Annotated in this window: 53 protein-coding genes and 1 pseudogene (2 of these 54 cut by a window edge); 32 read left to right on the top strand and 22 right to left on the bottom strand. The window is 67.2% G+C overall.

Going from position 1 to position 56,729, the window contains the following annotated elements; translation table 11 throughout:
• The 8 genes from MF607_RS16575 to MF607_RS16610 all read left to right on the top strand — a co-directional run.
• Positions 1-1,629 carry the 3' portion of a TonB-dependent receptor gene (locus MF607_RS16575; protein ID WP_242120839.1) on the top strand. The gene continues 1,578 nt to the left of window position 1, outside the view, so 1,629 of the gene's 3,207 nt are visible here — the last part of the coding sequence; its start codon lies off the left edge, out of view; its stop codon occupies positions 1,627-1,629.
• Positions 1,630-1,757: 128 nt separating this feature from the next.
• Complete coding sequence (locus tag MF607_RS16580; RefSeq protein ID WP_242120841.1) at positions 1,758-2,117, top strand: hypothetical protein; 360 nt, start codon at positions 1,758-1,760, stop codon at positions 2,115-2,117.
• An 84-nt stretch (positions 2,118-2,201) separates the two neighbouring features.
• Entirely contained in the window at positions 2,202-2,615 is a 414-nt protein-coding gene (locus MF607_RS16585; RefSeq protein ID WP_242120843.1) for a DUF2147 domain-containing protein, read from the top strand.
• Entirely contained in the window at positions 2,608-5,229 is a 2,622-nt protein-coding gene (gene mprF, locus MF607_RS16590; protein ID WP_242120845.1) for a bifunctional lysylphosphatidylglycerol flippase/synthetase MprF, read from the top strand. Before MF607_RS16585 ends, mprF begins: the two co-directional genes overlap by 8 nt.
• Positions 5,226-5,978, top strand: a complete 753-nt coding sequence (locus MF607_RS16595; protein ID WP_242120847.1) for a virulence factor — start codon at positions 5,226-5,228, stop codon at positions 5,976-5,978. Before mprF ends, MF607_RS16595 begins: the two co-directional genes overlap by 4 nt.
• 98 nt (positions 5,979-6,076) lie before the next feature.
• Entirely contained in the window at positions 6,077-7,213 is a 1,137-nt protein-coding gene (locus MF607_RS16600; protein ID WP_242120849.1) for an HlyD family secretion protein, read from the top strand.
• A gap of 1 nt (position 7,214) precedes the next feature.
• Positions 7,215-8,771 carry an MDR family MFS transporter gene (locus MF607_RS16605; protein ID WP_242120850.1) on the top strand — a complete coding sequence of 519 codons (1,557 nt, stop codon included), beginning with the start codon at positions 7,215-7,217 and terminating at the stop codon, positions 8,769-8,771.
• Positions 8,771-10,186, top strand: coding sequence for an efflux transporter outer membrane subunit (locus MF607_RS16610; RefSeq protein WP_242120852.1), 1,416 nt, complete (start codon positions 8,771-8,773; stop codon positions 10,184-10,186). Before MF607_RS16605 ends, MF607_RS16610 begins: the two co-directional genes overlap by 1 nt.
• On the opposite strand, the gene MF607_RS16615 is transcribed toward MF607_RS16610, so the two are convergent.
• Positions 10,164-10,742, bottom strand: a complete 579-nt coding sequence (locus MF607_RS16615; protein ID WP_242120854.1) for a TetR/AcrR family transcriptional regulator — start codon at positions 10,740-10,742, stop codon at positions 10,164-10,166. The genes MF607_RS16610 and MF607_RS16615 overlap by 23 nt on opposite strands.
• Positions 10,743-11,398: 656 nt before the next feature.
• Here MF607_RS16615 and MF607_RS16620 point away from each other — a divergent pair.
• From MF607_RS16620 to MF607_RS16635, 4 genes are all read left to right on the top strand, one after another.
• Positions 11,399-12,790, top strand: a complete 1,392-nt coding sequence (locus tag MF607_RS16620) for an MATE family efflux transporter (protein ID WP_242120855.1) — start codon at positions 11,399-11,401, stop codon at positions 12,788-12,790.
• A gap of 139 nt (positions 12,791-12,929) precedes the next feature.
• Positions 12,930-13,217, top strand: a complete 288-nt coding sequence (gene groES, locus MF607_RS16625) for a co-chaperone GroES (RefSeq protein ID WP_066692772.1) — start codon at positions 12,930-12,932, stop codon at positions 13,215-13,217.
• A 98-nt stretch (positions 13,218-13,315) separates the two neighbouring features.
• Positions 13,316-14,959 carry a chaperonin GroEL gene (gene groL, locus MF607_RS16630; protein ID WP_242120857.1) on the top strand — a complete coding sequence of 548 codons (1,644 nt, stop codon included), beginning with the start codon at positions 13,316-13,318 and terminating at the stop codon, positions 14,957-14,959.
• Between the two features lie 241 nt (positions 14,960-15,200).
• Complete coding sequence (locus MF607_RS16635; protein WP_242120859.1) at positions 15,201-15,962, top strand: EAL domain-containing protein; 762 nt, start codon at positions 15,201-15,203, stop codon at positions 15,960-15,962.
• A gap of 3 nt (positions 15,963-15,965) precedes the next feature.
• Here the strand turns inward: MF607_RS16635 and MF607_RS16640 are convergent, their stop codons facing one another.
• Both MF607_RS16640 and MF607_RS16645 read right to left on the bottom strand, forming a co-directional pair.
• Positions 15,966-16,376: a DUF2147 domain-containing protein gene (locus MF607_RS16640; RefSeq protein ID WP_242120861.1), complete on the bottom strand. Its 411-nt coding sequence runs from the start codon at positions 16,374-16,376 to the stop codon at positions 15,966-15,968.
• Positions 16,373-16,654: an ETC complex I subunit gene (locus tag MF607_RS16645; RefSeq protein WP_056001213.1), complete on the bottom strand. Its 282-nt coding sequence runs from the start codon at positions 16,652-16,654 to the stop codon at positions 16,373-16,375. Before MF607_RS16645 ends, MF607_RS16640 begins: the two co-directional genes overlap by 4 nt.
• 302 nt (positions 16,655-16,956) lie before the next feature.
• Here MF607_RS16645 and mdh point away from each other — a divergent pair, with 302 nt between their 5' ends.
• The 9 genes from mdh (at position 16,957) to MF607_RS16690 (ending at position 28,463) form a co-directional block, all read left to right on the top strand.
• Positions 16,957-17,919, top strand: a complete 963-nt coding sequence (gene mdh / locus MF607_RS16650; protein ID WP_242120863.1) for a malate dehydrogenase — start codon at positions 16,957-16,959, stop codon at positions 17,917-17,919.
• A 65-nt stretch (positions 17,920-17,984) separates the two neighbouring features.
• Complete coding sequence (locus MF607_RS16655; RefSeq protein ID WP_242120865.1) at positions 17,985-18,419, top strand: hypothetical protein; 435 nt, start codon at positions 17,985-17,987, stop codon at positions 18,417-18,419.
• A complete protein-coding gene (sucD, locus tag MF607_RS16660; protein WP_055757657.1) occupies positions 18,416-19,300 on the top strand; it encodes a succinate--CoA ligase subunit alpha in 885 nt (294 codons plus the stop codon). Before MF607_RS16655 ends, sucD begins: the two co-directional genes overlap by 4 nt.
• 76 nt (positions 19,301-19,376) lie before the next feature.
• A complete protein-coding gene (locus tag MF607_RS16665; RefSeq protein WP_242120867.1) occupies positions 19,377-22,340 on the top strand; it encodes a 2-oxoglutarate dehydrogenase E1 component in 2,964 nt (987 codons plus the stop codon).
• 42 nt (positions 22,341-22,382) lie between these two features.
• Complete coding sequence (gene odhB, locus MF607_RS16670; protein ID WP_242120869.1) at positions 22,383-23,639, top strand: 2-oxoglutarate dehydrogenase complex dihydrolipoyllysine-residue succinyltransferase; 1,257 nt, start codon at positions 22,383-22,385, stop codon at positions 23,637-23,639.
• 23 nt (positions 23,640-23,662) lie between these two features.
• Positions 23,663-24,154 (top strand): DUF1877 family protein, encoded by a 492-nt coding sequence (locus MF607_RS16675; RefSeq protein WP_242120872.1) that lies wholly within the window; start codon positions 23,663-23,665, stop codon positions 24,152-24,154.
• Positions 24,155-24,170: 16 nt separating this feature from the next.
• Positions 24,171-25,571 (top strand): dihydrolipoyl dehydrogenase, encoded by a 1,401-nt coding sequence (gene lpdA, locus MF607_RS16680; RefSeq protein ID WP_242120875.1) that lies wholly within the window; start codon positions 24,171-24,173, stop codon positions 25,569-25,571.
• A 142-nt stretch (positions 25,572-25,713) separates the two neighbouring features.
• Complete coding sequence (locus MF607_RS16685) at positions 25,714-27,261, top strand: TadA family conjugal transfer-associated ATPase (RefSeq protein WP_242120878.1); 1,548 nt, start codon at positions 25,714-25,716, stop codon at positions 27,259-27,261.
• On the top strand, positions 27,252-28,463 hold the full coding sequence (locus MF607_RS16690; protein ID WP_242120880.1) for an aspartyl protease family protein: 1,212 nt from the start codon (positions 27,252-27,254) through the stop codon (positions 28,461-28,463). The genes MF607_RS16685 and MF607_RS16690 overlap by 10 nt, the downstream gene beginning before the upstream one ends.
• Here the strand turns inward: MF607_RS16690 and MF607_RS16695 are convergent.
• A complete protein-coding gene (locus MF607_RS16695; RefSeq protein WP_242120882.1) occupies positions 28,457-29,251 on the bottom strand; it encodes a c-type cytochrome in 795 nt (264 codons plus the stop codon). The two genes, MF607_RS16690 and MF607_RS16695, sit on opposite strands and share 7 nt — an antisense overlap.
• A 68-nt stretch (positions 29,252-29,319) precedes the next feature.
• Positions 29,320-29,517, bottom strand: a complete 198-nt coding sequence (locus tag MF607_RS16700) for a hypothetical protein (RefSeq protein WP_242120884.1) — start codon at positions 29,515-29,517, stop codon at positions 29,320-29,322.
• A 25-nt stretch (positions 29,518-29,542) separates the two neighbouring features.
• Here MF607_RS16700 and MF607_RS16705 point away from each other — a divergent pair, with 25 nt between their 5' ends.
• Entirely contained in the window at positions 29,543-30,343 is an 801-nt protein-coding gene (locus MF607_RS16705) for a class I SAM-dependent methyltransferase (RefSeq protein WP_242120886.1), read from the top strand.
• Between the two features lie 139 nt (positions 30,344-30,482).
• Here MF607_RS16705 and MF607_RS16710 read toward each other — a convergent pair whose 3' ends face one another.
• From MF607_RS16710 to MF607_RS16725, 4 genes are all read right to left on the bottom strand, one after another.
• Entirely contained in the window at positions 30,483-31,046 is a 564-nt protein-coding gene (locus MF607_RS16710; RefSeq protein WP_242120888.1) for a GNAT family N-acetyltransferase, read from the bottom strand.
• The gene (gene sppA / locus MF607_RS16715; RefSeq protein WP_242120890.1) at positions 31,043-32,926 is read right to left on the bottom strand and encodes a signal peptide peptidase SppA; all 1,884 of its coding nucleotides are present in this window, start codon (positions 32,924-32,926) and stop codon (positions 31,043-31,045) included. Before sppA ends, MF607_RS16710 begins: the two co-directional genes overlap by 4 nt.
• Positions 32,927-33,130: 204 nt before the next feature.
• Positions 33,131-34,243, bottom strand: a complete 1,113-nt coding sequence (dnaN, locus tag MF607_RS16720; protein WP_242120892.1) for a DNA polymerase III subunit beta — start codon at positions 34,241-34,243, stop codon at positions 33,131-33,133.
• A 298-nt stretch (positions 34,244-34,541) separates the two neighbouring features.
• Positions 34,542-35,201, bottom strand: coding sequence for an outer membrane protein (locus tag MF607_RS16725; protein WP_242120894.1), 660 nt, complete (start codon positions 35,199-35,201; stop codon positions 34,542-34,544).
• 131 nt (positions 35,202-35,332) lie between these two features.
• Between MF607_RS16725 and MF607_RS16730 the strand changes: the two genes are divergently transcribed.
• The 3 genes from MF607_RS16730 to rlmN all read left to right on the top strand — a co-directional run bounded on the left by MF607_RS16730 (position 35,333) and on the right by rlmN (position 37,830).
• The gene (locus MF607_RS16730) at positions 35,333-35,998 is read left to right on the top strand and encodes a histidine phosphatase family protein (RefSeq protein WP_242120896.1); all 666 of its coding nucleotides are present in this window, start codon (positions 35,333-35,335) and stop codon (positions 35,996-35,998) included.
• Positions 35,995-36,438: a hypothetical protein gene (locus tag MF607_RS16735; protein ID WP_242120898.1), complete on the top strand. Its 444-nt coding sequence runs from the start codon at positions 35,995-35,997 to the stop codon at positions 36,436-36,438. The genes MF607_RS16730 and MF607_RS16735 overlap by 4 nt, the downstream gene beginning before the upstream one ends.
• Positions 36,439-36,651: 213 nt before the next feature.
• Positions 36,652-37,830 carry a dual-specificity RNA methyltransferase RlmN gene (gene rlmN, locus MF607_RS16740; protein WP_488803479.1) on the top strand — a complete coding sequence of 393 codons (1,179 nt, stop codon included), beginning with the start codon at positions 36,652-36,654 and terminating at the stop codon, positions 37,828-37,830.
• A 43-nt stretch (positions 37,831-37,873) separates the two neighbouring features.
• On the opposite strand, the gene MF607_RS16745 is transcribed toward rlmN, so the two are convergent.
• Entirely contained in the window at positions 37,874-38,260 is a 387-nt protein-coding gene (locus MF607_RS16745) for an HdeA/HdeB family chaperone (RefSeq protein ID WP_242120902.1), read from the bottom strand.
• A 190-nt stretch (positions 38,261-38,450) separates the two neighbouring features.
• On the opposite strand from MF607_RS16745, the gene MF607_RS16750 reads away from it, so the two are divergent.
• Complete coding sequence (locus tag MF607_RS16750) at positions 38,451-39,209, top strand: sulfite exporter TauE/SafE family protein (RefSeq protein WP_242120904.1); 759 nt, start codon at positions 38,451-38,453, stop codon at positions 39,207-39,209.
• A 65-nt stretch (positions 39,210-39,274) separates the two neighbouring features.
• Here the strand turns inward: MF607_RS16750 and MF607_RS16755 are convergent, their stop codons facing one another.
• Positions 39,275-39,880, bottom strand: a complete 606-nt coding sequence (locus tag MF607_RS16755; protein WP_242120906.1) for a flavin reductase family protein — start codon at positions 39,878-39,880, stop codon at positions 39,275-39,277.
• 78 nt (positions 39,881-39,958) lie between these two features.
• On the opposite strand from MF607_RS16755, the gene MF607_RS16760 reads away from it, so the two are divergent.
• Together MF607_RS16760 and MF607_RS16765 are read left to right on the top strand one after the other, a co-directional pair.
• Complete coding sequence (locus tag MF607_RS16760; protein ID WP_242120908.1) at positions 39,959-40,648, top strand: cytochrome b/b6 domain-containing protein; 690 nt, start codon at positions 39,959-39,961, stop codon at positions 40,646-40,648.
• On the top strand, positions 40,645-41,397 hold the full coding sequence (locus tag MF607_RS16765) for a molybdopterin-dependent oxidoreductase (protein WP_242120910.1): 753 nt from the start codon (positions 40,645-40,647) through the stop codon (positions 41,395-41,397). The genes MF607_RS16760 and MF607_RS16765 overlap by 4 nt, the downstream gene beginning before the upstream one ends.
• Here the strand turns inward: MF607_RS16765 and MF607_RS16770 are convergent.
• The 5 genes from MF607_RS16770 to MF607_RS16790 form a co-directional block, all read right to left on the bottom strand.
• Entirely contained in the window at positions 41,373-42,470 is a 1,098-nt protein-coding gene (locus tag MF607_RS16770) for an FAD-dependent monooxygenase (RefSeq protein WP_242120912.1), read from the bottom strand. The two genes, MF607_RS16765 and MF607_RS16770, sit on opposite strands and share 25 nt — an antisense overlap.
• Positions 42,449-43,135: a methyltransferase domain-containing protein gene (locus MF607_RS16775; RefSeq protein ID WP_242120913.1), complete on the bottom strand. Its 687-nt coding sequence runs from the start codon at positions 43,133-43,135 to the stop codon at positions 42,449-42,451. Before MF607_RS16775 ends, MF607_RS16770 begins: the two co-directional genes overlap by 22 nt.
• Positions 43,132-44,211 (bottom strand): type III polyketide synthase, encoded by a 1,080-nt coding sequence (locus MF607_RS16780; RefSeq protein ID WP_242120914.1) that lies wholly within the window; start codon positions 44,209-44,211, stop codon positions 43,132-43,134. Before MF607_RS16780 ends, MF607_RS16775 begins: the two co-directional genes overlap by 4 nt.
• A 39-nt stretch (positions 44,212-44,250) precedes the next feature.
• Entirely contained in the window at positions 44,251-44,859 is a 609-nt protein-coding gene (locus MF607_RS16785) for a class I SAM-dependent methyltransferase (protein ID WP_242120916.1), read from the bottom strand.
• Between the two features lie 161 nt (positions 44,860-45,020).
• A complete protein-coding gene (locus tag MF607_RS16790) occupies positions 45,021-47,309 on the bottom strand; it encodes a CDC48 family AAA ATPase (RefSeq protein ID WP_242120918.1) in 2,289 nt (762 codons plus the stop codon).
• A gap of 279 nt (positions 47,310-47,588) precedes the next feature.
• On the opposite strand from MF607_RS16790, the gene MF607_RS16795 reads away from it, so the two are divergent.
• Positions 47,589-48,476: a LysR substrate-binding domain-containing protein gene (locus tag MF607_RS16795; protein ID WP_242121003.1), complete on the top strand. Its 888-nt coding sequence runs from the start codon at positions 47,589-47,591 to the stop codon at positions 48,474-48,476.
• A gap of 64 nt (positions 48,477-48,540) precedes the next feature.
• Here MF607_RS16795 and MF607_RS16800 read toward each other — a convergent pair whose 3' ends face one another.
• A complete protein-coding gene (locus MF607_RS16800; RefSeq protein WP_242120920.1) occupies positions 48,541-49,002 on the bottom strand; it encodes a peptidylprolyl isomerase in 462 nt (153 codons plus the stop codon).
• A gap of 125 nt (positions 49,003-49,127) precedes the next feature.
• Here MF607_RS16800 and mgtE point away from each other — a divergent pair, with 125 nt between their 5' ends.
• Complete coding sequence (gene mgtE / locus MF607_RS16805; RefSeq protein ID WP_242120922.1) at positions 49,128-50,519, top strand: magnesium transporter; 1,392 nt, start codon at positions 49,128-49,130, stop codon at positions 50,517-50,519.
• 31 nt (positions 50,520-50,550) lie between these two features.
• Entirely contained in the window at positions 50,551-50,949 is a 399-nt protein-coding gene (locus MF607_RS16810; protein WP_242120924.1) for a DUF1489 family protein, read from the top strand.
• A gap of 166 nt (positions 50,950-51,115) precedes the next feature.
• Here the strand turns inward: MF607_RS16810 and msrA are convergent.
• The 5 genes and pseudogenes from msrA to pabB all read right to left on the bottom strand — a co-directional run bounded on the left by msrA (position 51,116) and on the right by pabB (position 56,380).
• Positions 51,116-51,771 (bottom strand): annotated as a pseudogene (gene msrA, locus MF607_RS16815) (peptide-methionine (S)-S-oxide reductase MsrA).
• Positions 51,772-51,831: 60 nt separating this feature from the next.
• Positions 51,832-51,978, bottom strand: a complete 147-nt coding sequence (locus MF607_RS16820) for a hypothetical protein (protein WP_242120926.1) — start codon at positions 51,976-51,978, stop codon at positions 51,832-51,834.
• Positions 51,979-52,128: 150 nt separating this feature from the next.
• Complete coding sequence (locus MF607_RS16825; protein WP_242120928.1) at positions 52,129-53,310, bottom strand: GGDEF domain-containing protein; 1,182 nt, start codon at positions 53,308-53,310, stop codon at positions 52,129-52,131.
• Positions 53,311-53,381: 71 nt separating this feature from the next.
• Positions 53,382-54,581, bottom strand: coding sequence for a pyridoxal phosphate-dependent aminotransferase (locus MF607_RS16830; protein WP_242120930.1), 1,200 nt, complete (start codon positions 54,579-54,581; stop codon positions 53,382-53,384).
• Positions 54,582-54,619: 38 nt separating this feature from the next.
• Positions 54,620-56,380, bottom strand: coding sequence for an aminodeoxychorismate synthase component I (pabB, locus tag MF607_RS16835; protein ID WP_242120932.1), 1,761 nt, complete (start codon positions 56,378-56,380; stop codon positions 54,620-54,622).
• An 85-nt stretch (positions 56,381-56,465) separates the two neighbouring features.
• On the opposite strand from pabB, the gene MF607_RS16840 reads away from it, so the two are divergent.
• On the top strand, positions 56,466-56,729 hold the 5' end (the start) of the coding sequence (locus MF607_RS16840) for an MBL fold metallo-hydrolase (protein ID WP_242120934.1). The gene runs 396 nt beyond the window's last position; the window shows 264 of its 660 coding nt (coding positions 1-264); it begins with the start codon at positions 56,466-56,468; the stop codon falls past the right edge of the window.

A 56,729-nucleotide genomic window follows, 5' to 3' on the forward strand; every position in this document is an offset into this window, starting at 1 on the left:
CGCGGCAGCCTGTTGTTCGGCGACGATCAGCGCTTCAGTGTGCGGGTCGGCGGCGCGTATGACGATACGCAACGTCGCATCACCCCGTTCGACAACACCAATCCGTGGCAGGCCGCGATCTGCGGCAACAATCCGAACGTCATCCTGCCGGGTCCGAACCGCCAGCCGCTGTGCGACGGCGCCAACCAGCCAGGAACGGTCGCGCCCAGCGGCTATCCCACCTATCCGGCCTATGGCACCGGCTTCACGGCGGGCGGCCAGCCGCTGGTCTATGGCGGGTCGCTGATCCCGACCGCCGCCGTTCCCTCGTTCCTGCTGCCCGGCGACAACGGCTTCATCACCGTCGACTGGGCCAAGGTGAAGGCCGCGACCGGCTATGACCAGCTGCTCGCCGGCGCGACCGAAATCGGGTCGGGCAGCAGCGGCGCGAATGGCGGCCTCATCCGCGAAAAGGTCACCGGCACCTTTGTCGAGATGAACGACGTCATCGACATCGGCGACAACGACACGCTGCGGCTGAACGGCGGCCTGCGCTATGTCCGCACCGAACAGATTGTCGGCGGGCGCACCACCATTCCGAACCCGCTCAACACGCGGGGCGGCGTGACCTGCCCGGGCAGCAGCGCCAACAACTTCGCGCTCGACGGGTCGTGCTACCCCGCGATCATCAACTTCACCGAGACGAACCGCCTCTATTCGAACTTCCTGCCCTCGGCGAGCGTCGCCTACAGCTTCGGGCGCAAGGCGGTGGCGCGCGGCTCGATCTCGCGGACGATGACCCGGCCCGATCCGAACCAGCTGCTGCCGGGCGCCTCGTTCACCTCGCCCTCGGCCGATGTCGGCACGCTCGGCAACAATGCGCTCAGCCCGTACATCTCGGACAATATCGATCTCGGCTTCGAATATTATACCGGCGGCGAAGGCGTCATCGCGTTCGCGGCGTTCCGCAAGTCGATCACGGGCTTCACCGTCAACGGCATCACCACCGTGCCCTTCTCGACGCTGGAACCGTTCGGCATCACCTTCGCCTCGCTGACCCAGGCGCAGCAACAGGCGCTGCTCGACCGGGCGCGCCCGGCGGGGATCGCTCCCGAAGCGGTACCGGTGCAGATCCAGCAACAGGTCAACGCCGACGGCAAGCTGAAGGTCAACGGTCTGGAATTCCAGATCACCCAGCCGCTCGACTTCCTGACCCGCTATATCGGCGTCGAGGGTTTCGGCGTGCAGGGCAATCTGACGCTGATCGACCAGCGCGGCGAGGGTCAGGGCGCGCCGGCGATCGCGCTGGGCGTCGCGCCGACCACCTATACGCTGACCGGCTATTATGAAGGCAACGGCCTGTCGGCCCGCCTGACCTATACCTATAACGAAGGGTCGCAGGGGTCGGGGCTGAACCAGAACGGCCTGCCCGCCGCCGCGATCTTCGGGCGCAGCTATGGCCAGCTCGACTTTTCGGGCAATCTCGACCTCGGGAAGATCCTCGGCAACGACTATCTGCCGACCGTCGTCGTCAACGTCATCAACATCACCAAGGAAGCGCAGTCGAGCTACTTCCAGTTCCCCAACGCGACCTTCAACGAATATAATCCCGGCCGCACCTTGCTGGTCGGCGTGCGCGGGCGCTTCTGATCCACTTGCGTGGAACCGGCACCGGCCCGCTCGAACCCTCCCCCAACTGACGGGCGTGGCCGATCCCTCGGCCATGCCCGTTTCTTTGCTTGACGTCGCCGCCCGGTTCGCCGCACCGCAGCACCGTCATGACCAACCGCATCGATCCGCCGCGCGCCGGACGGCGCAACCGTCGCGACACGCTCGACGAGCGAACCTGCCAGATGATCTGTCCGATCGCCGCGGCGATGGTCGGCGTCTGCCTGACCGGCATCGGCCTGCTGCATGTCACCATCACCTTCCGCGCGCGCCAGACCATCGCCGACGACCTGTTGTCGATCGACGCGCTGATCTTCCTGATCGCGACGCTCAGTTCCTATTTCGCGTTGCGCGTCCAGGGCGTGCGCCGGCTCCACTGGCTGGAGCGGATCGCCGATGCGACCTTCATCAGTGCGATGCTGCTGCTGACCGCGGCCTGCTTCCTCATCACCTACTCGCTCAATCGATAGAAGATTACCGATTGTTCAGCGCGCGCTGAACGCCCGGCAAGAATGCGGCGGCTACATCCCCCGATCATGAAGGGGATGCGGGCGATGCGCACATGGTTGGCGATACTGGCGGCGACACTCGCCGTGCCGGCAGCGGCGGCGGAGGCGACCGCCCCGGCCGGGCTGTGGATCAGCCCGCACCATGACGTGGCGGTGCGCACCGCCGCCTGTGGCAGCCGGCTGTGCGGCTGGGTCGTCTGGGCCAGTCCCACCGCCCAGGCCGATGCCCGCGCCGGCGGTACCGACCGGCTGATCGGCACCGAACTGCTCGAAGATTATGCCGCCACCGGCAACGGCGCATGGGCGGGCACGGTGTTCGTCCCCGATATGAGCCGGCGCTTTTCGTCGCGGATCGAACTTCCCTCCGCCGACAGCCTGCAGATCCGCGGCTGCCTGATCGGCGACATGCTGTGCCGGACCCAGCGCTGGACCCGCATCGCCCAGGTGCCGCATGGCTGAGCTGCGCCGCTGGATCGAACGCTATCGCACCCCCCTCGGCGTCCTGATCGTCCTCGCGCTGATCGGGCTCGGTTTCGCCGCGCTCGAACATCTGACGCAGGAGGTGCGCTTCGCCGATGTCCGCGCGGCGATGCACGCGCTGTCGCCGCACCGGATCGTGCTGGCGTTGCTGGCGACGGCGGGCAGCTATCTGGCGCTGACCTTTTACGACCTGCTCGCCCTGCGCGTCATCGGCCGCCCGCTGCCATGGCGCACCGCCGCGCTCGCCTCCTTCACCAGCTATACGCTCAGCCACAATCTCGGCCTCGCGCTGCTGACCGGCGGGTCGGCGCGCTACCGCATCTATACCGCCGCCGGGCTCGACGGCCCCGATGTCGCGCGCGTCGTCGCGATCGCCAGCGGCACCTTCTGGGCCGGGGTCGTCAGCGTCACCGGCGCGGCGCTGCTGCTCCACCACGGCCCGCTCGATCTGGTCGGACTGAAGCTGAGCGCCATGCAGGTCGCGCTCGCCGGCTGGACGATCGCCATCCTCGCCATCGCCTCGCTCGCCGCCTGCGCACTGGTCCGCAGCCCGATCCGCCTGTTCGGCTTCACCCTCCCCCTGCCGACGCCGACGCAACTGTTTTTACAGATCGCCATTGCGCTGATCGACATCAGCTTCGCCAGCGCCGCGCTGTTCGTGCTGATCCCCGGCGCGACCCCGGCGCTGCTCCCCGCCTTCATCCTCGCCTATGCGCTCGGCATCGTCGCGGCGGTTGTCACCCATGTCCCGGGCGGCATCGGCGTGTTCGAGGCGGTGGTGCTGGCGGTCGTCCCCGCCGGTCGCGCGACGCTGTTCGCGGCGCTGATCGCCTATCGCGTGCTCTATTACCTGTTGCCGCTCGCGCTCGGCATCCTCGTGCTGGCATGGCATGAGGGCGCACGGCAGCGGCGGCGCTCGGTCCGTTTCCTGTCGGGCGTGCGCGCGGTCGCCACCGGCGTCGCCCCGCTCGCCTTGAGCGCCGCGACCTTCACCACCGGCGCGATGCTGCTGCTGTCGGGATCGCTCCCCTCGGTCCGTGCGCGCATGGGCGACCTCGCCGCGATCCTGCCGCTGCCGATGATCGAGGCGAGCAGCATCGCCGCCAGCCTGACCGGCACCGGCCTGTTGCTGCTGGCCCCGGCCCTGTATCGCCGGCTCGACGGGGCGTTCGTCGCCGCCCGTGGATTGCTGATCGTCGGTGCGTTCTTCTCGATCGGCAAGGGGCTGGATTATGAGGAAGCGACGATCTGCCTGACCGTCGCCGCGTTGTTGCAATGGACGCGCAGCGCCTTCTACCGCCGCACGACGCTGACCAGCCAGCCGATCGGCCCCGGCTGGATCGCGTCGGTCGCGGCGGTCATCGCGCTGACCATCTGGGCGGGCTTCTTCGCCTATCGCCACGTGCCCTATTCCAAAAATCTGTGGTGGAAATTCGCGCTGCACAGCGATGCGCCCCGCTTCCTGCGTGCGTCGCTGGGGGTGATCGTCATGCTGGGCGGGGCCTGTATCTGGCGGCTGATGGCACCGACCGCCGCCCCGCTGCGTGCCGCGCCCTCCGCCATCGACGCCGCCAGCGTCCGCCGCATCCTGAACGCCGCCAACCGCACCGATGCGATGCTCGCGCTGACCGGCGACAAACGCTTCCTGCTGTCGCAGGCGGGCGACGCCTTCGTCATGTATCAGCTGTACGGCGCCAGCTGGATCGTGATGGGCGATCCGGTCGGCCCGCGTGAGGCATGGGGCGAATTGCTGTGGAACCTGCGCGATCTCGCCGACCGCGAACAGGGGCGGCTGCTGCTCTACGAAGTCTCTTCCCCCGTCCTCGACATCGCGATCGGCATGGGGCTGAACATCGTCAAATATGGCGAGGATGCGGTGGTCGACCTGACCCGCTTCACCCTCGACACGCCCCGGCTGCGCGCGCTGCGCAAGTCCGAACGCGCCGTCGCACGCAAGGGCGCGACGCTGCACATCGTCGCCGCCACCGAACTCGGCACCATCATCGACGAGCTCGAAAGCGTGTCCGACGAATGGTTGATGGCCAAGGCGCAGCGCGAAAAGGGCTTCAGCCTCGGCCATTTCGATCGCGCCTATCTCAGCCATTTCGACGTGGCGGTGGTGACGATCGACGACCGCATCGTCGCCTTCGCTAATCTGTGGCTGACCGCGTCGAAGAACGAAGCCTCGGTCGACCTGATGCGCCATCGCAGCGACGCCCCGCCGGGAACGATGGATTTCCTGCTCGTCAACCTGATGCTGTGGGCGCAGGCACAGGACTATGCCCGCTTCTCGCTCGGCATGGCGCCGCTGTCGGGGATCGAGGATCGCCGCCTCGCCCCCGCCTGGGCCAAGGCGGCGGCATTCATCTTCCGCCATGGCGAGCGTTTCTACGGCTTCCGGGGTCTGCGGACCTACAAGGAGAAGTTCGCCCCCGGCTGGGAGCCGCGCTACATCGCCGGCCCCGGCGGCATCGGCCTGTTGCAGGGGTTGCGCGACCTGTCCCGCCTGATCGGCCGGCCGCAGCCCGCCCAATATCTGCCCCCCGCCCCCGCGTCCGCCGCCCCCACGGACGAAGCGAAAGTCCATCCATGACCCTGTCGCCCCGCGCCCGCCGCCGCCACCGCCTGCGCCGCCGGATCGGCATCGGCGCGCTGCTTGCCGGGCTGCTGATGCTGCTCGCCCTCGCCGCGCCCGCCCTTCACCTGATCGATACCCAGTCGATCCGCTTCTTTCAGGGGCGCAAGCATCCAGACGTCGTCGCGGTCTATTTCTCGGGCGACATGGGGCTGCGCTTCGGCATGGGCAGCAAGGTCGTTCCCGCGCTCGCCGCGCACGGCATTCCGGTGATCGGGGTCAGCTCGCCGGTCAATTTCGGCACGACGCGCAGCCGGGCACAGGCCGATGCGATCGTGACCGGCGCGATCCGTACCGCGCTGGCGCAGACCGGCGCGCGCCGGGTGATCCTGATGGGCCAGTCGTTCGGCGCCGATATCGTCTCGGCGATCGCCCCCGACCTGCCCGTCGACCTGCGGGCGAAGGTCGCGGCGATCAACGTCGTCGTGCCGGCGCAGACGGTGTTCTTCCGCTCCGACCCGACCGGCATCCTCTATCACGGCACCCCCGACGCCCGTCCCGAAGCAGGGATGCGCGCGCTGCATTGGGCGCCGGTCATCTGCATCTATGGCCGGCAGGAAACCGAAAGCCTGTGCCCGACCCTACGTGGCAGCGGCGCGCAGGTTGTCGGCCTGCCCGGCGGCCATTTTCTGCGCAACGACGACCAGCTGCTGATCGCGACCATCCTCGCCACGCTGCGCACCGCCGATCCATCGATCCTGACGTGAAGAATTTGCCGCGCCACCCTTGAACCGGACACTTTGTCCGCTTATTGTGCACCGCAGCGGGCCAAGCGGCGTTCCGCGACTCTTCGGAACGACGACGCATGACCGACCAGCAGCCCAGTGAAGCGCCTGCCCTTGTGCAGGACGAACCCGCCCCGACCCGCAAGAACGGCCGGGCGAAGCTCATCCTGCTCCTCCTGCTCGTCGTCACATTGGTCGGCGGCATCTGGTGGTACGTAGATTACCAGAACCACGGCAAATTTCTGGAGGAGACCAACGACGCGACCGTGCAGGCCGATATGGTCACGATCGCGCCGCGCGTGTCGGGCTATGTCGCAGAGGTGCTGGTCGCCGAAAATCAGGATGTCCGTCCGGGCCAGCCGTTGGTCCGCATCGACCCGCGCGACGCCCGGGCGCAGGCGGCACAGGCCGAGGCGCAGATCGCCGTCGCCGGCGCACAGGCCGATACTGCCCGCGCCCAGATCGCCGAACAATATGCCGCGATCGAACAGGCACAGGCGCAACTCGCCGCCGCGCGCAGCAAGGCCGCCTATGACGCCGCCGAGGTCGCGCGCTATCGTCCGCTCGCCGCGTCGGGCGCCGAAACCCGCCAGACCCTCGCGCAACTCGAAGTCACTGCGCGCCAGTCGGCCGACAATGTCCGCGCGGCGCAAGCCGCCGTCGCCGCGCAACAGCGCCGCGTCGGCTCGCTCGACGCCCAGGTCGCACAGGGTCGTGCACAGGGGCAGGCCGCGCGCGCCCAGCTCGCCGCCGCCAGCGTCGATGTCGGCGCGACGCAGCTGACCGCGCCGATCGGCGGGCGGGTCGGCGACAAGACGGTGACGATCGGCCAATATGTCCAGGCCGGCACCCGCCTGATGTCGATCGTGCCACTCGACCGCCTCTACATCACCGCCAATTTCAAGGAAACGCAGCTCGCGCTGATGCGGCCGGGCCAGCCGGTCGAGATCCATGTCGATGCGCTCGACGATGTGGCCGTGAAGGGCCGTGTCGAAAGCATTGCGCCGGGCACCGGTGCGCAATTCTCGCTGCTGCCGCCGCAGAACGCGACCGGCAACTTCACCAAGATCACGCAGCGCGTGCCGGTCCGCATCTCGATCGAGGCGACGCCCGCCGCCCGCCGCCTGCTGGTGCCCGGCCTGTCGGTAACCGTCACCGTCGACACCAAATCGGCCAGGCAAGAGATCGAGCAACTCCGCGAGCAGGCGGGCCGCTGACATGGCCAGCGCGGCGATGACCGCCGCCGCCCCGCCGCAGCGCGCCGACCTGAGCGCGTGGCTGGCGGTGATCGCGGGCAATCTCGGCGCGCTGATGGCGACGCTCGATATCTCGATCGTCAATTCGGCGCTGCCGACCATTCAGGGCGAAATCGGCGCCAGCGGGACCGAGGGGACGTGGATCGCCACCGCCTATCTGGTCGCCGAAATCGTCATCATCCCCATGGCCGGCTGGTTGCAGCGGATGCTGGGGCTGCGCACCTTCCTGCTGATCGCCGCCGGGCTGTTCACGATCTTCTCGGTCGTCTGCGGCATCGCCGCTACCCTGCCGATGATGATCATCGGTCGCGTGGGACAGGGGTTCACCGGCGGCGCGATGATTCCGACTGCGCAGACGATCATCGCCCAGCGCCTGCCGCGATCGCAGCAGCCGATCGGCATCGCCGTGTTCGGCGTGACCGCGATCCTCGGACCGGTGCTCGGGCCGCTCGTCGGCGGCTGGCTGACCGAGAATATCAGCTGGCACTATGCCTTCTTCCTCAACGTGCCGATCTGCGCGATCCTCGTCACGCTGCTCCTCGTCGGCCTCCGCCACGAAAAGGCGAAGCTGGAACTGTTCCGCGAGGCCGACTGGTTCGGCATTGCCGGTCTGGCGCTGGGTCTGGGCGGCCTGACCGTATTGCTGGAGGACGGGCAGCGCGAACAATGGTTCGATTCCGACCTGATCCGCTGGATGGCGTTCGTCAGCGCGACCGGCTTCGGCTTGCTCTTCTATGGGCAGGCGACGGCGCAGCGCCCGATCATCAAGCTGAAACTGCTGCTCGACCGGCAATTCGGTTCGGTCGCGCTGATGGGGGTGGTGCTCGGCATCGTCCTCTACGGCACCAGCTACGCCATCCCGCAATTCCTCGCCGCGCTCGCCGATTACAACGCGTTGCAGGCGGGCAAGGTCGTGCTGCTGTCGGGCATCCCCAGCCTGATCCTGATGACGATGGTCCCGATCCTGCTCAAACGGATCGATATCCGCATCGCGGTGTCGGCCGGGCTGCTCATCATGGGCAGCGCCGCGCTGCTCGACGCGAACCTGACCGCGCAATCCTCCGGCCCCGACTTCACCGTGTCGCAATTGCTGCGCGGCGTCGGGCAGATACTGGCGATGCTGTTCCTCAGCCAGGCCTGCGTCCGCTCGGTCCCGCCCGAGGAGGCCGGCGATGCGTCGGGCCTGTTCAACGCGATGCGCAATTTGGGCGGCAGCTTCGCGCTCGCCGGCATCTCGATCCTGCAGGACCAGCGCATGTATTTCCACTCGCGCCGGATCGAGGAAAGCCTGAACGCCAACAGCCCGTCGGTGCAGGCTTATGTGCAAGGCCTCGGCCAGTCGGTCGGCGATCCGGGCGCGGGCCTGCGCCTCCTGTCGCAACAGATCGCGCAGCAGGCGCTGACCATGACCTACAACGACATCTTCTGGATCATGGGCGTAGGCGCCTTCGCCGTGCTGCCGCTGGTCCTGTTCCTCCGACCGCTGCCTACGGGCGCCGAACCGGCAATGGTGCACTAATGCGATCTTTCCCCCTGCTCGCCCTGTTGCTGCTCGGTGCCTGCACCGTCGGCCCGGACTATGCCGGCCCGCCCGCGACCGCGTCGGACGCGACCCGCTTCGTCCGCGCGACCGATGCGGCACTCACCCCCACGCCCGGCCTCGCCCGCTGGTGGGACGGGCTGAACGACCCGCTGCTCACCCGCCTTGTGGATGACGCGCTGACCCATAGCCCGAGCATCGACCTCGCCACCGCCCGCCTGCGCGAGGCCGAAGCGCGCCTCGGGCAACAGCGCGCCGGCCAGCTTCCCAGCGCCAGCGCCAACGGCACCGCGATCTTCGCCGAACTCCCCCCGATCGAACCGGGGGCGGGCGGCACCAGCGCCAGCTTCTACAATCTCGGCCTCAACGCATCGTGGGAGGCCGACCTGTTTGGCGGCGGCCGCCGGACGGTCGAACAGGCGCAGGCGACCGCCGGCGCGCGGCAGGCGGACCTTGCCGACGCACAGGTATCGCTGTCGGCCGCCGTCGCGCAGGCCTATGTCGCGCTCCGCGACGTACAGGCCCGCATCGCGCTCAGCGACACCAACACCCGCCTGCAACAGCGCCAGCTCGACTTGACCCGCCAGCGTTTCGCCGCCGGCACCGCCTCGAAACTCGCCATCGAACGGCTCCAGACCCAGCTTGAGAATACCCAGGCGGAGGCGATCCCGCTCGCCGCACAGCGCGACGAATATCTCAACCAGCTGGCGGTGCTCACCGGCCGCACCCCCGGCACGCTCGACGCGACGCTCGCCCCGCCCGCCCCGGTGCCGCTCCCCCCGCAAAGCGTGGCGGTCGGCGATCCCGCATCGCTGATCGCCCGCCGCCCCGACATCCGCGCCGCCGAGCGTCAGCTTGCCGCCGGTACCGCCGCGATCGGGGTCAGCAAGGCGCGCGAACTGCCCGGCATCCGTTTCCTCGGGTTGTTGGGGCTGGGCGGCACCTCGCCCGAAAAGATCTTCGACCTCGGCAATCTCGCCGCGCTCGCCGTGCCCTCGCTCAACTGGTCGTTCCTCGACTTCGGCCGCGCAAAGGCCGCGACGCGCGTGTCGGAGGCGCAGCGCGATCAGGCCGACGCAACCTATCGCCGCACCGTGCTCGACGCGTTGCAGGATGCAGAAACCGCCCTGTCGCGCTTCGGCAACCGCCGCCGGCAACTGGGGCAGCTGGTACAGGTCGAGGCGACCGCCGCCCGCGCCGCCGCGCTCAACCGCCAGCGCGTCGCCGCCGGCACCGCGACATTGATCGACCAGCTCGACGTCGAACGCCAGCAGGTCGCGGCCGCCAGCGCCGTCGCGCAGGCGCGCGCCGGGCTGACGCAAAGCTATATCGCGGTGAACAAGGCGCTGGGCCTGGGCTGGACCGATCCGGTCAGCGCGGCCGCAACCCGGTAAACAGCAGCCGCAGCCCCGTCTCGATCTGCACGCCGACCTCTTCGTCGCACATCACCGGCAGCACCAGACTGCCGGCCATGCGCAGCGCCAGTACCAGATCGCGCGGGGTGACGTCGTCCCGCACCTCGCCACGCCGCTGCGCCGCGTCGAGCGCGGGCGCAAGGATCGCCTCCATCCGCACCCCCAGCGCCTGAAACGCCGCGCGATTGGCATCGTCGAGATGCAGTTCGGCCGAAATCCGCGCGAACAGCGAAAACGCCCCCCTTCCCGCGCGCACCATCGTCGCCACGGTCTGCGTGATCGGCGCTTCGGGGTCGAGCATCGCCGCCAGCCGGTCGACCTCGCGCGAGAAGATCGCCAGCGCCAGCGCCTCGCGATCGTCGAAATTGCGGTACAACGTCGCCCGCCCCACCCCGGCGGCGGCAGCGATCGTTTCCAGCGGCACGCCATAGCCCTGTTCGGCGAAACACGCCGCCGCCGCATCGATCAGCGCGTCGCGCCGCAACTGCGCATCGCGGCGCGGCGCGCGGCCGGTCGGTGGGAGGGGATCGGTCATGACGAAAGCCCTACCGGCATTCGCGTGCGGCGTCATCGGGGATGGCGCGACAGCGCTTGCTCCCTTCTCCGACAAGGGAAGGGCCGGGGCTAGGCCCGCGATGGTAAGGTCGCGCTCGTCCCGAAACCGTGACCCCAAGGTCAGAACCCAGGCTCGCGCGAAAGTCGCAGGATCGTCCCCCGGCGGAGGCCGGGACCTAGGCCGGATCGACATTCAGATAAGCCCTTCCTCCCCTCGCCCCTCGTAGAGGGGAGAGGGTTGCGCAGACTTGGCCTTTGCGTAGCAAAGGCTTAGTCGGAGCTGGGTGAGGGGTGAAGCGCTCGCACAAGCGAGCGCGCGAGCCTTCGGCTCGCTCGCCCCCTCTCCCAAGCTGCGCTAGCCAGCACGCTGGCAAGCTCCGCTAACCCTCTCCCCTGCCCAGGGGAGAGGGAAGGGTGGCGACCCTTGAATGTCGATCCGCCCTAGTTGGGGGACGTCAGTAACTCATGGAAAAGCCTTCCCAACTGGACCCCGGCCTCCGCCGGGGGACCATTTGGGTTCGGCTATGGTTGTGACTATCGCAGAGGCCGCGATCGAATTCGAGCGGACGAGGAGGACCGCCCGCCTACTTCACGAACGGTTCCCTAAACCCCCATCCCGCCCTAAACCCCGCCCCCATGACCAACGCCGCCGCCCCCGCCGCCCCTGCCAGCGCCCGCGCCGAACTGGCCGCGACGCTGCGGCTGGCGGCACCGCTGGTCGGTGCGAACCTGTTGCAGATGGCGGTCTATGCCGTCGACGTGGTGTTCGTCGCCCGACTGGGCGCGGTCGAACTCGCCGCTGCCACGCTCGGTGTCTATATCTACAGCGTCATCCTGTTCGCCATGTCGGGGCTGGTCGGTGCCGCCGCGCCGATCATCGCCGCCGAACTCGGCCGCCGCCGCCATGCCGTGCGCGAGGTGCGGCGATCGTTCCGCATGGGCGCATGGATCGCGGTGCTGGGTAGCGTGCCGTTCATGGCGCTGATGGCGCATGGCGAGAGCCTGTTGCTGCTTGCCGGACAGGATCCGCGCGTCGCGGTGCGCACCGACGCGTTTCTCGACATCCTGCTCTGGGCGATGATCCCGGCGCTGGCCGGCACGGTGATGCGGATCACCGCCTCGGCACTTGGGCGCGCCGGCTGGGCGATGGCGATCACCGCGCTCGGCCTTGTCGTCTCGATCCTCGCCAACTGGTTGCTGGTGTTCGGCAATCTCGGCTTCCCACCGCTGGGGCTGGAGGGGTCGGCGATCGCCAGCCTCTCGACCGCGACCGCCATGATGCTCGCCTATGCCGTCGTCCTGCTGGCCGACCGCCGGCTGCGGCGCTTCCGCCTGTTCGGCAATTGGTGGCGCGGCGAATGGGCACGCCTGCGCCAGATCGTCGTGCTCGGCGTGCCGATCGCGGCGACGATGACCTTCGAAGGGGCGCTGTTCGCCGCCGCCGGCTTCCTGATGGGCCGGATCGGCGTGACCGAGGTCGCGGCGCACGCCATCGCGCTGCAGATCGCCGCCTTCCTGTTCCAGGTGCCGTTCGGCATCGCCCAGGCGGCGACGATCCGGGTCGGCCTTGCCTATGGTGCGGGCGACCGTATCTGGATCGGGCGCGCCGGCTGGTCGGCGCTGGCGGTCGGCACCGGCTTCATGGGGTTCACCGCGCTCCTGCTGTGGATCGCGCCGCGCGCCTTCCTGTCGATCTATATCGACCCGCAAGCCCCCGCCAACGCCGCGATGGTTGCGCTGGCACTGCAATATCTCGCCATCGCCGCCATCTTCCAGCTTGCCGACGGGGCACAGGCGGTGGCGGCGGGCGTGCTGCGCGGGGTACAGGATACGCGGGTGCCGATGGTGATCGCGTTGATCGGCTATTGGGGGATCGGCTTCACCGCCTCGGTCGTGCTCGGCTTCTGGACCGGGCTTGCCGGCGTCGGCGTGTGGATCGGACTGGCGCTCGGGCTGCTCGCCGTTGCGCTGCTGCTGGTCGATCGCTGGCGGCGGCGCGATCGGCTCCGGCTGGTTCGGCCCGTCTGACGGGCGCCACGTACCAGCATCAAAATTGTTCCCGCTGTGCTTGACGGTCGATGAACGGCTGCACATATCCCGGCTGCTGGCACTCCCGAACGGTGAGTGCCAAGACATGTTTCGGACTACCAATTAAAGGGAATCGCGCATGAACTTCCGTCCGCTGCACGACCGCGTGCTCGTCCGCCGCGTCGAAGCCGAGGAAAAGACGCTCGGCGGGATCATCATCCCCGACACCGCCAAGGAAAAGCCGCAGGAAGGCGAAGTCGTCGCCGCCGGCGCCGGTGCCAAGAACGACAAGGGCGAGGTTGCTCCGCTCGACGTCAAGGCCGGCGACCGCATCCTGTTCGGCAAGTGGTCGGGCACCGAGGTCAAGGTCAACGGCGAAGACCTGCTCATCATGAAGGAAAGCGACATCCTGGGGATCGTCGGCTGACCTAATTTTTCGTCACCCCGGCGAAGGCCGGGGTCTCCCTGTAACTGCAAGACTCCAGCCTTCGCTGGAGTGACGAACTCCAAGAAAGGGTAGCCACCATGGCAGCCAAGGACGTAAAATTCGGTCGTGACGCCCGCGAACGCATCCTGCGCGGCGTCGACATCCTCGCCGACGCGGTGAAGGTCACGCTGGGGCCGAAGGGCCGCAACGTCGTCATCGACAAGTCGTTCGGCGCGCCCCGCATCACCAAGGACGGTGTGTCGGTCGCCAAGGAAATCGAACTGAAGGACAAGTTCGAGAACATGGGCGCGCAGATGGTGCGCGAAGTGGCCTCGAAGACCAACGACATCGCGGGCGACGGCACCACCACCGCCACCGTGCTGGCACAGGCGATCGTGCGCGAAGGCATGAAGTCGGTTGCCGCCGGCATGAACCCGATGGACCTGAAGCGCGGCATCGACATCGCCGTGACCAAGGTGGTCGAGGACGTGAAGAGCCGTTCGAAGCCCGTCTCGGGTTCGTCGGAAGTCGCGCAGGTCGGCATCATCTCGGCGAACGGCGACCGTGAAGTCGGCGAAAAGATCGCCGAAGCCATGGAAAAGGTCGGCAAGGAAGGCGTCATCACCGTCGAGGAGGCCAAGGGTCTCGAATTCGAACTCGACGTCGTCGAAGGCATGCAGTTCGACCGCGGCTATCTGTCGCCCTACTTCATCACCAACCCGGAAAAGATGCAGGTCGAACTCAACGACCCGTACATCCTGATCCACGAGAAGAAGCTGTCGTCGCTGCAGGCGATGCTGCCGATCCTCGAAGCGGTGGTGCAGTCGGGTCGTCCGCTGCTGATCATCGCCGAGGACATCGAAGGCGAAGCGCTGGCGACCCTCGTCGTCAACAAGCTGCGCGGCGGCCTGAAGGTCGCAGCGGTCAAGGCACCGGGCTTCGGCGATCGTCGCAAGGCGATGCTCGAAGACATCGCGATCCTGACCAAGGGCGAAGTCATCAGCGAGGACCTCGGCATCAAGCTCGAGACCGTCACTCTCGGCATGCTCGGCACCGCCAAGCGCGTCACGATCGACAAGGACAACACCACCATCGTCGATGGTGCCGGTGAAGCCGATGCGATCAAGGGCCGCACCGACGCGATCCGTCAGCAGATCGAAGTCACCTCGTCGGACTATGACCGTGAAAAGCTGCAGGAGCGTCTGGCGAAGCTCGCCGGTGGCGTCGCGGTCATCAAGGTCGGTGGTGCGACCGAGGTCGAGGTCAAGGAGCGCAAGGACCGCGTCGACGACGCGCTGCACGCGACCCGCGCAGCGGTCGAAGAAGGCATCGTCCCGGGCGGCGGCACCGCGCTGCTGTACGCGACCAAGGCGCTCGAAGGCGTGACCGGCGTGAACGACGACCAGACGCGCGGCGTCGACATCGTCCGCAAGTCGCTGACCGCGCTGGTGCGTCAGATCGCGCAGAATGCCGGCCATGACGGTGCGGTTGTCTCGGGCAAGCTGCTCGACCAGAGCGACACGTCGTTCGGCTTCAACGCCTCGACCGACCAGTATGAGAACCTCGTCGCCGCCGGCGTGATCGACCCGACCAAGGTCGTCCGCACCGCGCTGCAGAACGCGGCCTCGGTCGCCGGCCTGCTCATCACCACCGAAGCGACCGTTTCGGAACTGCCCGAGGACAAGGCTCCGGCCATGCCCGCCGGCGGCGGCATGGGCGGCATGGGCGGCATGGACTTCTGATTTCGGACGGGTGCAGCGACCGCTGCACCCGACACGAAATCGGAACGGCCGGCGGCCCGATCGGGCCGACCGACGGGCGGCGGCTTTGCCGTCGCCGGATCCAGACCCGAACAAAAAGGCCGGGAAGGGACCACCCTTCCCGGCCTTTCTGCGTCCGCCCCTCATCCGAAAAGCTGACGAAGATACTTCACACCCCGTTAGCGACTTGCGCGTACAGCGGCGTCAGACGGGAGAACTCCGAATGCCATCAGGTTGCGACGGTTGCCGCACGAGACAACAGGATTTCGCGATCGCGATGGCGTTTCAGCCGATCGTCGACGTCGAAACCGGCCTGCCCTTCGCCTATGAAGCCCTGGTCCGTGGCAGCGAAGGACAAGGCGCCGCGACCGTGCTGTCGGGCGTGACCCGCGAAAATCGCTATGCGTTCGACCAGCAATGTCGCGTCGCCGCGATCGAGGGCGCGGTCGCCGCCGGCATCCTCGACACCGACGCTCGGCTGTCGATAAACTTTTTGCCCAACGCGGTATACTCACCCGTCGCCTGCATCCAGGTCACCCTCGCCAGCGCGCGGGCGAGCGGTCTGCCGACCGAACGATTGATCTTCGAATTCACCGAGAACGAACAAATGGGCGATGTTGGGCATGTCCGGACGATCGTCGACGCCTATCGCCGGATGGGTTTCGCTACCGCGCTCGACGATTTCGGGGCTGGTCATGCCGGGCTCGGGCTGCTGGCGCAGTTCCAGACCGATATGCTCAAGCTCGACATGGACCTGATCCGCGGCATCGACGTCAGCATGCCCCGCCGCCTGATCGTCGAGGGGATGGTGCGGATCGCCACGTCGCTCGGCATGGCGATCATCGTCGAAGGGGTCGAGACGATCGAGGAATATGCCGTGCTGCGCGCGATCGGCATTCGCTTCATGCAAGGCTATCTGTTCGCCCGCCCGGGACTGCGCTGCTTGCCCGCGATCACCCTGCCCCGGATCGCCCGGGCCGCCTGATCGTCAGGCCGCCGGCTTCCACGTCTGCGTCTGGCACAGGAACGCGATACACCCCTGCACTTTCAACGTGCCATCGCCATTGCGCGAGACGATCGACTTGTACGTCTTGCCGTTGCGCGGATCGTAGATTCGCCCGCGCCAGTCCTTCCCGGCATCGCTGAAACCAGTGAGGATCGGCATCCCCAGAATCGGTCGCGAGCGCAGCGCCGGGTCGCTGTTGTTCACGTCGGTCTTCGGCGCGTTCGGCTCGGCCTTCAGGATACGGACCAGCTTGCCGCACATGGTGGCGCCGCAGCGGCCGATCTCGATCACGCCCGACCCGTCCTCGGTGACGTAGCGCCCGGCGACGGGCGCCGCCGCCAGCGCCGGCATGGCGAGCAGCACGGCGGTCGCGGCGAGGCAGACGCGGATCATTTGAAGTTGTCGGCGTAGGCTTGCAGCTTCAACTTGCGCTCCGGCGCGGGCACGACGTGGAAATCGATCCCTTCGCGCTTCGCATAGTCGGTCGCCGCGTCGAGCGACGGGAAGCGCAGCTTCACCTGCTCGCGGGTGTCGCCCGATCCGGCCCAGCCGGTCAGCGGATCGGCCTGTTTCGGCTCGGCCGGTTCGAATTCCAGCATCCAGATCTGCGTCTTGGCACGCCCCGACTGCATCGCGTTCTTGGGGTATTGATAGATACGGGCGTTGGGCATCGTCGAAACCTTGAGTAGCGATCGGAATTTCGTGTCTGCATAGCAAAGCCCGCGCCGCTTGCCAGCAGAGTCGCACATCGGAACGCACCGAATCGCGCTTTGTCGCATCGATTGGCCGGGCTAGTGGCAAGTTTTAGGGGCACACTCGTACCGAACCCCGTATTTCCGCGGCATTCGTGCCTTATTGCATTTGCGATCCATTATCTATAAGGCGCGCTTTAGGGTTGTTTCTCCCGTCAAAACGCCGTACAGCGCCCGCGTCGCGGCAGGACCGCGCCCGACTTGCTACGGAGAGAGACGTCTTGGCTCGCAAGAAGATCGCGCTGATCGGCGCTGGCAACATCGGCGGCACGCTCGCCCACCTCGCTGCCCTCAAGGGGCTGGGTGACATCGTTCTGTTCGACGTCGTCGACGGCGTGCCGCAGGGCAAGGCGCTCGACCTGTCGCAGTGCGGCCCCGTCGAAGGCTTCGACGCCACGATCACCGGCACCAACGACTATGCCGATATCGCGGGTGCGGACGTCATCATCGTCACCGCCGGCGTCGCCCGCAAGCCGGGCATGAGCCGCGACGACCTTCTCGGCATCAACCTGAAGGTGATGAAGGCCGTCGGTGAGGGCATCAAGAACAACGCCCCCGACGCGTTCGTCATCTGCATCACCAACCCGCTCGACGCGATGGTGTGGGCGCTGCGCGAATTTTCGGGCCTGCCGCACAACAAGGTCGTCGGCATGGCCGGCGTGCTCGACAGCGCGCGCTTCAGCCACTTCCTCGCGGACGAGTTCAAGGTGTCGGTCAAGGACGTCAACAGCTTCGTGCTGGGCGGCCATGGCGACACGATGGTCCCGGTCCTCGAATATTCGACCGTTTCGGGCATCCCGGTCACCGACCTGATCGAGATGGGCATGTCGACCAAGGAACGCGTCGACGCGATCGTCAAGCGGACCCGCGGCGGCGGCGGCGAGATCGTCGGCCTGCTCAAGACCGGATCGGCCTTCTACGCGCCCGCCACCAGCGGCATCGCGATGGCCGAAGCCTATCTCTACGACCAGAAGCGTGTCCTGCCCTGCGCGGCGTATCTGTCGGGCGAATATGGCGTCGACGACCTGTATGTCGGCGTGCCCGTCGTGATCGGTGCCGGCGGCGTCGAGAAGATCGTCGAGGTAAAGCTGGGCGACGAAGCCAAGGCGAACCTTCAGGTCTCGGTCGACGCGGTCAAGGAACTGCTGGTCGCCTGCAAGGGGATCGACGAGACGTTGGCGTAAGGTCGGTGAGCTACGACCTCCTCGTATTCGACCCTAGCGTCGCTCCCAGAGGACGTGCTGCATTCATGCAGTGGTTCGAAGCGCAGACGGATTGGGGCGAAGGCGAGGGAACGGTCGAAGCACTGCCCGAGGCTTTGCGGCACTGGCATCAGGCCATGCTTCCGGCATGGCCCGATATGCAGGAAGTAGAGGACGATCGGATCGATGACCCGCACATCACCGGGTATAGCATGGGCGCCCATGTGATCTACGTCGATTTCCGCTGGTCTGTTGCCGAAGAAGCCTATGAAGCAGTTCGCCGGCTGGCGGTCGAGCATCGGGTCGGTTTCTTCGACGTGAGCGGAGACGAGGGGAACGGAGAAATCTATTTCCCCGGCGACGAACCCAGCCCTCCCTCCGGCGGTGCATGGCGTCAGGTCGCCGATCAGTTCAAATCGCTTGAGGATACGCCCGCGACGCCGAAGGCGAGCTGGCTCAATATATTTCGGAGAACGCAATGAGCATCCTCGTCAACAAGAACACCAAGGTCATCACCCAGGGGATGACCGGCGAAACCGGCAGCTTCCATACCAAGGCGGCGCTGGAATATGGCACGCAGATGGTCGGCGGCGTGACGCCGGGCAAGGGCGGCAGCGAGCATCTCGGCCTGCCGGTCTACAACACCGTCGCCGAAGCCAAGTCGAAGACCGGCGCCGACGCCTCGGTCATCTACGTCCCGCCGCCCTTCGCCGCCGATTCGATCCTCGAGGCGATCGACGCCGAGATCCCGCTGATCGTCGCGATCACCGAAGGCATTCCGGTGCTGGACATGGTCAAGGTCAAGCGCGCGCTGTCGGGGTCGAAGTCGCGGCTGATCGGCCCGAACTGCCCGGGCGTGCTGACGCCGGGCGAGTGCAAGATCGGCATCATGCCGGGTTCGATCTTCAAGAAGGGCAGCGTCGGCGTCGTCTCGCGCTCGGGCACGCTGACCTATGAAGCGGTGTTCCAGACCTCGAACGCCGGCCTTGGCCAGACGACCGCCGTCGGCATCGGCGGTGATCCGGTTAACGGCACCAACTTCATCGACGTGCTCGAACTGTTCCTTGCCGACGACGAGACCCAGTCGATCATCATGATCGGCGAGATCGGCGGCGATGCCGAGGAACAGGCTGCGCAGTTCCTGATCGACGAAGCCAAGCGTGGCCGCAAGAAGCCGATGGCCGGCTTCATTGCGGGCCGCACCGCCCCTCCGGGCCGTCGCATGGGCCATGCCGGCGCGATCGTGTCGGGCGGCAAGGGCGATGCGGAAAGCAAGATCGCGGCGATGGAAGCCGCCGGCATCAAGGTGGCGGCAAGCCCCAGCGAACTGGGCTCGACGCTGCTCGAAGTGCTGAACGGTTGAAGGTGACCTGCCCCGTGCCGCCAAACGCACGGGGCACCGCCCGGTTGAACCGGGCACAAGCGGACAGGATGTGACCATGGGCTACGAAGGCCAGGATTTCGATATCGCCGCCGGCGTCAGCCCGGCATTCGTGGAAACGCTCTATGGTCGCTACCGCGAGGATCCCTCGTCGGTCGATGCCGGCTGGCGTCAGTGGTTCGAAGGGCTGGAGGGCGCGACGCAGCACCCCAGCTGGGCGAACAAACGCTGGCCGCTGACCGATACCGACGCGCTGACCGCCGCGCTCGATCCGACGCAGATGGAGCCGGCGCCCAAGCCCGCCAAGGGCGGCAAGCCCGCCCCGGCAGCCGCTGCCCCCGCTGCGCCGAAGGTCGACGTGACGAAGGCGGCGGGCGACGCGATCCGCGCGCAGATCCTGATCCGCACCTATCGCGTGCGCGGTCACCTCGCCGCCAATCTCGATCCGCTCGGCCTCGCCCGTCGCGAGCTGCCCGAAGACCTGCGCACCGAATACCACGGCTTCTCGGATGCCGAGATCGACACGCCGGTCTATCTCGGCGGTACGCTCGGGCTCGAATGGGCGACCGTGCGCGAAATCGTCGATATCCTGCGCGCCAATTACTGCGGCAATGTCGGCCTCGAATATATGCACATCGCGGACGTGGAGGAGCGCAAGTTCCTGCAGGACCGGATGGAAGGCCGCGACAAGGCGATCCAGTTCAGCCCCGAGGGCAAGCGGGCGATCCTCGCCAAGGTCATCGAGGCGGAACAGTGGGAGAAGTTCCTCGGTCGCAAATATGTCGGCACGAAGCGCTTCGGCCTCGACGGCGGTGAATCGATGATCCCCGCGCTCGAAGCGGTCATCAAGTACGGCGGCCAGCTCGGCGTGCGCGAGATCGTCTACGGCATGGCGCATCGCGGTCGGCTGAACGTGCTGACCAACGTGATGGCCAAGCCGTTCCGCGTCCTGTTTCATGAATTCGCCGGCGGCAGCGCCAACCCCGACGATATCGGCGGGTCGGGCGACGTGAAATATCACCTTGGCACCTCGACCGACCGTAGCTTCGACGACGTGTCGGTGCATATGTCGCTGGTCGCGAACCCCAGCCATCTCGAAGCCGTCAACCCGGTCGTGCTCGGCAAGGTGCGCGCACAGCAGACCTTCCGCGGCGACCTCGAAAAGCACGAACAGGTGCTCCCGGTCCTGATCCATGGCGACGCGGCGTTCGCGGGCCAGGGGATCGTGTGGGAATGCCTCGGCTTCTCCGGCATCCGCGGCTACAATACCGGCGGCTGCGTCCACTTCATCATCAACAACCAGGTCGGCTTCACCACCAGCCCGCAATTCGCGCGTAGCTCGCCCTATCCGTCGGACGTGGCGAAGGGCGTGCAGGCGCCGATCTTCCACGTCAACGGCGACGATCCCGAGGCGGTGACCTTCGCCACCAAGATGGCGATCGAGTTCCGTCAGGCGTTCAAGCGCGACATCGTCATCGACATGTGGTGCTATCGCCGCTTCGGCCATAACGAGGGCGACGAACCGTCCTTCACCCAGCCGCTGATGTACGCGAAGATCAAGGGCCATCCCGGCGTCAGCGACATCTATGGCAAGCGGTTGCAGGAAGAGGGCGTGATCGACGACGCGTTCGTCGCCGCCAAGACCGCCGAGTTCACGCAGCACCTCGAAGGCGAATTCGAGAATGCCAAGAGCTACAAGCCGAACCGCGCCGACTGGTTCGCCGGTCGCTGGTCGGGTCTGCACGCGCCGATGGATGCCGAAGGATCGCGCCGCTCGGTCGATACCGGCATCGAACAGAAGCTGTTCGACTCGCTCGGCCGCACGCTGACCACGATCCCCGACAGCATTCAGGTCCACAAGACGCTCTCGCGCGTTCTCGACGCCAAGCGCGCCATGTTCGCCAATGGCGAAGGCTTCGACTGGGCGACCGCCGAGGCGCTGGCCTTCGGTTCGCTGCTGTCGGAAGGCTTCGGCGTCCGCCTGTCGGGTCAGGATTCGGGTCGCGGCACCTTCTCGCAGCGCCACGCGGTGTGGGTCGACCAGACCGACGAGCATAAATACGTGCCGCTCAACAATATCGAGCATGGCAGCTTCGAAGTGCTCGACAGCCCGCTGTCGGAATATGGCGTGCTCGGCTTCGAATATGGCTATGCGCTCGCCGATCCGAAGGCGCTGGTCATCTGGGAAGCGCAGTTCGGCGATTTCGCCAACGGTGCGCAGATCATGATCGATCAGTTCATCGCGGCGGGCGAGGCCAAGTGGCTGCGCGCCAACGGCCTCGTGATGATGCTGCCGCACGGCTATGAAGGTCAGGGACCGGAGCATAGCTCGGCGCGTCTCGAACGCTTCCTGCAACTGTGTGCGGGCGACAATATGCAGGTCGCCAACGTGACTTCGCCGGCCAACCTGTTCCACCTGCTGCGTCGCCAGATGCATCGCAACTTCCGCAAGCCGTTGGTCATCATGACGCCCAAGTCGCTGCTGCGGCACAAGCTGGCGGTCTCGAAGACCGAGGACTTCCTGTCGGGTACCCACTTCAAGCGGCTGCTGTCCGATCCGTCGGCACCGAGCGATGCGAACACGACCCGGCTGGTACTGTGTTCGGGCAAGGTCGCGTTCGACCTGATCGAAGCGCGCGACGCGGCGGGCGATACGCAGATCCAGATCGTCCGCGTGGAACAGATTTATCCGTTCCCGTCGGATGCGCTGGTCGAGCGGCTGAAGCGCCTGCCCAACCTGACCGACGTGGTCTGGGCACAGGAAGAGCCGAAGAACAACGGTTCGTGGTTCCTGGTCGAACCGGCGATCGAGGAAGCGCTGGCCGAGGCCGGTGCCCCGGTCGCACGCGCCCGCTATGCCGGTCGCGCGGCGGCGGCATCGCCCGCCACCGGGCTGATGAAGCGGCACCAGGCCGAACAGGGCGCATTGGTCGCCGACGCGCTCGGCCACAATGTCCGCGACGAAATCCGCCGCACCCGTCAGGCCGAGGGCGATCGCGCCACCGGCAAGGCCGCATCCTAACCGTGTTATTACCCCCGACACGGGGGAGATGAGGAAGATCCGATGGCAACCGAAGTTCTGGTCCCCACGCTGGGCGAATCGATCAACGAAGCGACGCTGGGCGAATGGTTGAAGAAGCCCGGTGAGGCGGTCGCCGCCGACGAACCGATCGCCAGCCTCGAAACCGACAAGGTGTCGGTCGAGGTGCCGGCACCCGTGGCGGGCGTCATGGGGCAGCACGCCGTGCAGCCCGGCGACACCGTATCGGTCGGCGCGATGATCGCGACGATCGAATCGGGCGACGGCGCCGCCGCCGCTCCGAAGGCGGAAGCCGCTCCGGCACCCGCCGCCGCCGCGCCTGCCGCCGCCCCTGCCCCGGCCGCTGCGCAGCAGGCTCCGGCTGCGGGCGACAGCAATGTCGACGCCGCCGCGCTGTCGCCGTCGGTGCGTCGCGCGATCCTCGAACACGGCGTCGATCCGGCGAAGGTCAAGGGCACCGGTCGCGACGGCCGCATCACTAAGGAAGACGTGGTCGCCGCCGCCGGTGACAAGTCGGCAGCCGCCGCGCCGGCCGCCGCCCCCGCCGCCGCCACTGCGCCGGCCGCCAGTGCCGCCCCGGCGCGTGCCGAGGAGCGGGTGAAGATGACGCGCCTGCGTCAGACGATCGCCCGCCGCCTGAAGGAAGCGCAGGACAATGCAGCGCTGCTCACCACCTTCAACGACGTCGACATGACGGCCGTGATCGAGGCGCGCGCCAAGTACAAGGACCTGTTCGAGAAGAAGCATGGCGTTCGCCTCGGCTTCATGGGCTTCTTCGTGAAGGCCGCGACGATGGCGCTGAAGGACATTCCGGCGGTCAACGCGCAGATCCAGGGCGACGAGATCGTCTATCACGACTATGCCGACATCTCGGTCGCGGTCAGCGCGCCGCAGGGTCTGGTCGTCCCGGTGATCCGCGACGCCGACAAGCTGTCGGTCGCGGGCGTCGAAAAGACGATCGGCGACTTCGGCAAGCGCGCCAAGGACGGCACGTTGAAGATGGACGAGATGAAGGGCGGTACCTTCACCATCTCGAACGGCGGCGTGTTCGGGTCGCTGATGTCGACCCCGATCATCAACCCGCCGCAGTCGGCGGTGCTGGGCCTGCACCGCATCGAGGAACGCCCGGTCGTCCGCAACGGACAGGTCGTGGTGCGCCCGATGATGTATCTCGCGCTCAGCTATGACCATCGCCTGATCGACGGTCGCGAAGCGGTGACCTTCCTCGTCGCACTGAAGAACGCGATCGAGGATCCGACCCGCCTGCTGATCGACCTTTAAGGACGAACGCGAAACCGATGGGCATGGTGATCTATCTGCGTCGGGCCGGCGATGCCGACATCGACCGGCTGGTCGCCGACCCATCGGTGTTCGAGGACTTCCTGTTCGAGGAAGGCGTCGAGAATCTCGACTTCCTCGACCTTGGCGAAGCGTGGCATGCGGTCCATTACCTGCTGACCGGGTCGGCCGACGATATCGGCCACACGCTCGGCATCATCATCGCCGCGCTGCCCGAACTGGGCGCCGACGAGAATGGCGAGGGCGGGATCGGCCTGATCGCGCCGCCGCTGATGCAGGCGTTCGCCGACGCGCTCGACAAGATCGATGACGCCAAGCTGGCGGGCCGTTTCGATCCCCGTGCGATGGCGAAGGCCGATGTCTATATGGCGGACAGTTTCGGCAGTGCCGACGCGCTCGATTATGTGATGCAGGGGATACCGGCCCTGCGACAATTTGCGGCACAATGCCGCCGTACCGGCGACGGCGCGATCCGCGTGATCGCCCACAACGACTAGGACGGGATGAAAACCAATGGCTGAATATGACTTCGACGTCCTCGTGATCGGTGCCGGCCCCGGCGGCTATGTCGCGGCGATCCGCGCGGCGCAGCTGGGGCTGAAGACCGCCTGTGCCGAGGGCCGCGAGACGCTGGGCGGCACCTGCCTCAACGTCGGGTGCATCCCGTCGAAGGCGCTGCTGCACGCCTCCGAACTGTACGAGGAAGCGACCGGCGGCCATCTCGCCAAGTTCGGCGTCGAGATCCAGGGCGCGTCGCTCAACCTCGACCAGATGCACGCCGAAAAGAAGAAGGCGGTCGGCGAGCTGACCGGCGGCATCGAATATCTGTTCAAGAAGAACAAGGTCGAATGGCTGAAGGGCTATGCGTCGTTCGAGAACGACCATAGCGTCAAGGTCGGCGATCGCACCGTCACCGCGCGCGACATCGTCATCGCCACCGGTTCGTCGGTCACCCCGCTGCCGGGCGTACCGGTCGACAATGACGCGGCGATCATCGTCGATTCGACGGGTGCGCTGGCGCTGCCCAAGGTGCCCGAGCATCTGGTGGTGATCGGCGGCGGCGTGATCGGCCTCGAACTCGGCAGCGTGTGGCGCCGTCTGGGCGCCAAGGTCACCGTGGTCGAATATGCCGACCAGATCCTGCCCGGCTTCGACGGCGAGGTCCGCAAGGAATCGGCCAAGCTGTTCAAGAAGCAGGGCATGGACCTCAAGACCTCGACCAAGGTCACCGGCGCGTCGGTCGATGGCGGCACCGCCACGCTGACGCTCGAACCTGCAGCCGGTGGCGAGGCGACGACGCTGACCGCCGATGCGGTGCTGGTGTCGATCGGCCGCCGCGCCAACACCGAACATCTCGCGCTCGACAAGGCCGGCCTGTCGGTCAACCAGCGCGGGCAGGTCGATATCGACGACGAATTCCGCACCAAGGTCGACGGCATCTGGGCGATCGGCGACGTAGTCCACGGTCCGATGCTCGCGCACAAGGCCGAGGACGAGGGCGTTGCCGTCGCCGAGTTCATCGCCGGCCAGACCGGCATCGTGAACCACGACGTGATCCCGAGCGTGGTCTACACCATGCCCGAAATCGCCGGCGTCGGCCTTACCGAAGAAGCCGCCAAGGAAAAGGGCGAGGTCAAGGTCGGCAAGTTCCCGTTCGCCGCCAACAGCCGCGCAAAGACCAACCGCGACACCGACGGTTTCGTGAAGGTCATCGCCGATGCCAAGACCGATCGCGTCGTCGGCGTGTGGATCGTATCGAGCCTTGCCGGCACGATGATCGCGCAGGCGGCGCAGGCGATGGAATTCGGCGCGACCAGCGAAGACATCGCCTACACCTGCCACGCACACCCGACCCATGCCGAGGCGCTCAAGGAAGCGGCGATGGCGGTGCAGGGCAAGCCGATCCACATCTGATCGGGTCCGCGAACGCGACATTGGGGGGCGGGGCATGGCGACATGCTCCGCCCTTTTGCGTCTACGCCTTACCGGTCGTAGTTAGGCAATTGTAGAAACTTCCCGCCTAGCCTGCCCGTCACGAATCAGAAGGGTGGCGGGCGTGAACGCATTCGGACGGCGGAGCGGCATAAGCGGGGCGGGCGGCGGCAGGCCATCCTTCGGGGTGGCGCGGCCGATGCAGGGATCGGGGCCGGCGCGTGCCGCCGATCTCGACCTCGCCGCGCAATTCCCGCCGCTGACCCAGTTGCCGCTGTCGGGTGACGATTTCGCGCCGATGCCCGGCGAACAGGCCGGCAGTTTGCCCCAGGGGGTGGGCGATGCGATGCAGCGGCTCGCCGATCGGCAGGCGCTGTCGGGGGAGGCGGGCAACAGCCGCGTCGAGGGGTTCGAATCCTCGATCCACCGCATCAAGGAACAGGTGCTGCCGCGCCTGCTCGAACGCGTCGATCCCGAAGCCGCCGCGACGCTCAGCAAGGACGAACTGGCCGAGGAATTCCGGCCGATCGTCGGCGAGGTGCTGGCCGAATTGAAGCTGACGCTGAACCGGCGCGAGCAGTTCGCGCTGGAAAAGGTGCTGGTCGACGAACTGCTGGGGCTTGGCCCGCTCGAGGAACTGCTCGCCGATCCGGCGGTCAGCGACATCATGGTCAACGGCCCCGAACAGACCTTCGTCGAGCGCAAGGGCAAGCTGGAGCTGGCCAATATCGCGTTTCGCGACGAGGAGCATCTGTTCCAGATCGCGCAGCGCATCTGCAACTCGGTCGGGCGCCGCGTCGACCAGACCACGCCGCTGGCCGATGCCCGGCTGAAGGACGGCAGCCGCGTCAACGTGATCGTGCCGCCGCTCAGCCTGAAGGGCACGGCGATCTCGATCCGCAAATTCTCGGCGAAGCCGATCACCATCGACATGATGGCCGGCTTCGGATCGATGAGCAAGGAAATGGCCACCGCGCTGAAGGTCGCGGGCGCCAGCCGGTTCAACATCGTCATCTCCGGCGGCACCGGCTCGGGCAAGACGACGATGCTCAACGCGCTGTCGAAGATGATCGACCCCGGCGAGCGCGTGCTGACCATCGAGGATGCCGCCGAACTGCGCCTGCAACAGCCGCACTGGCTGCCGCTCGAAACCCGCCCGCCCAATCTGGAAGGGCAAGGCGAGGTCACCATCCGCGATCTGGTCAAGAACGCGCTGCGTATGCGCCCGGACCGCATCATCCTCGGCGAAATTCGCGGCAGCGAGTGTTTCGACCTGCTCGCGGCGATGAATACCGGCCATGACGGATCGATGGCGACGCTTCACGCCAACTCCCCGCGCGAATGCCTCGCGCGGATGGAGAATATGGTGATGATGTCGGACATCAAGGTACCGAAGGAAGCGATCAGCCGTCAGATCGCCGATTCGGTCGACCTCGTCGTACAGGTCAAGCGCCTGCGCGACGGTTCGCGCCGCGTGACCAACATCACCGAAGTGATCGGGATGGAAGGCCCGGTGATCGTCACCCAGGAACTGTTCAAGTTCGAATATCTGGACGAAAGCGCCGACGGCAAGATCATCGGCGAATATCGATCGATGGGGATGCGCCCCTATACGCTCGACAAGGCACGGCAATATGGCTTCGACCAGGCATTGCTGGAGGCGTGCCTGTAGCGCGGATCGAACGCGCGTCCTACATCCGGGCGGTGTTGCTTCGCCTGATCCTCGCGCTGCTGCTCTGCGCGCCCGCCGCTGCCCATGCGCAGGGCACGCTGTCCGCCGATGCCGAGGCGCGCTGGGTGCCGTTCACGCTGACGGCTGCCAACCATCTGCGCTTTGCGATGACGATCGACGGCGTCGCGGCGCAGGCGCTGCTCGACACCGGGCTGAACCATAGTGCGGTCAGCCGGGAGTTCGCCCGGCGGGCGAAGCTGACCATCGATACGAAGGATGCCGCCGCCGGAGTCGCGCTGGGCGGATCGATCCGGGTCGACTGGGCAGCGACCCGGGCGGTGGCATTCGGCGCGCTCAGCCGCAGCGGTGGGCGGGTGGCGGTGATCGACCTGCCGAAACTGCTCGCCAGCGCGTCGGGCGATGCCGACATATTGGTGGGAACCGACCTGATCGGCCCGCACGCGCTCGACATCGATTTCGCCAATCGCCGTTTCCGGCTGTTGCCGAGCGGGCGGATGCCGTTCACCGGTACCCGCGTGCCGATGTCGCGGCAGTCGGACACCGGCCTGTACCTGACGCAGGCGACGCTCGGTCGGACCCGCATCCGCCCGTTGCTGGTCGATACCGGCGACGGCGGGGCGCTCAGCATCGCCCGCAGCCAGTGGCGGGCGGCAGCGATCAAGGGCGCGCGCGTCACGTCGACCATCGCCTATGGCGCAGGCGGGGTGGTCGATGCCGGACTGACCGTGACCGACGCCGTGGCACTGGGTGGGCTAAGGACCGGTCCGATCGAACTCAGGATCGAAGCGGACGGCGGCTTCGCCAAACAGGTCCGAGTCGCCGGGCGGATCGGCACCGGCCTGTTGCTGCGCTACCGCGTGCTGCTCGATCCGGGGGCCGGACAGATGCTGCTCTTGCCAAATCCCGACGCCCCGCCCGCCCCGCTCAAATCGACCAGCGGACTGCTGCTCGGCTATGATCGGGCGCGGCTGCGCGTGTTGCACGTCATGGCCGGCAGCCCGGCCGCCAAGGCGGGGTGGAAGGCCGACGAACTGATCTGTCAGGTCGATGGACAGGCGGTGGCGCTGACCCCCGATGGCGGGGTCGATGTCCGCTGGGGCACCGATGCGCCGGGGCGGGTCGTGCGGCTGACCCTGTGCGATGGCGCGACGAGGACGCTGACGCTGGCGCGATTCTACTGAACGCGCGGCGTTGCGCCGCTACCCGGCACCGCCGCTCTGGCGACCAGATATGCCTGGATCGCCGCCACCTCCTGCCGGGTCAGGCTCGACAGCCGCTTGCGCGCCTCCTGCGCCATGTCGCCGGCGGGCTGGCCGTTGCGGTTGATGCCGGTCGTCAGCAGGCGCGCGAATTCGCCCGGCGTATAGGCGGCGGCGATCGACAGGTCCGGCGGATCGCCCGGACGCGGATCGCGTGGCCCCGACAGCTCCGGTCCATGGCATTCGGCGCAGGCGATCGTCGCCAGATAGCGGCCCTGCCGGAACCTGTCGTCCAGCACGACCGGCTGTCGCGCCTTCAGCCGTTCGGCCTGCGCCGCCGAGTCCTGAAACCCATGCTCGATCGCCACCGCGAACATCGGGCCGCGACGGATCGGCGGATGGTCGGTGCCGCTTGGCGGGACGGTGCGCAGCCATGCGATCAGGTCGCGCAGGTCATCGTCCGATATCTGGCGTTGCGCGAACGTCGGCATGAACCAGAGCACGCTGCCATCCGGGCGGCGTCCGCTGCGCAGCACCTGTTCGATCTGCCGATCGGACCAGCGCGGCAGGATGCGCGACAGGTTGCTGCTCCACGCAAGGGCGAATTGCGGATCTTCCTCGAACAGATGCCCGTCGAGCTTCGCGCCATGGCAACTGGTGCAGCCCATCACCGTCGCCAGCCGATGGCCATGGTCGATATCGGCCGATGGCCGCGTCGTCCCGCATCCGGCCAGCAGCAACAGCGCGGCAACCATTCCCCATGATCGCATGACGTCCCCCCCCGACGCATCCTGTCGGGTACAGAATAGCAGCTTTGCGACCGTTCGGATATCGTGCCCTATTTCTGCGCCAGCGCCATCGCGACGCTGAACACCATCAGCAACACCGCCAGCAGTTGCAGCAGCGTCCATGGTACCCACCCGACCCGATCGGGATCGCGCCTGCGGCTACGGCGGCGTTCGGCCAGTACCGAACCGGCGAAGAGCATCGCCGCGCCCGCCGCAATAGTCCATAAGATCATAATAGCATCGTCCACCCAGCGTCCTTTCCGGAGAATCGCCATGCGTCGAACCGCCCTGTTGCTGCCAGCGTTAAGTGTCGCGCTGCTCGCCCTGACCCCGGCCCCGGCGCAGGCGCCCAAGGGGCCGATCGCCGCCGCCATCGCCTCGCCGCTGCGCGATCCGGCGAATACGCCGCGCGACCGCTATCGTCACCCGGCCGAGACGCTGGCATTCTTCGGGGTGAAGCCGACCGATACGGTGGTCGAGATCTGGCCGGGCAATGGCTGGTACAGCGAAATCCTCGCCCCGATGCTGCGCGAAAAGGGTCGCTATGTCGCCGCCGGTCCGCTGCCGCGGACGGCCGAGATGCTGACGAAGCTGCAGGCGCGCGACGCGACGGCGTTCGGCAAGGCACAGGCCGTCGCCTTCCCGTCCGATGCCGGACAGGCCGGCGTGCCCGACGGCATGGCGGACAAGGTGCTGACCTTCCGCAACGTCCATAACTGGCGCTTCGGCGGGGCGGATCAGGCGCAGGCGGCGTTCAATGCGATGTTCCGGATGTTGAAGCCGGGCGGCGTGCTGGGCGTGGTCGAACACCGGCTGCCGGAAAGCCGCGATGCCGCCGCCGAGGAAAAGTCGGGTTATATGAAGGAAAGCTCGGTCATCGCCTTTGCGACCAAGGCCGGGTTCAAGCTGGCAGGCAGGTCGAACGTCAACGCCAACCCGAAGGACACCGCCGATTGGCCGCAGGGGGTGTGGACGCTGCCGCCGACCTATCGGTTGAAGGATGTCGACCGCGCGAAATATGCCGCGATCGGCGAGAGCGACCGGATGACGCTGCGCTTCGTCAAGCCGAAGTGAAGGCTCGGGGCGGGATTATACCCGCCCCCACCAACCCCGGCTGGTTCGAGCATATCGCGAATCGCAGTCGAGGAGGATTGCTCCACCCAGCGCCTTCTCGACTTCGCGTGGGGTTGCTCGAACCCAACGCGAACAGGGTTCAGCTTCGAACGACCCCGGTTTCGCGGAACGGCCGCGGCTCCTTCGGCGGAACCGTCCCTTCGTTCAGCCGGCATTGCCAGAAGCCGACATCGATCCAGCGGCCCTGTTTGAAGCCGACCTCGCGATACACGCCCGCGCGGCGGAAGCCGACCGCTTCGTGCAGCGTGATCGACGCGTCGTTGGGGAGCGACAGCACGCCGATCGCCTGGGTAAAGCCCTGCGCGCGCAGCGTGTCGATCAGCGCTTCGTACAACAGCCGCCCCGTCCCCTTCTGCTGCGCGCTGCCGGCCATGTAGATCGAGGTTTCGACGACATAGCGGTAGGCGGGCCGTTCGCGGAACTTCGTCGCATAGGCATAGCCGAGCACGGCATCGCCATCCGCCTCGCCCGTCGTCGCGACCAGCCACGGATAGAAGCCGTCGCTGGCGGCCATGCGGTGGCGGATCGCGCGGGTGTCCGGCGCCTCGGTTTCGAACGACACCGTGCCGCCCAGCACATAGGGGGCGTAGATCGCGGCGATCGCGGCGGCGTCCTCGGGCCGGGCGGCGCGGATCGCGATCATAGGCCCAGCCGCGCCACGATCAGGTCGAACAGCGACGCATCGTCGGCCGACGGGGTGACCGGCCCCAGCCCGGCGCATTCGAGGCAGCGCGCCTGCACGCCGGTCCGCGCGGTCAGCATCCGGCGGGCGTCGCCCAGCGCCTGCGCCATCAGCGCGCGCTGTTCGATCGCGGCGGCACCGAGCAGATCGGTGGCGGCGTCGGTCGTCTCGCCCTTCTCGCGATCGGCAAAGCCCTTCATCAGCTTTTCGAACGCGCTGGGTTCACGGTCGAGATAGACGGCGCGCGCCTTGGCGGGGTCGAGCTTCGCGCGGCGCGCGGCCTCGGCGACGGCATCGTTCAGATTGCCGAAGCGGTCGACCAGCCCCAGTTGCCGCGCGGTGCCGCCGTCCCACACCCGGCCCTGCCCGATCTGATCGACCCGCTGCGGCGTCAACTTGCGCGAAGCGGCGACGAGGCCGGTGAAGCGGCGATAAATGTCCTCGACATTGCCCTGCATGATCGCATCGAACGCCGGGCTGGTCCCGCGCATCACGTCGGGCTGTCCGCTCAACGGCGTGGTGGCGACGCCATCGGCGGTGACGCCGATCTTGGCAAGGGTGTTCTCAAAGGTCGGGATGACGCCGAACACGCCGATCGACCCGGTAATGGTATTGGGTTCGGCAAAGATCACGTCACCCGGGGTCGACACCCAATAGCCGCCCGATGCGGCGAGGCCGCCCATCGAGACCACGACCGGGATCTTCGACACTTGCTTGGCTTGCAGGATCGCCTGGCGAATGCGTTCGGAGGCGAGCACCGACCCGCCCGGCGAATCGACGCGGACGACCAGCGCCTTCAGGTTCTTGCTGGCGAGACCGTCGAGCAGCAGCTTGGCGATGGTGTCGCCGCCCGCGGTGCCGGCCTTCGCCTCGCCATCGACGATCGTGCCGGCGACGGTGATGACGCCGACCGCGTCGCCGCCGGTCGGGACCGGGTTCGCCGCCAGCCAGTTGTCATACTTGATCGTGCGGAAGCTGCCCGCGCCCTTGCCCTTGTCCTCGCCCGCCAGTGCGGCAACACGGTTGCCGAAGGCGATGCGGTCGCCGAGCTGGTCGACAAGGCCGCCGCGCAGATTGGCCTGGGCGATATCGCCGCCGGCCGCCTGCACCGTTTCCGCCGGGCGGGTCAGGAAGGCGTCGATCTGTGCCTTGGGCCGCGCCTTCTGCACCGCCGCCCGCCACTGGTCGAAGATCGCGCCGTACAGCGCCTGATTGGCGGCACGTGCCGGTTCGGACTGGTCGGCGCGGGTGAAGGGTTCGACAGCGGACTTAAATTGCCCGACGCGGTAGACATGCGCATTGACACCAAGCTTGTCGATCAAGCCCTTGTAATAAGGCTGCGACCCGCCGGGGCCGCGGAACAGCGTGCCGCCGAACGGGTTCTGCCAGATCTCGCTGGCGTTCGACGCGATGCGATAGCCGCCATCGGTGTAGAGCGTGGCATAGGCGAGCACCGGCTTGCCCGACGCGCGGACCCGCGCAACCGCGTCGCCGACCTCGGCCAGTGTCGAGGGATAGCCGCCGGCGAACTTGTCGAGGTCGAGCACCACGACCTTCACCCGCGAATCGCCCTTTGCCGCGTCGAGCGCGCGGACCACGTCGCGCAGACGCAGTTGCTGTGCCACCGACTGGCCGCTGAGCAGCGCGACCGGATCGGCCTCGGCCGGTTGCTCGACGATCGACCCCGACAGGTCGAGCAGCAGTGCGCCATCGGTCACCCGGGTGTTGGGGCGGCTCGACAGGGCAGCGAACAGACCGCCGAAGAACAGCAGCAGCAGGATCAGGACCAGTGCGTCCTTGATCCCGACCAGCAGCTTCCACGCACCCCGGACCAGTTTCACGGCAATTCCTTCGTTTATCGTCTAGCGATAAATAGCCGGATGAAGGCCCGAGTAAAGTGGAGTCGGCACGGCTGCTTCGAACGGACTTCCAATAAACGTCATCCCAGCGAAGGCTGGGATCTCTCGCGGCAGACAGACCGTGCTATCACCGGAAGATCCCAGCCTGCGCTGGGATGACGTGTTTGGCGGCGAAAAGACAGCGCGTCAGACGCGCATCGGCATCAGCACGTAGAGCGCGGGCGACGCGTCGTTCTCGCGGATCAGCGTCGGGGCGGCGGCATCCGACAGATGCACCTCGCACAGGTCGCTGTCGATCTGTCCGAGAATGTCGAGCAGATAGCGGCTGTTGAAGCCGATCTCGAACGGGAGCGCGGCATATTCGCCGGGTACTTCCTCCGCCGCCGCGCCGTTTTCCGGCGACGTCACCGACAGGGTGATCTTGTCGCGGTCGAGCGCCATCTTGACCGCGCGGGTCTTTTCGGTGGCGATGGTCGACACGCGATCGACGCCGGCCATGAAGCTTTTCGGGTCGAGCTTGAGCAGCTTGTCATTCGCGGTCGGGATGACGCGCGAGTAATCGGGGAAGGTGCCGTCGATCAGCTTGCTGGTCAGGATCGCCTGCCCCAGATCGAAGCGGATCTTGCTGCCCGACAGCGACACGCCGACCGAGCCGTCGACCTCGTCCAACAGCTTGCGCAGTTCGGCGACGCATTTGCGCGGCACGATGACGTCGGGCATCTTCTCCGCGCCCTCGGGCCGGTCGACGGTCATGCGGGCAAGGCGGTGGCCATCGGTCGCAGCGGCCTTCAGCACCGGCTTGCCGTCATTCTCGGCGACGTGGAGGAAGATGCCGTTCAGATAATAGCGCGTTTCCTCGGTCGAGATCGCGAAACGGGTCTTGTCGATGATCGCCTTCAGCGTGGTCGCGGGCAGTTCGAATTGCGTCGGCAGTTCGCCCTCGGCGATCACCGGGAAATCGTCGCGCGGCAGCGTGGCGAGGCTGAAGCGCGCGCGCCCGGCGACCACGGTCAACCGCCCTTCGGCCGCCGACAACTGCACCTGTGCGCCCTCGGGCAGCTTGCGGGCGATGTCGAACAGCGTGTGCGCCGACACGGTGATCGCGCCCGCCTGATCGATCGCCGCCGCGATCGTCTCGTCGATCTGGAGATCGAGGTCGGTCGCCATCAGGCGCAGCGTCGATTCGCCTGCCTCGATCAGCACGTTCGACAGGATGGGGATGGTATTGCGCCGCTCGACCACGGACTGGACGTGGCTGAGGCCCTTCAACAGGGTCGCGCGTTCGATCGTCGCCTTCATGATGTTCCCCTGCGCGGATGCGCTCGCACTCGGGCCGGCGGATTCGGTGCCGACCCCTTAGAAAACCGAGCAGGGTGTCTAGCGCAAAGAAGGGCCGGAGCAAACTGCTCCGACCCTCCTCGCGCAACTTGGTTACCGAGATGTAAACGCGTCGCTTTGGTCGCTCTCTCGAGCGACTTGCGCTGCCGACCCGCTCCCCCGCCCTGCTACCCACGACAGTATCCTGAATGGGTGGCCGGGCGGGGGAGCGGGCCGGCACCGCCTGCGGGAACGCGCACCGGCGCGTTCCCGTCAGAGATCAGAAGCGGATGCCGACGCCCGCGACGACCTGATGCCGGTCGGTATCGATGTCGAATTGCGACGTGGTGCTGCCGTCGCGGAACTGGAAGTCGGCGTTGTTGTAGTTCGAATAGCGATATTCAAGCTTGGCATAGGCGCGCGAGCCGATCGCCTGTTCGACACCGGCGCCCAGACGATAGCCGTTGAGTTCAAAATTCTCGCGGCTGTCGACGGTGCCGTCGCTGGCCAGCACGTTGAGGCGGGCGTTGGTGTAGCCGCCCTTCACATAGGCGAGCGTGGTCGGCGCGACGAGCAGGCCGGCGCGCGCGCCGACATAGAGGTCGCGGCCGGTCGACACGCTGCCAAAGCCGAAGAAGTTCGGATCGGTGCGCGCGGTTTCCACCTTGCCGGTCGATCCGGTATATTCGCCCTCGACGCCGATCAGGAAGTTGCTCAGCGCGAAATCGTAGCCGGCATCGACGCCGTAGAGCAGGCCGTTGACGGTCTGGTCGTCGCCATCGAGGTCGGTATCCTGGGTGCTGCCCGGACGGATGCCGTCATAACCGGCGAGCGCGCCGACGCGGAAACCGGTAAAGGCCGGGTTGACGTCCTGCGCCATGGCGGGCGCGGCGGAAAGGGCGGTGCCGGCAGCGGCAAGACCGAGGGTGAGGGTACGCATAGTCGAAACTCCATTGTCACCGCCCATATGGGCGCCGGGGTTCAATGGACGCATTCGCCGGGCGTTGCATGAACCTCACCTAAACAGCGAAAACCGTTGCAATCGCGCAACACGGGCTTGAAAGCAGGACCATGACGACCCATCCCCACGCCGCCCGCAAGGGACGCGACTTCATCGCCCGCCATGGCGAGACCGTGTACAATATCGCGCAGCGGATGCAGGGCGATCACCCGCATACTCCGCTGACCCGCAAGGGCTTCGCACAGGCCGATGCGATGGGCGCGGCGCTACGCGATCTGCTGGGCGCGAAGCCGAAGCTGACGCTATGGGCGTCGAGCGCGGGTCGCGCGCTCCAGACGCTGGCGATCATCGCCGAACATCTCGAACTCGACTGGCACGCGGCGCGCCGCGACGACCGTCTGGTCGAGATCGGCATGGGCGAATGGTCGGGACGCTATTATCACGAACTGGTCGGGGCGGACGCCGACTTCCTCGATGTCGAGGCGCGGCTGTACCGCCGCCCGGCGCCGGGCGGCGAATGGTATGACGCGATCGCGGCGCGGGTCGGTGGCTGGGCGAGCGACACCGATGCCGATCCCGGTGATCGGCTGGTCATCATGCACGGCATGTCGAGCCGGGTGCTGCGCGGTGTGCTCACCGGAGTCGACGTGCTGCCGCAATTCGATGCGCCGGTCGCGCCCGACCTGCCGCAGGGATCGATCGCGCTGATCGAGGGCGGGCACGAGACGATCGCGCATCTGGGCAGCGGCGGGCCGTCGATGGCGGCGCCGGCTTGATCGCGCTGCTGCTGACGGTGGCGGCACCGCAGGCGATCGGTATCCACCAGCGCTGGGGCGCGTTTCGCGACGATGCGCCGACACGCTGCTATGCGATCAGTCGTCCGGTGCGGGGGCGTACCGGCACGCCCTTCGCCAGCATCGGCAACTGGCCGGGTGCGGGGGCACGGGGGCAGGTCCATGTCCGGCTCAGCCGGGCCCGTAGCGACCGGGCGCAGGTCGTGCTGGCGGTCGGCGAGCGGCGGTTCGAACTGAAGGCCGGGCGGATCGACGCATGGAGCCCCGATACCGCCACCGACCGCGCGATCGTCGCGGCGATGCGCGGCGGACGGTCGATGAGCATCGAGAGCGTCGCCGAGAACGGCGCGCCGTTCGTCGACGTCTATGCGCTGGCCGGGGCGGCGACAGCGATCGATGCGGCGGCGCTGGGGTGTTTGTAGGGTATCCGACGCTCCAACCGTTCGTGCTGAGTAGAGACTGAGCGAAGTCGAAGGCCCGTATCGAAGCACTTGGTCAGCAGTCCTTCGATACGCCGCTTCGACAGGCTCAGCGGCTACTCAGGACGAACGTTGTGTGAGTGAACGGATGTCCGAGTGGAAATCCCACCGCAAATCGGCTATATCCCGCCGATGCTGACAGTATCGTCGCCCCCCATGCCGATTCCCGGCCATGTCGACCCCGTGCCCGTTCCGCGGCCGCTGGCGCCGCGTCCCGATGGCCGCACCGATCTGGTCGGGCTGTCCAAGGCCGAAATCCGTGCCGCACTCGAAGCCGCCGGGTTCGACGCGAAACAGGCGAAGCTGCGCGCCAAGCAGATCTGGCACTGGATCTACAATCGCGGCGCGACCGCGTTTTCGGCGATGACCGACATCGCTAAGGCGCAGCATCCGACGCTCGACAAGCACTTCGTCATCGGCCGCCCCGATGTGAAGGAAGCGCAGGTCTCGAACGACGGTACGCGCAAATGGCTGCTGACCTCGCCCGACGGGCAGGATTACGAGATGGTGTTCATCCCCGACGCCGATCGGGGGACGTTGTGCGTGTCGAGCCAGGTCGGTTGTACGCTCAACTGCACCTTCTGCCACACCGGTACGATGCGGCTGGTGCGCAACCTGACGCCGGGCGAGATCGTCGGGCAGGTGATGCTGGCGCGCGATGCGCTGGGCGAATGGCCGAGCCAGCCCGAGGGGCGGATGCTGACCAACATCGTGATGATGGGCATGGGCGAGCCGCTCTATAATTTCGATGCGGTGCGCGATGCGCTGAGCGTCGTGATGGACGGCGACGGCCTTGCCCTGTCCAAGCGGCGGATCACGCTCAGCACCTCGGGCGTGGTGCCGATGATGGCCCGCGCGGGCGAGGAGATCGGCGTGAACCTCGCCGTGTCGCTGCACGCGGTGACCAAGGAGGTGCGCGACGAGATCGTGCCGCTCAACCGCAAATACGGTATCGAGGAATTGTTGCAGGCGTGCGCCGACTATCCCGGCGCCAACAATGCCCGGCGCATCACCTTCGAATATGTGATGCTGAAGGACAAGAACGACAGCGACGACGATGCGCGCGAACTGGTGCGGCTGCTGCGCAAGTATCAGCTGCCGGCGAAGGTCAATCTGATCCCGTTCAATCCATGGCCGGGCGCGCCGTACGAATGTTCGACGCCCGACCGCATCCGCGCGTTCAGCGACATCGTGTTCGAAGGCGGCATTTCGGCCCCCGTCCGCCGCACGCGCGGGCAGGATATCGGGGCGGCCTGTGGCCAGTTGAAGACCGCGGCCGAAAAGAAGAGCCGCGCGGAACGCGATCGCGAGGCGGCGGAAGCGGCAGCGATCTGAACGATGCCGGCCCGGCGGCGATGTGCCGCCGGGCCGCATATCGTCAACCGCGGTGCTTCAGCGCAGCGTCGACCGACGCGGCGAAATGATCGCCGGGCCGCGCCTTGCAGCTTGCCACCACCATCGGCCGGATCGTTTCGACACCCGCGACGGTGACGGTCGGATGCGGCTTGCCCTTCGGACCGTAATTGGCGGCGTAGCGGATCGCTTCCGGCTTGAACGATTCGTCGAGCATGTTGAAGTCGCGACAGCTGACGGTTTCGAGGTTCCTGCCGCTCTTGATGACGGCGACCGTCCGTTCGGTGCCGGCGCGGCCGGGGAGCTGCGCCGCTTCGGTCACCCACGGCTTCTTCGCCGGCTGGGTAGCGAGGGCAGCCCCGCCGCTCAGAACGCCAAGGGTGCCGACGATCGCAAAAACCAGTTTCTTCATGATGTCATCTCCTCTTTGCCAGAGGCTGAGGAATCGCGCGAGCCGACGGGTTGTTTCGCCTCCGATCCGAATATGACGGACGTTTAATTACGCGCCGCGCCGTCCCTTCGTACCGGATGAAACGGTCGTAATGTACGCCGGATCGGGTGGCCCCTCGACAGTCCCGGGCCGATAGTATCTAGCCCGCCCGATGCTCGACACCTCCTCCCTGTTGCTCGCGGCCGGTGCCGGTGTGGTCGGCGGCGCGATGAACGCGCTGGCCGGTGGCGGCACGTTCGCGACGATGCCGGCGCTGATCGCGCTCGGGCTGCCCGGATCGATCGCCAATGCGACGTCGAACGTGGCGTTGCAGCCGGGCGCGATCGCCAGCGCCTGGGCCTATCGCAAAGGGCTGCAGCCGCTCGGCGGATTGCCGATCCGGTTGCTGGCCGCCATCACCTTCGTCTCGGGACTGGTCGGCAGCCTTTTGCTGGTATGGACGCCCAGCGACCTGTTCGACGTCATCGTGCCGTGGCTGCTGCTGGTCGCGTTCCTTGCCATCGCGCTCGGCAAGCGGGCGGCGGTGTGGCTGCACGACCGGGTGACGATCGGGCCGGCGACGCTGGTCGTCGCGCAGGTGCTGCTCGGCGTCTATGGCGGCTATTTCGGCGGCGGCGTGGGCATGATGGTCACCGCGACCTATGGCCTGCTGGCCGGCACCGATCCCAAATCGATGGCGGCACCCCGCACCCTGATGCTGGCCACCGCCAACAGCGCGGCGGCGATCGTGTTCATCGTCGGGGGCATGGTCGCATGGGCGGCATGCATCCCCATGCTGCTGGGCGGGATCTTCGGCGGCTGGCTGGGGGCGAAACTGGGAGTGAAGCTGACCTCGGGACAGGTGCGGGCGTGGACGTTGCTGGTGACGTTCAGCGTCACGGTGGCGTTTTTCGTCCGCGCGTACGGATAGCGCACGTCCGCGGGACGCCCCCTCCACCATGCTGCGCATGGTCCCCCTCCCCGTCCCGGGGAGGATTATTTTGGCCGGCGCAGGTCGAAGCGTTCGCCGGGTTCGAAATAATCCCCCGCCCCGCCGCCGCGCAGGATCGGGTGCGCGCGTTCGGTGCGGTAGATGCCGTCCTCCAGCAAGGCGGGGTCGATATGGACATGCACCACTTCGCCGAGCACCAGCCACGTATCGATTTCGCCGCAGGCATGATCGGTCAGGCGGACGATCTGGGTCGATCGGCATTCGAACTGAACCGGCGATCCCGCGACGCGCGGCGGCGCGACGGTTGTCGACGCAAGCGTGTCGAGCCCGGCGAGCACGAACTCGTCGGCCTCGGTCGTTGCCGACGTCGCGTTCATCGCGTCGGCCTGCGCCCGGGTCGCGAGGTTCCAGACGAACTCGCCCGTCGCGCGGATATTGGCGAGCGTATCCTTGGCCCCGGTCGAGGCGAAGCCGATGATCGGCGGGCGATAGTTGAAGGCGTTGAAGAAACTGTAGGGCGCGAGATTGCGTTTCCCTTCCGCCGACACGCTGGCGATCCAGCCGATCGGGCGCGGCGCGATGATCGCGTTGAACGGGTCGTGCGGCAGGCGATGGCCCTCGGCCGGCGCATAGGAGTGAAATTCGGTCATGCCCGCCCCCAACGCACGATCCGCACCATCGACGCAACCATGCTTCGCAATCGACGCGATCCGGCCTAGACCAAGGACATGACGCGTTCGATCCATCGCCACCGACTGGCCACACGCCTGTGGCACTGGGTCAACGCGGTCGCGGTCATCATCCTGATCGGCAGCGGGCTGATGATCCTGAACGCGCATCCCCGACTCTATTGGGGTCGCTATGGCGCGAATTTCGACCATGCGTGGCTGACCTTCGACCGGTTTCCGAGATGGGTGACGATCCCGCAGAATTATAATCTGGCGCTGGCGCGCAACTGGCATCTGAGCTTTGCGCTGGTGCTGGGCTTCGGGCTGCTGGCCTATATGGTCGCCAGCCTGCTCAACCGGCATTTTCAACGCGATTTGGCGATCCGGCGGCGCGAATTGTCGTGGGCGCATCTGACCGCCGATATCCGCGCGCATCTGGCGTTCCGCTTCCATGATCCGGAGGCGCCGGGCGACTACAACGTGCTCCAGAAATTAAGCTATGTGCTGGTGCTCTTCGGGCTGCTGCCGCTAGTGATCCTGACCGGGATCGCGATGTCCCCGGGGTTGAACGCGGCGTTTCCGTGGGTGCTGGAGGTGCTCGGCGGACGGCAGTCGGCGCGGTCGATCCATTTCCTCGCCGCCAGCGGCATCACCCTGTTCGTCATCGTCCATCTGGTGCTGGTGATTTTGGCGGGAGCGGTGAACGAGGTGCGGTCGATGGTCACCGGGCGCTGGCGGGTGCCCGAATGAGCCGGCTGCTCTCCCGCCGGTCGGCGCTGGTTGTCGGGGCCGGCGGGCTGGTCGCGGCATGCGACCGGGTAGCGCAACTGCCGGCGGCGCAACAGCTATTGGGCGGGGCGGAGGTCGCGCATCGCGGGTTGCAGCGGGCGATTACCGCGCGGGATGCGCTGGCGGTCGAATATCGGCCGGAACAGCGGTCGCCGATCTTTCGCGCCAACGGGACCAACAATCCCAACACGCCGGACTATAATGCGCACGCCGCCAACCGCTTCGCCGACTGGCGGGTGCGCGTCGACGGGCTGGTGACGCGCCCGCTGTCGCTGCGGCTCGACCAGATCCGGTCGATGCCGTCGCGTCAGCAGATCACGCGCCATGACTGCGTCGAGGGATGGAGCGCGATCGGGAAGTGGACCGGACCGCGGCTGTCGCGCCTCCTCGACCCCGCCGGGCTGCGGCCCGATGCGCGGTATCTGGTGTTCCACTGCGCCGATGCGATCGGTGGGCGGCCTTATTATGAATCGATCGACCTGATCGATGCCTTTCATCCGCAGACGATATTGGCGTGGGCGCTCAACGACCGGCTGCTCGGCGTGCCGAACGGCGCACCACTGCGGCTGCGGGTCGAGCGGCAACTGGGCTACAAACACGCCAAATATGTCGAACGGATCGAGGCGGTGGCGTCGTTGAACCCCATTGCGGGCGGCAAGGGCGGCTTCTGGGAGGATGTCGCCGGTTACGACTGGTATGCCGGCATCTGATCGACGCGGGTCCATGCCGCCGCCTTGCCGACCAGCCATGGCACTCGCCCCCCTGCCAGCAACAGCGCGCTGCCCCGCCGGTCCTCGGCCAGCGTCCGAAGCAGCCCCGCCAGCATGATCGGGCGGCGGAGCGCACGCGCCAGATCGCGCTGATAGCCGATCGCTCCGCCCGCGCCCCGGTGCTGCCACGCCGCGACCGCGCGGATCGCGCTGGCGATGGCGATGCCCATGCCTTCGCCGGCGAGCGACGGGATCACCCCCGCCTGATCGCCCAGCCGATACACCCCCGCCCCGGTCGTGCGCGCGCGCCAGCCATAGGGGACGTTGGCGACCGCATCGATCGTCGGGGTTTCGGCCAGATAGGCCAGCCGTTCGCCGAGCGCCGGGCATTCGGTCGCCAATAGCCGCAACAAGCCGGGCAGATCGCCCGCCGCGCGCAGCCGCGACCGGCGCAGCGCCATGCACAGATTGGCGCTGCCATCTTCCTGCAGCACCAGCCCGCCATAGCCACCGGCAAAGGCGTGGAGTTCGATCGCGTCGCCGACCAGCCGGGTGAGCGCCGGATGCGCGGCCAGCCGGACCCGTACCCCCATCGCCGGATCGGCCCCGGGATCGGCATCGCGCATCGCCCCGCGCAGGTCGTGCTTGCCGGTGGCGAAGAACAGCGTCTCCCCGGCGACCTCAGCCCCGTCGCCGGTATGCAGCGTGCGCTCGTCGGCCGACCGGATCGCCACGCCGCGTTCGACCCCTGCCCCAGCCGCCTGCGCCGCTGCCAGCAGCAGGGCATCGAGCCGCCGCCGCGACAGGCCGATCGCGGGCGCTGGCAGCGGTGATTCGGAGCGACCGCTGCCGGCGAACAGCACCACCCGACGCACTACATGCCCCTCCGGCTCGACCCCGATCTGCCGGAGCGATGCCAGCGTCCGCCACGACAAGAATCCGCCGCACAAAGCATCGGGCGTGCCGCGCGACCGCTCCAGCAGCACCGGCCCGGCGCCGCTGCGCGCCAGCAGCAGCGCCGCGACCGCCCCGGCCGGGCCGCCGCCCGCGATCAGCGCCGACGTTCGACGCATAGCCGAAAGGGGAAGCGCCGCCGCACCTGCGCGTCCGCAATCCCCGCCTCGGCGAGGATCGGCGGCCATTCGTCGGGGCGATAGGAGCGCGCGATCGACAGCGTGCCGTCGGCGCGGACGATCGGATGCCAGCGCATCAGCGTGGCAAGCAGCGGATAGCCGCGATGCGCGAAGCGATGGCGGTGCAGATCGTTGACGAACCAGCCGCGCGCCGCCTCCGCTTCCATGAAGCGCAGGAACGCGACCAGCTGCTCGTGGGTCATGTGGTGCGCGACAAGGCTGGAGACGATCACGTCCCAGCCCTGCCCCGCCAGATCGGTATAGTCGCCGGTGCGATAGGTGATCGGCAGATCCGATGGCGTATCGGTACGGGCGATGGCTTCGCTGCGCGGGTTCAGGTCGATACCGACCAGTTCCGCCGCCACGCCCCTCGCCACTGCCCAGCGCGCGATCCGGCGCAGCATATCGCCATCGCCATAGCCGATATCGAGCAGCTTCAGCCGATCGCCCCGCCCGACGATCCCCGACAGGAAGGCGAGCGTCGGTCGCGCCGCCATCGTCACCCGGTTGACCCGTGCCAGATCGCGCAGCACCGACGCATAGATTGCCGGATCGAGCGCGGGATCGTCCATCGCCTCATCGGCATGAACCCGCGCGAAGCTCATGCCGCGCTCCGGAAGCCGAACCCCTCGGCGGCAAGGCCGGGGCCGAAGGCGAGCGCGATGCCGTTGGTGACCGGTGGTCCGGCGAGCAGTTCGGCAAGGACGAACATCAGCGTCGCCGACGACATGTTGCCGTTCGCGGCCAGCACCCCGCGCGACGCGTTGAGTGCATCGGGCGACAGCGACAGGCTGCGTTCGACCGCGTCGAGGATCGATCGCCCGCCGGCATGGACCGCCCAGCCATCGACCTCGGCCAGCGATCGTCCCCCGGTCGCCGCCGCCGCGAAACCCGGATCGGTCAGCGCGGTGGCGATGCGCCCCGGCACTTCGCCCGACAAATGCATCGCGAAACCGGCGTCGGTAATGTCCCAGCGGATCAGATCGGCGGAGTCGGGCAGCGCGGCAGCGAACGGCGTCTCGATCGCGATGCCGGCCGGGTCGGCGGTCACCAGTGCCGCCGCCGCGCCGTCCCCGAATTGCAGCATCGCCAGCAATGGTTCGAGCGTGACCGCCGGTTGCAGGTGCAGCGTCGACAGCTCGACCGTGATGACCAGCACCCGCGCCGCGGGTTCGGAGCGGACGATATGGCGGACGCTGCGCAGCGCGGCGACGGCGGCGTAACAGCCCATGAAGCCGATCAGCAGCCGCTCGGTCGTGGACGGCAGGCCGAGCCGCGCGGCGATGATCTGATCGACGCCCGGCGCGACGAAGCCGGTGCAGCTGGCGACGACGATATGGGTGACGTTTCCCAGCGGATGCTGCGCAGCAAGCCGGTCGATCGCCGACAGCGCCAGGGTCGGCGCGGCATCGGCATAGACGGTCATGCGCGCGGCGGTGCCGGGCATCGCATCGGCATAGAAGCCGCCCGCCGCGACCGGCGATCCACCATCGGCGCCCTGCGGCAGCACCGACCAGCGCCGGGCGATCCCGGCACGCTCGACCATCCGGTCGAACAGCCGCGCCTCACGCAACGGCAGTCGCGCGCGCGCCCAGTCGATAAAGGCGTGGTGAATGTCGTGGGCAGGCGTCGCGGTGGCGACCGCGTTGAGCCAGGCGACAGGCGCGACGGGAGAAGTCATTGCGGCGTCAACGCACCGGGGCCGCAAATGGCTACGAAATCAGTCCTTCCACGCCCACCAAAGCTGGGCCGGCGGCACGTTCCACCATTCCATGTCGTGATCGATCCGCGCGAATTGCCGGTCGAGGAAATCGCGGACCCGCGGGTTGAACTGATAGACGAGGAATGCCCCGCCCGGCCGCAACACCGCCTGCGTCGCAGCGGCGATATCGTCCCCCACACCGGCCGGGAGCGTCGAAAAAGGCAGGCCCGACAGCACGTAATCCGCGTGCGGCTGACCATGATCGGCGACGATCCGTTCGACATCGGCCGCCGATCCATGGACCGCCGAGAAGCGCGAATCGAGGATGGTGGCGTTCAGATAATCGATGAAATCGGGGTTGGTATCGATGACGATCAACTGCGCATCGGGGGCGAGGCGTTCGAGGATCGGGCGGCAGAAGGTGCCGACGCCCGGACCATATTCGACCACCACCTTGGCAGTGGCCCAGTCGATCGGGGCCAGCATCTTGCGGATCAGGCGGTTCGACGACGGTATGACCGACCCGACCATCACCGGATGCTTCACGAAGCCACGGAGGAAAATGCCGGCCGGCGATGGTACGCCGCGCGGCTTCCGTCGGGTCGCGGCGTTGGAAGTCGTCGTCATGGAAATCCTCGAACGGATGGCCGGGCGGCCATGGTCATCGCGTCGTCGCAAAAGCGAAACGAACTTGCAAGCATATCGGTTTCGCTTCGGCGTTTCGGTGCGCCATACGCCGTTCCATTTCGGTGCCGCCCCGCCACCGACGGGGCGGCACTCCCGCCACGCTATCCCTTCGGTCCGCGACCCTCGACCATGCCCGGCGCGATGAAGCCAAGCGGCTGGATGGACAGCGCATCCTGCTTCAACCGCGACGACATGGCGCGGTATTCCTCCTCCATCTCTGGCGTGACCGACGCACGCGATTCCCCCAGCGCCGCTTCGAAATGCGCCATCGTCACCGCGCGCGTGTCGAGCGAATCGCGCAGCGCGAACAGGCCGGCACGGCGCACCACATCCTCCAGATCGGCACCGGTAAAGCGTTCGGTCCGACCCGCAACGACGTCGAGATCGACATCGTCGGCCAGTGGCATCTTCTGCGTCTGGATGCCGAGGATGCGCACGCGCCCCGCCCGGTCGGGCACGCCGACATAGATCAGCTCGTCGAAGCGGCCGGGCCGCAGCAGCGCGGGATCGACCATGTTCGGCCGGTTGGTCGCACCGATCACGACGACCGACTGCAATTCCTCCAGCCCGTCCATCTCGGCAAGGATCGTGTTCACGACCCGCTCGGTCACCTGCGGCTCGCCAAGGCCGCCGCCGCGCGCGGGCACCAGCGAATCGAGTTCGTCGATGAAGATGACCGTCGGCGCGACCTGTCGCGCGCGGGCGAACAGGCGGGCGATCTGCTGCTCGCTCTCGCCATACCATTTCGACAGCAGGTCGCTCGACTTGGTGGCGATGAAATTCGCCTCCGCCTCGCGCGCGACCGCCTTTGCCAGCAGCGTCTTGCCGGTGCCGGGCGGGCCATAGAGCAGGAACCCCTTGGCCGGACGAATGCCCAGCCGGCGGAAGGATTCGGGCGACTTGAGCGGCAGTTCGACCCCTTCCTTCAGCTTGATCTGCGCATCGTCGAGCCCGCCGACATCGTCCCAGCGGACGGTCGGGGCCTGCACCATCACCTCGCGCATCGCGCTCGGCTGCACCCGCTTCAGCGCCTCGACGAAATCGTCGCGGGTCACCGACAGGCTGTCGAGCACGTCCTGCGGGATCGTGCCCGCCGACAGGTCGATGCGCGGCATGATCCGCCGGACCGAATCGATCGCCGCCTCGCGGGTCAGCGCCGCCAGGTCGGCGCCGACGAAACCATAGGTCGTGCGCGACAGCTCACCCAGATCGACATGCTCGTCGAGTGGCATGCCGCGGGTGTGAATGCCGAGAATCTCGCGCCGCCCGCGTTCGTCGGGCACGCCGACCACGATCTCGCGGTCGAACCGGCCGGGCCGGCGCAACGCCTCGTCGATCGCCTCGGGCCGGTTGGTCGCAGCGATGACGACGATATTGGCGCGCGACTCCAGCCCGTCCATCAGCGTCAGCAGCTGTGCGACCAGCCGCTTTTCAGCCTCGCCCGACACCTGTCCGCGCTTCGGCGCGATCGAATCGATCTCGTCGATGAACACGATCGAAGGCGATGCCTTGGTCGCCTCCTCGAACACCTCGCGCAGCCGTTTCTCGGACTCGCCATAGGCCGACCCCATGATTTCGGGACCGTTGATGAGGAAGAATTCGGCATCGGATTCGTTGGCGACGGCGCGGGCGAGCCGCGTCTTGCCGGTGCCGGGCGGCCCGTGCAGCAACACCCCCTTGGGCGGATCGACGCCCAGACGCTGGAACAGTTCGGGATAGCGGAGCGGCAACTCGACCATCTCGCGCAGCTGGTCGATCGTCTGCCCCATGCCGCCGATATCGTCATAGGTGACGTCAGCCCGCCGCGTTTCGCGGGGGGTCTCATATTCCGAGCGCAGTTCGATCTCGGTCGATTCGTCGATATGCACCACGCCCTTGGGCGTCGACGACACGACCGCGAGGCGGATTTCCTGCAGCGAGAAGGCGGGCGCGTTCACATAGCGGCGGACATTGGGCGACAGATTGTCGACGCGCTGGTGGCCGGTGGTCGCGACGATATCGCCCTGGCAGAGCGGCCGCCCGAAAAAGGTGCGCTTGAGCGCGTTCGACGATCCCTGCAGCCGCAGATTCTGTTGCGCGGGTGCAAAGACGACGCGGGTGGCGGGACGCGATTCGGCCTTGCGCACCTCGACCTGATCGCCCGATCCGACCCCGGCATTGGCACGCTGCAATCCGTCGATGCGAACGATGTCGAGCCCCTCGTCCTCTGGATAGGGGGCGACGGCGCGCGCGGGCGTCGTTTTCTTGCCGACGATCTCGACCACATCGCCCTCGTTGATGCCGAGCAGCGCCATGACCGAGCGCGGGAGATGGGCGATGCCGCGCCCGCTATCCTCGGGCCGCGCATTCGCCACCTGCAACCGCCGTCCGCCTGTTTCGCTGTCCGCCATGCGCTATCCCGTCCTGCTGGAACGATTTGAACAGCGGAGATAGGCGGCAGGTTGCCCGCAACAAGGCGAAAAAAAAGGCCGATCGCAAAGGACCGGCCGGAAAGTTTTTAGGAGAGGATGCCTGAAAGGCCTGCTCTATGTGCAGCGCGGGGTAGTTTGCTGCAAGTGCGAACGACGCAATCGATATTGCAAAAACTGCAATGGTTAATCGCGGCGGTGGTTGCAACGGAGACGAACGCGGTGCAGCTTGTGCCGCACCGCAACCAGATAGGGACCCGGATGCGCCGCCTGCCGCCACTCACCGCCATCGAAGCGTTCGTCCACGTCGCGCGGCTGGGATCGGTCAAGCTCGCCGCCGATGAACTGGCCCTGTCGTCCCCGGCGCTCAGCCGGCGGGTGCAGGCCCTCGAACGCTTCATCGGCAAGCCGCTGTTCGAACGCCGGCATCAGGCGCTGCGCCTGAACGACGATGGCGAACGGCTGCTGGCGTTGCTGTCGGGGGCGCTCGACACGCTGTCCGACGCGGTCGAGCAGATGTCGGGCGCGGTCGAGGTGCTGCGGCTGCGCCTCGGCGTATTGCCGCTGTTCGCGATCCAGCGGCTGATGCCGCGGATGGGCGATCTGCACGAAAAGCATCCCGAACTGCATCTGGATTTCGATACCGCGCATCATGGGCTGGGACGGCTGGGCGAGGGGATCGACGTCGCGATCGTGCTCGACCATGCGATCGATCCCGCGCTCTATGCCCGGCGGCTCGACCGCAATCGCGTCTATGCCATCGCCGGACGCGCGCTGATCGACCGGTCGCCGATCACCGATCCGGCGCAGCTGGCGCAGCATACCGCCCTGATCCACCGCGACATGCCCGATACCTTTGCCGACTGGATGCACGCCGCCGGCCTGCCGGATCTGGAACCGGCGGCGATCGACCGGTTCGATTCGGGGACGCTGATGCTGGAGGCGGCGGCACAGGGGCTGGGCGTCGCCTTCATGCTCGAATCGCATTTCGAGACGGCACGCGACGAGCGGCTGGTGCCGCTGTTCGATCGCGCGGTCGATTCGACCTATAGCCACTGGTTCGTGTGCCGCCCGCGCATGTTGCAGCAACGGCCGGTGAAACTGTTCCACGACTGGCTGGTGCAGGCACTGAACGCACCGGCGGAGTAGGGCATCACTGCCGCCCGCGCCGTCATTCCGGCGAAGGCCGGAATGACGGACGACGGCAAACCGCTTACGCCTCGCTGCGCGCGGTCACGATCTTGCCCGGGTTGCGCGGCGGCTCGCCCTTGGGCAGCGCGTCGACGGCGTCCATGCCGCTCTCGACCACGCCCCACACGGTGTACTGGCGGTCGAGGAAGGTCGCATCGTCGAGGCAGATGAAGAACTGGCTGTTCGCCGAATTCGGGTCCATCGTCCGCGCCATCGAGCATACGCCACGGACGTGCGGCTCAGCGTTGAATTCCTGCTTGAGGTTCGGTTCCTTCGAGCCGCCGGTGCCGTCGCCGCGACCGCCGTCGCCGCCCTGTGCCATGAAGCCGTCGATCACGCGGTGGAACGGCACGCCGTCATAAAAGCCCGAATCGGCGAGCTTGACGATGCGTTCGACATGGTTCGGCGCCAGATCGGGGCGCAGCTTGATGCGCACTTCGCCGGTGTCGAGCGTCATCACGAGCGTGCTGGGGGTATCGGCCATTGAAAGCTCCTTGAAAGTCGGGGCCTAGCTAGGGTGCCGGAACCGCACTGGCAACCGCACAGGGTTTGCACGGCGGTGCAGCATGGCTACAGCGTTGCGACGCACGCGGCAGGAGGGTTGCAGCCATGACCGAACTCGACCTTCCCGACGCGACCAGCGAACTCGACGAAGACGACCGGCTGAAGCCCGAATTCGTCCGCGCCGTCTGCGAGGCGGTCGATCGCGGCGATGACGAGGCGGCGCGCGAGCTGGTCGAACCGCTCCACCCCGCCGACCTTGCCGACCTGTTCGAACTCGTGCCGGGCGAACAGCGCGCGGCATTGGCGGCGGCGATCGCCGAGCGGCTGAACGGCGACGTCCTCGCCGAAATGAACGACTGGGTGCGCGAAGCGGTCATCGACGCGCTGACCGCGACCCAGGTCGCCGACCTCGCCGCACAGCTCGATACCGACGACGCGGTCGCGATCATCGAGGACCTCGACGATGCCGAACAGCGCGCGGTGCTGCGCGCGCTCGACCCCGACGATCGCGCGGCGATCGAGGAGGCGCTGTCCTATCCCGAGGAGTCCGCCGGCCGCCTGATGCAGCGCGAGCTGGTCGCGGTGCCTGAACACTGGACCGTCGGCGACGCGCTCGACTATCTGCGAGCCGACGAAGCGCTGACCACCGACTTCTGGGAAATCTTCGTGGTCGATCCGGCGCACCGGCCGGTCGGCACCTGCCAATTGTCGTGGATTCTCCGCACGCCGCGATCGGTCGCGATCAGCGACGTCATGGCGCGCGAACAGACGCTGATCCCGGTCGACATGGATCAGGAAGAGGTGGCGCTGCGCTTCCAGAAATATGCGCTGATCTCCGCCGCGGTCGTCGATGGCAGCGGGCGGCTGGTCGGCATGATTACCGTCGACGACGTGGTCCATATCATCCAGGCCGAGGCGGGCGAGGACGCGCTGCTGCTGTCGGGTGCCGGCGAAGGCGACATCAACGAACCGATCCGCGATTCGTACAAGGCGCGGGTGCGGTGGCTCATCACCAACCTCATCACCGCGCTGCTGCCCGCGACGATCATCGGCGCGTTCGGCGCGACGATCGACCGGATGGTGACGCTGGCGGCGCTGATGCCGATCGTCGCCGGGCTGGGCGGCAATGCCGGCACCCAGACCATGGCGGTCACCGTCCGCGCGCTCGCCACCAACCAGTTGACCCAGTCGAACACGCTGCGCGCGATCCGGCGCGAGATGGTGATCGCGCTGATGAACGGGGCGACCGTCGCCGCGCTGATCGGCACCGGCGTGACGCTGTGGTTCGGCAACCCGCAACTGGGCGCGGTCATCGGCACGGCGATGCTGCTCAACGTCGTCATCGCCGGCTTTGCGGGCGTGTTCGTGCCGCTGACCCTCGACCGGTTCAATGCCGACCCGGCGGTCGCCTCCTCGATCTTCGTCACGATGACGACCGATTCGATGGGGTTTCTGGTGTTTCTCGGCCTTGCGACCGTCAGCGGACTGACGGGTTGAGGCGGGTAGGGACGCTTCCCATCTGGGGCGCGTGCCGCTGCATCTGACCAAAGTCGCCTTCGCCATCGAATCGGTCGAACAACTCGCCGACCGGCTTGCCGTCCGCCATGCCGAGGGCGGGGCGCTGACCACGCGCTACCTGCCGAAACGCGCCGCCGAGATCGCCGGCGGATCGCTGTTCTGGATTCTCAAGCACCGGCTGGTCGCCCGTTCGCCGATCCTGGGGTTCGGCGAAGCGGAGGGTGGTCGCGTCGCGATCCATCTGGGGCCGAAGCTGGTGCTGGTCGAGGCGCGGCCGAAGCGCGCGCATCAGGGCTGGCGCTATCTGGAGGAAGCCGACGCCCCGGCCGATCTGGGCGGCGAAGGGACGGGAGCCGATGAACTGCCGCCGCGTCTCATTGGGGAGTTGATGGCGCTGGGGTTGCTGTAGCGAGAAAGGAAGATCGTTTTCACGCGAAGGCGCGAAGACGCGGAGGAGGTTGCGGCTCCCTGACGTTCCGCGTCAGCGGAACCCTTCATCCGCGTGGCCGCGATCGGGTGGTAGCCAACGCAACTCCTTCGCGTCTTCGCGCCTTCGCGTGAAACCGAATCGTCTTCTACCCCACCAACTTTGGATACGCCGCCTTAGCCGCCGCGATCTTCGGCTTGTCCCAGCGCACGATATACGGATGCGACGGGTTCCGCCGCGCGAAGTCCTGATGATAGCCTTCCGCCGGATAGAAGGCCCCCGTCTCGACCTTCGTTGCGATCGGTTTCGGAAACGCCTTCGCCCGGGTCAGTTGCGCGATATAGCGCCGCGCGACCGCAGCCTGTGCCGGGGTCTGCGGAAAGATCGCCGAGCGATAGCTGGGGCCGCGATCAGGATATTGGCCGTCGACCTGCGTCGGATCGTGGGCGACCGAGAAATAGAGCCGCAGCAGCGTGCCATAGCTGACGATCCGCGGGCATAGGTGATGCGGATCGCCTCGGCATGGCCGGTGCGTTCGGTCGATACCCGGTCGTAGGTCGCGTCGCCCTTCGCACCGCCGGCATAGCCGCTGACCACCGACTTCACGCCCTTCACCCGTTCGAACACCGCCTCCATGCCCCAGAAACAGCCACCCGCCAGTACGGCGGTGGCAAGGCCGGGGGTCGGCGGCACGTCGGTGGCGATGGCGGGGACCGGCACCGCGCGTTCGGCGGTGGCGGGCGGGATCGACAGCGCGGCGGCGATGGCGATTGCGGCGATCGACAGGGGCAGCAGGGACTTCATGACCGGTTCCTCGCAGGACGAACCGCCAGGAGATGGGGCGCGGGCGGCCGCCCCGCCAGATCAGCCGATGCGTTCGACGACGGCGGGTGCGGAACGGACCGACTTCGCATCGCTGGGATCGGCGACCTGCACCGCGACCAGCGCGACCGCGCCCAGTGCGAAGCCGCTGATGAAATGGCGAAGGAAACCGGTGCGCTTGCTCGTCATCTGCCTCATCCTCTTGCCGGACCGCGCACCCCGATGGTGCGCAGCAGCGGATCGATCGCCATCGCGGCGGACGACCCGTTCGTTCGTCGGCAAGATATAGTGGGTGGCGGTGAACCGATGCTGGCGCGCCCGTTCATCTCCTGCACAGCCTCAACCATGTTGCGCGTGCGAAATCAAGCGGCTGGAGGGGCGGGTTTCGGCAACGCTGCGTTGCAGGAACGGTGTGCGTTCGCGCCCATGCTGCTTCACCGCATACATGTCGGCATCGGCGGCGGCGATCATTGCGGCACTGTCGGTCAGGTCGCCCAGCGCGCAGCCGACGCTGATCGACACGGGCAGGTCGGCCGGCGCGATCGCCTGCATCGCGCTGCCATAGCGTGCGCCGATCGCAGCGGCGACAGCTTCGGCATCGGCCATGTCCGCGCCGGGCAGGATGCAGACGAACTCGTCGCCGCCCCAGCGAAAGATGCGGCCGTCCTGCGGCAGCGCGGCCTTGGCGGCCCGGACGAGGGCGACGAGCGCAGCGTCGCCGGTGGCATGGCCGCAGCGATCGTTGAGGATTTTGAAATGGTCGACATCGATGACCAGCGCCGCCCCGCCCCCACGCCACCGCGCGGCACGCCGGTCGAACCCCGAACGGTTCAGCGCATCGGTCAGCGGATCGCGTTCGAGCAGCGCGGTGAGCAGCTGGTGCCCACGCTCGGCCTCCATCGTCATCAACGCGATCCCGCGAAAGATGATGAACGAGATCGGCAGTGCCGTCAGCCACGCCGCGATCCCGCCATGCATGCCGGTGACGCTAATGCCGATATCGCCGCGCAGGGCCGACCACGCCCGGGCGAGGAACAGCGGCACGGTCGGCGTGAACAGCGCAACGACGATCCATGCGGTGTGGAGCGATTCGCGCCGGGCAAGCCGGATCGCGATCAGCACGATCGCCGCGTCGAATATCGACCGTATCACGCTCAGATAGGCGATCCGCATCCCCAATTCACCCGGAGCAACCGAGAAATAGAGCGGGATGCCGGCAACGAAGGCTCCCGCCAGCAACAGCCGGTTGCGACTGTCGGGATAGGCGAAGGTGCGCAGTCCGATGAAGATCGCGGCATAGGCCATGATCGCCATCGGATTGCCCAATCGGGTGATGAACTCGCCGCCGCCCAGTTCGCGGATCACCGCCCCGGCGGCGGTGATGCCGAGCAGGATATGCCCGAACCCCCACCATGCCGCACAGCTGTCGAATCGCCCCGTCGCCCACGGCACGACATGGATCAGGCCGGCAACGATCGATGCCAGCGAGACCATGACATACAGGGTTGAGAGATCGAGCAAACGGTCCTCGTCTAGCGGAACGTATGTCCCGATAGACGAGGAAGCGCTAATAGTCCGTTTATTAACGCAAATTACTTGAGCGCATCGCAGGCGGTACGGATACGCGCGCAAGCCTCGCGCAGCAATTCGTCCGACGTTGCATAGCTGATCCGCATCGCCGGCGACAGGCCGAACGCCGCGCCCTGCACCGCCGCGACCTTGGCATCCTCCAGCAGATAGCCGACGAAATCCTCGTCGGTCTCGATGCGGCGGCCGCCCGGCGTCGTCCTGCCGATCAGCCCCGACAGCTCGGGATAGACGTAGAAGGCGCCTTCGGGCGTCGGGCAGGTCACGCCCTCGATCGCGTTCAGTTCGGCAACCACCAGGTCGCGGCGACGCTGGAACGCGTCGTTGCGCTCGGCGAGGAACGACTGGTCGCCGTTCAGCGCGGCGACGGCGGCGGCCTGCGCGATCGAACAGGGGTTGCTGGTTGATTGCGACTGCAACTTGGCCATCGCCTTGATCAGCCATGCCGCACCACCCGCATAGCCGATGCGCCAGCCGGTCATCGCATAGGCCTTCGAACAGCCGTTCACGGTCAGCGTGCGATCGTAGAGCGTCGGGTTCACTTCCGCGATCGTCGCGAATTCGAAGCCGGGATAGACGATGTGTTCGTACATATCGTCGGCGAAGATCCACACATGCGGGTGCCGTTCCAGCACCTTGCCCAGCTCGCGCAGTTCGGCGCGGGTATAGCCGGCTCCCGTCGGGTTGGACGGCGAATTCAGGATCACCCACTTGGTACGCTCGGTGATCGCCGCGTCGAGCTGTTCGGGGGTGATCTTGTAATTCTGCGCCGCGCCCGCCGCGACGAACACCGGGGTGCCGCCCGCGAACTGCACGACATCGGGATAGCTGACCCAATAGGGCGCGGGCACGATCACCTCGTCGCCGGCATCGACCGTCGCGACCAGCGCGTTGAACAACGTGTGCTTGCCGCCGACATTCACGCTGATCTGGTTCGCGGCATAGGTCAGGCCGTTGTCGCGCTTGAACTTCGCGATGATCGCGTCCTTCAGTTCGGCGGTGCCGTCGACATTGGTGTATTTGGTCCTGCCGGCGCGGATCGCCTCGATCGCGGCGTCCTTGACGAAATCGGGCGTGTCGAAATCGGGTTCGCCCGCGCCCAGCCCGATCACGTCGACGCCCTGCCGCTTCAGTTCGAGCACCTTCGACGTGATGGCGAGGGTCGGCGACGGATTGATGCGGTCGAGCGCGGCGGAGGGCTTCATGGGACGTCCGATGCTGAGAAGGAACAGGTGCCGCGCCCTTAGCCGCCCCGTTCCCCGTCCGCAACCAGCCGCGCATGAATCAATCCGCGAACCGCGTTGCCGATGAAAAATCCTTGCGCGAGATCGGCGAGTGTCAGCGGCATTTCGACCGCTTCGCCGCGCGCGATCAGCTCGGCGCGCAGAACGCCCTGCAACAATCCCCGGTCGATCGGCGGGGTCAGCAACTGCCCCCCTTCCTCGCGCCGAACGAAGATCGAGGTGAAACTGCCCTCGGTCAACTCGCCGTCCGGGCGGGTGAAGATCGTTTCGAAACAGCCCGGCGGCGGTGCCGGCCAGAAGCGCCGGTCGCTGGTCTTGTAGGCGAGACGCAGGTCGGCGGCCGACAGCGGCAGGGGCGCGATCGCGACCGCCACCGGCCCGGCGGGCGGCGGCGGCAACGGCGTGACATCGACCGCGATCGCCCCCGATCGCGACAGCAGCAAGCGGATGCGCGACGGATTGCGCAGGCGAAAGGTCGCCGCCTGCAATTCGTTGCGCGTCGCATGCCGGTCGAACGCGAAACCCAGCCGCCGCGCGCTCTCGGTCAGCCGCGCGACATGGCGCTCGAGCAGCGCGATGCCGTTCAGCGGATCGAACGCCATCGTCTCGACCAGGTCGAAGCGTGCCGGCGGCAGGTCGAGGAAGCGCGCCTTGGCCAGACATTCGCACCATTCTTCGGCGGCGGACGAATCGGCGACGATCCCCGATCCCAGCCCCAGCGTCGCACGGGTCGCGCCGGCGGGGAGGTGCAGCGTCCGGATCGCGACGTTGAACGATGCGTCGCCCGCGCCGTCGATCCAGCCGATCGCCCCGGTATAGATGCCGCGTACGCGATCCTCGATCGTGTCGATCGCCTCCATCGCCCGCTTTTTGGGCGCACCGGTGATCGATCCGCACGGGAACAGCGCCGCCAGCGCATCGACCGCGGTTTTGCCCGGCGACAGTTCGGCGGTCACCGACGATACCAGCTGGTGGATGCTGGGATAGGTTTCGACAACGAATCGCTCGGGCACGCGCACGCTGCCCGCCACGCCGACGCGCGACAGGTCGTTGCGCATCAGGTCGACGATCATCAGATTCTCGGCGCGCTGCTTGGGATCGGCAGCGAGGTCGCGCGCGGCGGCGGCGTCGCGCGCCCGATCGGGATCGCGCCCGGCCGTACCCTTCATCGGCCGCGCGCTGATTCTCCGCCCCTCGACCGCAAAGAACAATTCGGGCGAGAAGGACAGGATCCAGTCGTCGCCGGTCCACACCACCGCGCCATGCCCCGCCGCCGCGCGCGGCCGGATCGCGGCATAGACGGCGAGCGGATGACCCGCGACCGGCACCGTCGCCCCGAAGGTCAGATTCGCTTGATAGAGATCGCCCGCCGCGATCAGGTCGAGGACGGTATTGCACTCCGCCGCATATCGCTCGGCGTCGATCGCCGGCTCGACCTCACCGATCCACGCACCCGCCGGGTCGGGCAGCGCAGCGGCGACATCGATCGATTCAGCCGAATCGAACACCCCGAACCACAGCAACGGCGCGGCAGCGCTGCGGGCATGCAGCCCCGGCACCAACACCGCGCCGGCTTCATAATGGAGATAGCCCGCGACCGATGCCCCTTCGGCGATCGCGCGCGACACCTCCGCCAACGCCGCCGACACCTCCGCCGCGCGATCGGCGCGGATGATGCGGATCGGTGCCTGATACAGCGTTGCCGAACCGCCCGGCCGGGCATCGTCGAACAGCACGAAAGGCCGGGTCGTATCGAACATCGCCCACGCTTGCCGCTTGCCGCGGCGCGGGGCAAGCACCGAACCGCGCTTTGTCGTTACGGCTTTCGCGGGTAAAGGCAGCGGCATGACTCCATCCCCGATCCGTGCGGCGATCATCCCGGTGACCCCGCTCCAGCAGAATTGCACGTTGTTGTGGTGTACGAAGACGATGCGCGGTGCCTTTGTCGATCCCGGCGGCGACCTGCCGCGCCTGATCGCCGCCGCCGAACAGCACGGCGTCCGGATCGAAAAGATCCTGTTGACCCACGGCCATATCGACCATTGCGGCGAGGCGAAGCCGCTGGCCGAGCAACTGGGCGTGCCGATCGAGGGACCGCATGAGGCCGAC

Source organism: Sphingomonas lacusdianchii (assembly GCF_022664395.1).
Classification (GTDB): Bacteria; Pseudomonadota; Alphaproteobacteria; order Sphingomonadales; family Sphingomonadaceae; genus Sphingomonas; species Sphingomonas lacusdianchii.

Coding starts and splice junctions, on each gene's coding strand:
- MF607_RS16580 (WP_242120841.1), top strand. CDS start 1,758: ATGACCAACCGCATCGATCCGCCGCGCGCCGGACGGCGCAACCGTCGC.
- MF607_RS16585 (WP_242120843.1), top strand. CDS start 2,202: ATGCGCACATGGTTGGCGATACTGGCGGCGACACTCGCCGTGCCGGCA.
- mprF (WP_242120845.1), top strand. CDS start 2,608: ATGGCTGAGCTGCGCCGCTGGATCGAACGCTATCGCACCCCCCTCGGC.
- MF607_RS16595 (WP_242120847.1), top strand. CDS start 5,226: ATGACCCTGTCGCCCCGCGCCCGCCGCCGCCACCGCCTGCGCCGCCGG.
- MF607_RS16600 (WP_242120849.1), top strand. CDS start 6,077: ATGACCGACCAGCAGCCCAGTGAAGCGCCTGCCCTTGTGCAGGACGAA.
- MF607_RS16605 (WP_242120850.1), top strand. CDS start 7,215: ATGGCCAGCGCGGCGATGACCGCCGCCGCCCCGCCGCAGCGCGCCGAC.
- MF607_RS16610 (WP_242120852.1), top strand. CDS start 8,771: ATGCGATCTTTCCCCCTGCTCGCCCTGTTGCTGCTCGGTGCCTGCACC.
- MF607_RS16615 (WP_242120854.1), bottom strand. CDS start 10,742: ATGACCGATCCCCTCCCACCGACCGGCCGCGCGCCGCGCCGCGATGCG.
- MF607_RS16620 (WP_242120855.1), top strand. CDS start 11,399: ATGACCAACGCCGCCGCCCCCGCCGCCCCTGCCAGCGCCCGCGCCGAA.
- groES (WP_066692772.1), top strand. CDS start 12,930: ATGAACTTCCGTCCGCTGCACGACCGCGTGCTCGTCCGCCGCGTCGAA.
- groL (WP_242120857.1), top strand. CDS start 13,316: ATGGCAGCCAAGGACGTAAAATTCGGTCGTGACGCCCGCGAACGCATC.
- MF607_RS16635 (WP_242120859.1), top strand. CDS start 15,201: ATGCCATCAGGTTGCGACGGTTGCCGCACGAGACAACAGGATTTCGCG.
- MF607_RS16640 (WP_242120861.1), bottom strand. CDS start 16,376: ATGATCCGCGTCTGCCTCGCCGCGACCGCCGTGCTGCTCGCCATGCCG.
- MF607_RS16645 (WP_056001213.1), bottom strand. CDS start 16,654: ATGCCCAACGCCCGTATCTATCAATACCCCAAGAACGCGATGCAGTCG.
- MF607_RS16655 (WP_242120865.1), top strand. CDS start 17,985: ATGCAGTGGTTCGAAGCGCAGACGGATTGGGGCGAAGGCGAGGGAACG.
- sucD (WP_055757657.1), top strand. CDS start 18,416: ATGAGCATCCTCGTCAACAAGAACACCAAGGTCATCACCCAGGGGATG.
- MF607_RS16665 (WP_242120867.1), top strand. CDS start 19,377: ATGGGCTACGAAGGCCAGGATTTCGATATCGCCGCCGGCGTCAGCCCG.
- odhB (WP_242120869.1), top strand. CDS start 22,383: ATGGCAACCGAAGTTCTGGTCCCCACGCTGGGCGAATCGATCAACGAA.
- MF607_RS16675 (WP_242120872.1), top strand. CDS start 23,663: ATGGTGATCTATCTGCGTCGGGCCGGCGATGCCGACATCGACCGGCTG.
- lpdA (WP_242120875.1), top strand. CDS start 24,171: ATGGCTGAATATGACTTCGACGTCCTCGTGATCGGTGCCGGCCCCGGC.
- MF607_RS16695 (WP_242120882.1), bottom strand. CDS start 29,251: ATGCGATCATGGGGAATGGTTGCCGCGCTGTTGCTGCTGGCCGGATGC.
- MF607_RS16705 (WP_242120886.1), top strand. CDS start 29,543: ATGCGTCGAACCGCCCTGTTGCTGCCAGCGTTAAGTGTCGCGCTGCTC.
- MF607_RS16710 (WP_242120888.1), bottom strand. CDS start 31,046: ATGATCGCGATCCGCGCCGCCCGGCCCGAGGACGCCGCCGCGATCGCC.
- dnaN (WP_242120892.1), bottom strand. CDS start 34,243: ATGAAGGCGACGATCGAACGCGCGACCCTGTTGAAGGGCCTCAGCCAC.
- MF607_RS16725 (WP_242120894.1), bottom strand. CDS start 35,201: ATGCGTACCCTCACCCTCGGTCTTGCCGCTGCCGGCACCGCCCTTTCC.
- MF607_RS16730 (WP_242120896.1), top strand. CDS start 35,333: ATGACGACCCATCCCCACGCCGCCCGCAAGGGACGCGACTTCATCGCC.
- rlmN (WP_488803479.1), top strand. CDS start 36,652: ATGCCGATTCCCGGCCATGTCGACCCCGTGCCCGTTCCGCGGCCGCTG.
- MF607_RS16745 (WP_242120902.1), bottom strand. CDS start 38,260: ATGAAGAAACTGGTTTTTGCGATCGTCGGCACCCTTGGCGTTCTGAGC.
- MF607_RS16750 (WP_242120904.1), top strand. CDS start 38,451: ATGCTCGACACCTCCTCCCTGTTGCTCGCGGCCGGTGCCGGTGTGGTC.
- MF607_RS16755 (WP_242120906.1), bottom strand. CDS start 39,880: ATGACCGAATTTCACTCCTATGCGCCGGCCGAGGGCCATCGCCTGCCG.
- MF607_RS16760 (WP_242120908.1), top strand. CDS start 39,959: ATGACGCGTTCGATCCATCGCCACCGACTGGCCACACGCCTGTGGCAC.
- MF607_RS16765 (WP_242120910.1), top strand. CDS start 40,645: ATGAGCCGGCTGCTCTCCCGCCGGTCGGCGCTGGTTGTCGGGGCCGGC.
- MF607_RS16770 (WP_242120912.1), bottom strand. CDS start 42,470: ATGCGTCGAACGTCGGCGCTGATCGCGGGCGGCGGCCCGGCCGGGGCG.
- MF607_RS16775 (WP_242120913.1), bottom strand. CDS start 43,135: ATGAGCTTCGCGCGGGTTCATGCCGATGAGGCGATGGACGATCCCGCG.
- MF607_RS16780 (WP_242120914.1), bottom strand. CDS start 44,211: ATGACTTCTCCCGTCGCGCCTGTCGCCTGGCTCAACGCGGTCGCCACC.
- MF607_RS16785 (WP_242120916.1), bottom strand. CDS start 44,859: ATGACGACGACTTCCAACGCCGCGACCCGACGGAAGCCGCGCGGCGTA.
- MF607_RS16790 (WP_242120918.1), bottom strand. CDS start 47,309: ATGGCGGACAGCGAAACAGGCGGACGGCGGTTGCAGGTGGCGAATGCG.
- MF607_RS16795 (WP_242121003.1), top strand. CDS start 47,589: ATGCGCCGCCTGCCGCCACTCACCGCCATCGAAGCGTTCGTCCACGTC.
- MF607_RS16800 (WP_242120920.1), bottom strand. CDS start 49,002: ATGGCCGATACCCCCAGCACGCTCGTGATGACGCTCGACACCGGCGAA.
- mgtE (WP_242120922.1), top strand. CDS start 49,128: ATGACCGAACTCGACCTTCCCGACGCGACCAGCGAACTCGACGAAGAC.
- MF607_RS16820 (WP_242120926.1), bottom strand. CDS start 51,978: ATGACGAGCAAGCGCACCGGTTTCCTTCGCCATTTCATCAGCGGCTTC.
- MF607_RS16830 (WP_242120930.1), bottom strand. CDS start 54,581: ATGAAGCCCTCCGCCGCGCTCGACCGCATCAATCCGTCGCCGACCCTC.
- pabB (WP_242120932.1), bottom strand. CDS start 56,380: ATGTTCGATACGACCCGGCCTTTCGTGCTGTTCGACGATGCCCGGCCG.